The sequence below is a fragment of the Rhodococcus rhodochrous genome, assembly GCF_900187265.1.
Taxonomy (GTDB): domain Bacteria; phylum Actinomycetota; class Actinomycetes; order Mycobacteriales; family Mycobacteriaceae; genus Rhodococcus; species Rhodococcus rhodochrous.
Map to the genome: position 1 here is coordinate 1031341 of NZ_LT906450.1, position 55791 is coordinate 1087131.

57 protein-coding genes and 1 tRNA gene (2 of these 58 cut by a window edge) are annotated in these 55791 nt (G+C 68.6%); 35 read left to right on the forward strand and 23 right to left on the reverse strand.

All coding sequences use genetic code 11. The annotated features are described in order from the left end of the window. The 4 genes from CKW34_RS04835 to CKW34_RS04850 all read left to right on the forward strand — a co-directional run. A protein-coding gene (locus CKW34_RS04835) for a solute symporter family protein (RefSeq protein WP_059381738.1) crosses the window boundary here: on the forward strand, positions 1-851 show its 3' portion. The gene continues 784 nt to the left of window position 1, outside the view; the window shows 851 of its 1635 coding nt (coding positions 785-1635); its start codon lies off the left edge, out of view; the stop codon is at positions 849-851. Between the two features lie 97 nt (positions 852-948). Further along, positions 949-1419, forward strand: a complete 471-nt coding sequence (locus CKW34_RS04840) for a type II toxin-antitoxin system Rv0910 family toxin (protein ID WP_059381737.1) — start codon at positions 949-951, stop codon at positions 1417-1419. An 84-nt stretch (positions 1420-1503) separates the two neighbouring features. Continuing rightward, positions 1504-2826, forward strand: coding sequence for a diacylglycerol/lipid kinase family protein (locus CKW34_RS04845; RefSeq protein ID WP_059381736.1), 1323 nt, complete (start codon positions 1504-1506; stop codon positions 2824-2826). 60 nt (positions 2827-2886) lie between these two features. Next, positions 2887-3717: a class II glutamine amidotransferase gene (locus tag CKW34_RS04850; RefSeq protein ID WP_059381735.1), complete on the forward strand. Its 831-nt coding sequence runs from the start codon at positions 2887-2889 to the stop codon at positions 3715-3717. A 51-nt stretch (positions 3718-3768) separates the two neighbouring features. Here the strand turns inward: CKW34_RS04850 and CKW34_RS04855 are convergent, their stop codons facing one another. Then, the gene (locus CKW34_RS04855; RefSeq protein ID WP_059381734.1) at positions 3769-5160 is read right to left on the reverse strand and encodes a hypothetical protein; all 1392 of its coding nucleotides are present in this window, start codon (positions 5158-5160) and stop codon (positions 3769-3771) included. A 198-nt stretch (positions 5161-5358) separates the two neighbouring features. Between CKW34_RS04855 and CKW34_RS04860 the strand changes: the two genes are divergently transcribed. The 3 genes from CKW34_RS04860 to CKW34_RS04870 all read left to right on the forward strand — a co-directional run bounded on the left by CKW34_RS04860 (position 5359) and on the right by CKW34_RS04870 (position 6444). Beyond that, positions 5359-5808, forward strand: coding sequence for a DUF6325 family protein (locus CKW34_RS04860; RefSeq protein WP_059381778.1), 450 nt, complete (start codon positions 5359-5361; stop codon positions 5806-5808). 32 nt (positions 5809-5840) lie between these two features. Next, a complete protein-coding gene (locus CKW34_RS04865) occupies positions 5841-6149 on the forward strand; it encodes an SHOCT domain-containing protein (RefSeq protein WP_059381733.1) in 309 nt (102 codons plus the stop codon). Between the two features lie 124 nt (positions 6150-6273). Further along, positions 6274-6444, forward strand: a complete 171-nt coding sequence (locus CKW34_RS04870; RefSeq protein WP_231921797.1) for a hypothetical protein — start codon at positions 6274-6276, stop codon at positions 6442-6444. A gap of 96 nt (positions 6445-6540) precedes the next feature. Here the strand turns inward: CKW34_RS04870 and CKW34_RS04875 are convergent, their stop codons facing one another. Continuing rightward, on the reverse strand, positions 6541-7950 hold the full coding sequence (locus tag CKW34_RS04875; protein WP_059381777.1) for an MFS transporter: 1410 nt from the start codon (positions 7948-7950) through the stop codon (positions 6541-6543). Positions 7951-8113: 163 nt separating this feature from the next. Here CKW34_RS04875 and CKW34_RS04880 point away from each other — a divergent pair, with 163 nt between their 5' ends. From CKW34_RS04880 to CKW34_RS04890, 3 genes are all read left to right on the forward strand, one after another. Then, positions 8114-9916, forward strand: coding sequence for a glycoside hydrolase family 15 protein (locus tag CKW34_RS04880; protein WP_059381731.1), 1803 nt, complete (start codon positions 8114-8116; stop codon positions 9914-9916). A gap of 314 nt (positions 9917-10230) precedes the next feature. Beyond that, positions 10231-10431 carry a cold-shock protein gene (locus CKW34_RS04885; protein ID WP_059381730.1) on the forward strand — a complete coding sequence of 67 codons (201 nt, stop codon included), beginning with the start codon at positions 10231-10233 and terminating at the stop codon, positions 10429-10431. 32 nt (positions 10432-10463) lie between these two features. Next, positions 10464-11120, forward strand: a complete 657-nt coding sequence (locus CKW34_RS04890; protein WP_080968194.1) for a helix-turn-helix transcriptional regulator — start codon at positions 10464-10466, stop codon at positions 11118-11120. A 318-nt stretch (positions 11121-11438) separates the two neighbouring features. On the opposite strand, the gene CKW34_RS04895 is transcribed toward CKW34_RS04890, so the two are convergent. Beyond that, a complete protein-coding gene (locus CKW34_RS04895) occupies positions 11439-11753 on the reverse strand; it encodes a hypothetical protein (protein ID WP_059381729.1) in 315 nt (104 codons plus the stop codon). Between the two features lie 7 nt (positions 11754-11760). Further along, positions 11761-12486: a GAF and ANTAR domain-containing protein gene (locus tag CKW34_RS04900; protein ID WP_059381728.1), complete on the reverse strand. Its 726-nt coding sequence runs from the start codon at positions 12484-12486 to the stop codon at positions 11761-11763. Positions 12487-12632: 146 nt separating this feature from the next. Between CKW34_RS04900 and CKW34_RS04905 the strand changes: the two genes are divergently transcribed. From CKW34_RS04905 to CKW34_RS04940, 8 genes are all read left to right on the forward strand, one after another. Beyond that, positions 12633-14984: an ATP-dependent DNA ligase gene (locus tag CKW34_RS04905; protein WP_059381727.1), complete on the forward strand. Its 2352-nt coding sequence runs from the start codon at positions 12633-12635 to the stop codon at positions 14982-14984. Between the two features lie 43 nt (positions 14985-15027). Beyond that, positions 15028-15705, forward strand: coding sequence for a response regulator transcription factor (locus tag CKW34_RS04910; RefSeq protein WP_006551596.1), 678 nt, complete (start codon positions 15028-15030; stop codon positions 15703-15705). After that, positions 15689-16912, forward strand: coding sequence for a sensor histidine kinase (locus CKW34_RS04915; protein WP_231921798.1), 1224 nt, complete (start codon positions 15689-15691; stop codon positions 16910-16912). The genes CKW34_RS04910 and CKW34_RS04915 overlap by 17 nt, the downstream gene beginning before the upstream one ends. Next, complete coding sequence (locus CKW34_RS04920; protein WP_059381726.1) at positions 16909-17931, forward strand: hypothetical protein; 1023 nt, start codon at positions 16909-16911, stop codon at positions 17929-17931. The genes CKW34_RS04915 and CKW34_RS04920 overlap by 4 nt, the downstream gene beginning before the upstream one ends. A 148-nt stretch (positions 17932-18079) precedes the next feature. After that, on the forward strand, positions 18080-18352 hold the full coding sequence (locus CKW34_RS04925; protein WP_016692216.1) for a LuxR C-terminal-related transcriptional regulator: 273 nt from the start codon (positions 18080-18082) through the stop codon (positions 18350-18352). A gap of 44 nt (positions 18353-18396) precedes the next feature. Continuing rightward, on the forward strand, positions 18397-19563 hold the full coding sequence (locus tag CKW34_RS04930) for an ATP-binding protein (RefSeq protein WP_064059825.1): 1167 nt from the start codon (positions 18397-18399) through the stop codon (positions 19561-19563). After that, positions 19560-20573 (forward strand): phospholipase D-like domain-containing protein, encoded by a 1014-nt coding sequence (locus CKW34_RS04935; RefSeq protein ID WP_059381725.1) that lies wholly within the window; start codon positions 19560-19562, stop codon positions 20571-20573. The genes CKW34_RS04930 and CKW34_RS04935 overlap by 4 nt, the downstream gene beginning before the upstream one ends. A gap of 11 nt (positions 20574-20584) precedes the next feature. Continuing rightward, a complete protein-coding gene (locus CKW34_RS04940; RefSeq protein WP_006551592.1) occupies positions 20585-20914 on the forward strand; it encodes a YnfA family protein in 330 nt (109 codons plus the stop codon). A gap of 68 nt (positions 20915-20982) precedes the next feature. On the opposite strand, the gene CKW34_RS04945 is transcribed toward CKW34_RS04940, so the two are convergent. The 3 genes from CKW34_RS04945 to CKW34_RS04955 all read right to left on the reverse strand — a co-directional run bounded on the left by CKW34_RS04945 (position 20983) and on the right by CKW34_RS04955 (position 23342). Beyond that, a complete protein-coding gene (locus CKW34_RS04945) occupies positions 20983-21435 on the reverse strand; it encodes a hypothetical protein (RefSeq protein ID WP_059381724.1) in 453 nt (150 codons plus the stop codon). 94 nt (positions 21436-21529) lie between these two features. Further along, positions 21530-22303 (reverse strand): amidohydrolase family protein, encoded by a 774-nt coding sequence (locus tag CKW34_RS04950; protein ID WP_059381723.1) that lies wholly within the window; start codon positions 22301-22303, stop codon positions 21530-21532. 55 nt (positions 22304-22358) lie between these two features. Next, on the reverse strand, positions 22359-23342 hold the full coding sequence (locus tag CKW34_RS04955; protein WP_059381722.1) for a helix-turn-helix transcriptional regulator: 984 nt from the start codon (positions 23340-23342) through the stop codon (positions 22359-22361). Positions 23343-23447: 105 nt separating this feature from the next. Here CKW34_RS04955 and CKW34_RS04960 point away from each other — a divergent pair, with 105 nt between their 5' ends. Then, the gene (locus CKW34_RS04960) at positions 23448-23819 is read left to right on the forward strand and encodes a VOC family protein (RefSeq protein ID WP_228525414.1); all 372 of its coding nucleotides are present in this window, start codon (positions 23448-23450) and stop codon (positions 23817-23819) included. Between the two features lie 21 nt (positions 23820-23840). Here the strand turns inward: CKW34_RS04960 and CKW34_RS04965 are convergent, their stop codons facing one another. Both CKW34_RS04965 and CKW34_RS04970 read right to left on the reverse strand, forming a co-directional pair. After that, positions 23841-24656 carry a DUF5602 domain-containing protein gene (locus CKW34_RS04965; RefSeq protein ID WP_059381721.1) on the reverse strand — a complete coding sequence of 272 codons (816 nt, stop codon included), beginning with the start codon at positions 24654-24656 and terminating at the stop codon, positions 23841-23843. A gap of 170 nt (positions 24657-24826) precedes the next feature. Continuing rightward, positions 24827-24899, reverse strand: a tRNA-Arg gene (locus CKW34_RS04970). Between the two features lie 235 nt (positions 24900-25134). Here CKW34_RS04970 and CKW34_RS04975 point away from each other — a divergent pair. Further along, positions 25135-25956: a M23 family metallopeptidase gene (locus CKW34_RS04975; RefSeq protein ID WP_059381720.1), complete on the forward strand. Its 822-nt coding sequence runs from the start codon at positions 25135-25137 to the stop codon at positions 25954-25956. 109 nt (positions 25957-26065) lie between these two features. Further along, positions 26066-27574, forward strand: coding sequence for a glutamate-cysteine ligase family protein (locus CKW34_RS04980; RefSeq protein WP_157742100.1), 1509 nt, complete (start codon positions 26066-26068; stop codon positions 27572-27574). Positions 27575-27579: 5 nt separating this feature from the next. On the opposite strand, the gene CKW34_RS04985 is transcribed toward CKW34_RS04980, so the two are convergent. The 3 genes from CKW34_RS04985 to CKW34_RS04995 all read right to left on the reverse strand — a co-directional run bounded on the left by CKW34_RS04985 (position 27580) and on the right by CKW34_RS04995 (position 31687). Then, the gene (locus CKW34_RS04985) at positions 27580-29892 is read right to left on the reverse strand and encodes a M28 family peptidase (protein WP_059381718.1); all 2313 of its coding nucleotides are present in this window, start codon (positions 29890-29892) and stop codon (positions 27580-27582) included. 73 nt (positions 29893-29965) lie between these two features. Then, positions 29966-31189, reverse strand: a complete 1224-nt coding sequence (locus tag CKW34_RS04990; protein WP_059381717.1) for a globin domain-containing protein — start codon at positions 31187-31189, stop codon at positions 29966-29968. A 54-nt stretch (positions 31190-31243) separates the two neighbouring features. Further along, entirely contained in the window at positions 31244-31687 is a 444-nt protein-coding gene (locus CKW34_RS04995; protein ID WP_059381716.1) for an RrF2 family transcriptional regulator, read from the reverse strand. A 146-nt stretch (positions 31688-31833) separates the two neighbouring features. Here CKW34_RS04995 and CKW34_RS05000 point away from each other — a divergent pair, with 146 nt between their 5' ends. The 3 genes from CKW34_RS05000 to CKW34_RS05010 all read left to right on the forward strand — a co-directional run bounded on the left by CKW34_RS05000 (position 31834) and on the right by CKW34_RS05010 (position 34794). Continuing rightward, complete coding sequence (locus tag CKW34_RS05000; RefSeq protein WP_059381715.1) at positions 31834-32742, forward strand: universal stress protein; 909 nt, start codon at positions 31834-31836, stop codon at positions 32740-32742. Positions 32743-32816: 74 nt separating this feature from the next. Continuing rightward, positions 32817-33857, forward strand: a complete 1041-nt coding sequence (locus tag CKW34_RS05005; protein ID WP_059381714.1) for an LLM class F420-dependent oxidoreductase — start codon at positions 32817-32819, stop codon at positions 33855-33857. Positions 33858-33882: 25 nt separating this feature from the next. Further along, a complete protein-coding gene (locus CKW34_RS05010; RefSeq protein WP_059381713.1) occupies positions 33883-34794 on the forward strand; it encodes a universal stress protein in 912 nt (303 codons plus the stop codon). A gap of 42 nt (positions 34795-34836) precedes the next feature. Here CKW34_RS05010 and CKW34_RS05015 read toward each other — a convergent pair whose 3' ends face one another. Both CKW34_RS05015 and CKW34_RS05020 read right to left on the reverse strand, forming a co-directional pair. Further along, positions 34837-35106 (reverse strand): hypothetical protein, encoded by a 270-nt coding sequence (locus tag CKW34_RS05015; protein WP_059381712.1) that lies wholly within the window; start codon positions 35104-35106, stop codon positions 34837-34839. Positions 35107-35123: 17 nt separating this feature from the next. Next, positions 35124-36080 carry a nitroreductase family protein gene (locus tag CKW34_RS05020; RefSeq protein WP_059381772.1) on the reverse strand — a complete coding sequence of 319 codons (957 nt, stop codon included), beginning with the start codon at positions 36078-36080 and terminating at the stop codon, positions 35124-35126. 151 nt (positions 36081-36231) lie between these two features. On the opposite strand from CKW34_RS05020, the gene CKW34_RS05025 reads away from it, so the two are divergent. Further along, positions 36232-36879: a response regulator transcription factor gene (locus CKW34_RS05025; RefSeq protein ID WP_059381771.1), complete on the forward strand. Its 648-nt coding sequence runs from the start codon at positions 36232-36234 to the stop codon at positions 36877-36879. Positions 36880-36883: 4 nt separating this feature from the next. Here CKW34_RS05025 and CKW34_RS05030 read toward each other — a convergent pair whose 3' ends face one another. The 3 genes from CKW34_RS05030 to CKW34_RS05040 all read right to left on the reverse strand — a co-directional run bounded on the left by CKW34_RS05030 (position 36884) and on the right by CKW34_RS05040 (position 39802). Next, positions 36884-38542 carry a sensor histidine kinase gene (locus CKW34_RS05030; RefSeq protein WP_059381711.1) on the reverse strand — a complete coding sequence of 553 codons (1659 nt, stop codon included), beginning with the start codon at positions 38540-38542 and terminating at the stop codon, positions 36884-36886. Beyond that, the gene (locus CKW34_RS05035; protein ID WP_059381710.1) at positions 38539-39186 is read right to left on the reverse strand and encodes an alpha/beta hydrolase family protein; all 648 of its coding nucleotides are present in this window, start codon (positions 39184-39186) and stop codon (positions 38539-38541) included. The genes CKW34_RS05030 and CKW34_RS05035 overlap by 4 nt, the downstream gene beginning before the upstream one ends. A gap of 82 nt (positions 39187-39268) precedes the next feature. Continuing rightward, complete coding sequence (locus CKW34_RS05040; protein WP_059381709.1) at positions 39269-39802, reverse strand: hypothetical protein; 534 nt, start codon at positions 39800-39802, stop codon at positions 39269-39271. Positions 39803-39925: 123 nt separating this feature from the next. On the opposite strand from CKW34_RS05040, the gene CKW34_RS05045 reads away from it, so the two are divergent. Together CKW34_RS05045 and CKW34_RS05050 are read left to right on the forward strand one after the other, a co-directional pair. After that, positions 39926-40420 carry a DUF2243 domain-containing protein gene (locus CKW34_RS05045; RefSeq protein ID WP_059381708.1) on the forward strand — a complete coding sequence of 165 codons (495 nt, stop codon included), beginning with the start codon at positions 39926-39928 and terminating at the stop codon, positions 40418-40420. 10 nt (positions 40421-40430) lie between these two features. Beyond that, positions 40431-41315, forward strand: coding sequence for a cytochrome c oxidase assembly protein (locus tag CKW34_RS05050; RefSeq protein WP_080968191.1), 885 nt, complete (start codon positions 40431-40433; stop codon positions 41313-41315). Here CKW34_RS05050 and CKW34_RS05055 read toward each other — a convergent pair. Beyond that, the gene (locus CKW34_RS05055) at positions 41281-42270 is read right to left on the reverse strand and encodes a tellurite resistance/C4-dicarboxylate transporter family protein (protein ID WP_229580576.1); all 990 of its coding nucleotides are present in this window, start codon (positions 42268-42270) and stop codon (positions 41281-41283) included. The two genes, CKW34_RS05050 and CKW34_RS05055, sit on opposite strands and share 35 nt — an antisense overlap. 76 nt (positions 42271-42346) lie before the next feature. Next, positions 42347-43213, reverse strand: coding sequence for an Fpg/Nei family DNA glycosylase (locus CKW34_RS05060; protein WP_059381707.1), 867 nt, complete (start codon positions 43211-43213; stop codon positions 42347-42349). Between the two features lie 73 nt (positions 43214-43286). On the opposite strand from CKW34_RS05060, the gene CKW34_RS05065 reads away from it, so the two are divergent. From CKW34_RS05065 to CKW34_RS05075, 3 genes are read left to right on the forward strand one after another with little or no spacing between them, the layout of a single operon-like run. Next, positions 43287-44087, forward strand: coding sequence for a thymidylate synthase (locus CKW34_RS05065; protein ID WP_059381706.1), 801 nt, complete (start codon positions 43287-43289; stop codon positions 44085-44087). Continuing rightward, positions 44087-44572, forward strand: coding sequence for a dihydrofolate reductase (locus CKW34_RS05070; RefSeq protein ID WP_059381705.1), 486 nt, complete (start codon positions 44087-44089; stop codon positions 44570-44572). The genes CKW34_RS05065 and CKW34_RS05070 overlap by 1 nt, the downstream gene beginning before the upstream one ends. A 35-nt stretch (positions 44573-44607) precedes the next feature. Continuing rightward, positions 44608-44934, forward strand: coding sequence for a cupin domain-containing protein (locus CKW34_RS05075; protein ID WP_059381704.1), 327 nt, complete (start codon positions 44608-44610; stop codon positions 44932-44934). Between the two features lie 59 nt (positions 44935-44993). Here the strand turns inward: CKW34_RS05075 and CKW34_RS05080 are convergent, their stop codons facing one another. Together CKW34_RS05080 and CKW34_RS05085 are read right to left on the reverse strand one after the other, a co-directional pair. Then, positions 44994-46520, reverse strand: coding sequence for a carboxylesterase/lipase family protein (locus CKW34_RS05080; protein ID WP_059381703.1), 1527 nt, complete (start codon positions 46518-46520; stop codon positions 44994-44996). A gap of 55 nt (positions 46521-46575) precedes the next feature. Next, positions 46576-47799 (reverse strand): hypothetical protein, encoded by a 1224-nt coding sequence (locus tag CKW34_RS05085; protein ID WP_059381702.1) that lies wholly within the window; start codon positions 47797-47799, stop codon positions 46576-46578. A gap of 59 nt (positions 47800-47858) precedes the next feature. Between CKW34_RS05085 and CKW34_RS05090 the strand changes: the two genes are divergently transcribed. From CKW34_RS05090 to CKW34_RS05100, 3 genes are all read left to right on the forward strand, one after another. Continuing rightward, positions 47859-48503, forward strand: a complete 645-nt coding sequence (locus tag CKW34_RS05090) for a TetR/AcrR family transcriptional regulator (RefSeq protein WP_059381701.1) — start codon at positions 47859-47861, stop codon at positions 48501-48503. After that, positions 48500-50122 (forward strand): acyl-CoA dehydrogenase family protein, encoded by a 1623-nt coding sequence (locus tag CKW34_RS05095; protein ID WP_059381700.1) that lies wholly within the window; start codon positions 48500-48502, stop codon positions 50120-50122. Before CKW34_RS05090 ends, CKW34_RS05095 begins: the two co-directional genes overlap by 4 nt. Before the next feature lie 96 nt (positions 50123-50218). Beyond that, entirely contained in the window at positions 50219-51010 is a 792-nt protein-coding gene (locus CKW34_RS05100) for an FAD:protein FMN transferase (protein WP_059381768.1), read from the forward strand. A 43-nt stretch (positions 51011-51053) separates the two neighbouring features. Here CKW34_RS05100 and pgi read toward each other — a convergent pair whose 3' ends face one another. Next, the gene (pgi, locus tag CKW34_RS05105) at positions 51054-52691 is read right to left on the reverse strand and encodes a glucose-6-phosphate isomerase (protein WP_064059968.1); all 1638 of its coding nucleotides are present in this window, start codon (positions 52689-52691) and stop codon (positions 51054-51056) included. 132 nt (positions 52692-52823) lie between these two features. Between pgi and CKW34_RS05110 the strand changes: the two genes are divergently transcribed. Next, positions 52824-54275, forward strand: coding sequence for an NAD-dependent succinate-semialdehyde dehydrogenase (locus tag CKW34_RS05110; protein WP_059381699.1), 1452 nt, complete (start codon positions 52824-52826; stop codon positions 54273-54275). 13 nt (positions 54276-54288) lie between these two features. Here the strand turns inward: CKW34_RS05110 and CKW34_RS05115 are convergent, their stop codons facing one another. After that, a complete protein-coding gene (locus tag CKW34_RS05115) occupies positions 54289-54600 on the reverse strand; it encodes a chorismate mutase (RefSeq protein WP_059381698.1) in 312 nt (103 codons plus the stop codon). Between the two features lie 234 nt (positions 54601-54834). Here CKW34_RS05115 and pcrA point away from each other — a divergent pair, with 234 nt between their 5' ends. Continuing rightward, positions 54835-55791: the 5' portion of a DNA helicase PcrA gene (pcrA, locus tag CKW34_RS05120; RefSeq protein ID WP_059381697.1), read on the forward strand. 1422 nt of this gene lie beyond the right edge of the window; the window shows 957 of its 2379 coding nt (coding positions 1-957); it begins with the start codon at positions 54835-54837; its stop codon lies off the right edge, out of view.

Here is a 55791-nt window from a genome sequence, read left to right on the forward strand (position 1 = left end):
TCTCGCTCGGCATCGCGCTGGTCCTCGGCACCGCCGGTCTGCCGCACGTGCTGATGCGCTTCTACACCGTGCCCACCGCCAAGGAAGCACGTCGCTCGGTCACCTGGGCCATCGCCCTCATCGGCGCCTTCTACCTGTTCACCCTGGTGCTCGGCTACGGTGCCGCGAAGATGGTCGGCCCCGACGCGATTCTCGGTGCTCCCGGCAAGGAGAACGCGGCGGCCCCGCTGCTGGCCTTCGAACTCGGCGGCACGGTCTTCCTCGCGATCATCTCGGCCGTCGCCTTCGCCACGATCCTCGCGGTCGTCGCCGGCCTGGCCATCACCGCCTCGGCGTCGTTCGCCCACGACATCTACGCCAGCGTCATCAAACGTGGCAACGCCACCGAGGACGAGCAGGTGCGGGTCTCGCGGATCACGGTCGTCGTGATCGGTCTGGTGGCGATCGTCCTCGGCATCCTCGCGATGGGACAGAACATCGCCTTCCTGGTGGCCCTGGCCTTCGCGGTCGCCGCCTCGGCGAATCTGCCCACCCTGCTGTACTCGCTGTTCTGGCGGAAGTTCAACACGACCGGCGCCCTGTTCAGCATCTACGGCGGTCTGATCAGCTGCCTCGTGCTCATCGTGTTCTCCCCGGCGGTGTCCGGTGCACCCTCGGCGATGTTCCCGAACGTGGACTTCTCCTGGTTCCCGCTGTCGAACCCGGGCATCGTGTCCATCCCGCTCGCGTTCGCCCTCGGCATCGTCGGCACCTATGTCGGACGCCGCAAGCAGGAGGACCGGTACAAGCAGGCGGAGATGGAGGTCCGCTCGCTCACCGGTGTCGGTGTGGAGAAGGCCGTCTCCCACTGATCCTCTGCGCCGCGGTGGCCCGCTCCCGATCCGGGGGCGGGCCACCGTCGTGTCGAGGTGCCCCGCCGGTGGAACGGACCGTCTACTGTTGCGGACCATGGCGAAACTCGAAGTGTCCACCGACCTTCCGCTCGACCCGCACGCAGCGTGGGAACACGCCTCCCGCCTCGAATCGTTCGGGGAGTGGCTGAGCATCCACGACGGGTGGCGCAGCGACCTGCCGGACACCCTCGCCGAGGGCACCACCCTGCAGTCGGTGGTATCCGTCAAGGGCATGCGCAACCGCGTCACGTGGACCATCGTCGAACTGGACGCGCCGCACCACGTGGTGCTGAAGGGAACCGGCAAGGGCGGCACGAAGTTCTCGATGCGGCTCGCCGTCGCCGCCCGCGGGGACGGTTCGACGCTGTCGATGAAGATCGACCTCGGCGGTGCACCCCTGTTCGGTCCGATCGGGTCGGGGGTGGCGCGTGCCCTGCACGGCGACCTGCAGTCGTCGCTCGACACCTTCGCGCGCCGCTACGGCGGGAACTTGACGCCTCTGGACACGTCCCCGGGAAAGGCGTAGACCCGTAAGGACAACCGCGGCCGGCCGCGGATCGGATCCGTCGCCGAGTGCTCGGTACTCGACGCGAATGCGAGGTCGACGCCCATGTCCGAGGATCACGACCCGGGTACCGGTGGGCATGCCGCCGAATCGCGGTGGTGGGCGTGGGCGGCCTGTCTCGGCGTAATCGCGGCGATCGTGCTGCCGCTCGTGGAAGCCGGTCTGCGAGGTGTCGTCGCGCTGCTGCTGGTCGCGGCGGCCGGCGCAGCTCTGGCCGTCGCCGGGGCCTACTGGTTCCTCACCCACCGGGGCGTGATCCGCGGGGCGGCTCTGGCCGTGACCGTTCTCGCGCCGGTGGTCGTGGTGGTCGTCTTCGCGGCGTCCGGTCACCTGTGGGTCGCCGTCGCGTCGGTACTGCTCGTCGCCGTGGCGGTCGCGTGCGGCCGCCACGCCCTGCGAGACGAGCGCGTGACCCCGCAGCCGGAGTTCCCCGCCCTTCCCGTGCAGCATCCGTTCTTCGTCATGAATCCACGCTCGGGTGGCGGCAAGGTCGTCCGTTACGACCTGCAGCGCAAGGCCGAGGAACTCGGCGCCGAAGTGGTGTTGCTGAGCGGACCGCAGCAACTCGACGTCACCGAACTGGCGGAGCAGGCCGTCGAACGAGGGGCGGACCTGCTCGGTGTCGCGGGTGGCGACGGAACACAGGCCCTCGTCGCGGCGGTCGCAGCGCACCACCGACTTCCGTTCGTGGTGATCAGCGCCGGAACCCGGAATCATTTCGCTCTCGACCTCGGGCTCGACCGGGAGGATCCCGCTGCGGGTCTGGACGCCCTCCGTGACGGGGTCGAACTGCGCGTCGATCTCGGCCGGATCAACGGGCGGCCGTTCGTCAACAATGCGTCCTTCGGGGTCTACGCAGAGGTGGTGCGGAGCCCTCAGTACCGTGCCGACAAGACGGCGACGGTGCTGCAGATGCTGCCCGATCTGCTCGGTGAGCAGGGCAGGCCGGGCCTGCGGGCGCACATCGACACCGAGACCGTCGAGGGACCTCAGACGGTGTTGGTCAGCAACGGTCCGTACGCCTTCGACGACCTGGCAGGAATGGGCCGACGGCCCCGCCTGGACAGCGGCCGGCTCGGTGTCGTCGCGATCTCGGTCTCGAACGCACGCCAGGCGGTCGGCCTGTTCCGTCGCACCCACAACCGAGGCCTGTTGCAGCGCACCGCCACAGAAGTGGTCGTCGATGCGGATGTACCGGAGATTCCGGTCGGAGTCGACGGTGAGTCGGTGATGCTGTCGACACCCGTCCGATGCACGATCTCCACCGGAGCGCTACGAGTTCGTGTTCCCCGCAACCGTCCGGGAGCGCGTGTGTCGCCCCCGCACCTCGATTCTGTTCGGTTGCGGAAGATATTGTGGCCGAATTGAACTCTTCGGATCTCACATTCCGGCGTATCCCGCGACTTCAATGGAGGGATGTGCAGATGGATGGCGTATACCGGTGATCCCGTCCTGATGGACGACCTGCTCTTCCGGCCCGTGCACTCCCTGATCGATCAGAGCCTGCATTCCAAGATGGGCGCGACCACCACGAACGGGGACGGCTTCGGTATCGGCTGGTACGGCGAAGGCCCGAGACCGGCATTGTTCAAGTGCATCGAACCCGCCTGGAACGAGAGCAACCTCCGCGAGCTCGCCACGCAGATCCGCACGCCGTTGATGTTCGCGCATGTCCGCGCCTCGACGGGAACCCCGGTGCAGCGCACCAATTGCCATCCTTTCCGCTACGAGAACAGGCTGTGGATGCACAACGGGGCGGTGCGCGGATTCCACCTCATGAAGCGGGATCTTGCGATGGCCGTCGATGCGAGTCTCTACGACGCGATCCGGGGGTCGACGGATTCGGAGATGCTGTTCTACCTCGCGCTCACCTTCGGCCTCGCCGACGACCCGTTCACCGGCGTGGCGAAGGCCGTCGGCTTCGTGGAGGACGTCGGAGCTCGCATGGGCATCGAGAACCCTATGCAGGGTACGCTCGCCACTACCGACGGCAGCTGTGTCTGGGTGTTCCGGTATTCGACGGAACGGAAGACACGTTCGTTGTTCTACTCGGCCGACATCAAGGCGATACGGGCGCAGCATCCTGAAGTGGAAGTGCTGTACAAGCTGGGGGATGACACCCGATTCGTGGTGTCCGAACCCCTCCGGGATCTCGAAGGGGCCTGGTTGGAGGTTCCGGAGTCGAGCGCGGGCGTCGTCCAGGGGAGCGAACAGGAGTTCCGACCGTTCGCGCCGATCTCGCCCGTGCACTCGATGTGATCACGACGAATTCCCCGCTACAGGAGTCACTCCCGCCGAGGGCGGCAACGATCAGGTCGTCGGTTGGTTCTCAGGGTTGCGGGCGGGCCTGATCACCAGTTCCAGAGCGAGCAGTGCCAGTACCGCACCCAGCACGATGAGAGTGACCACGAGTCCGGTGGGATAACGCCAGAACATCACGAGCAGTGCGGCCGCTCCGATGACGACCGATCGGATGGCGATGCGGGCGCGGAAAGCGTTTTCCTCGAAGGGGTTCGGAGAACGTGGCTGTCGCAGTCGCTGAACGGCATCGAGGCTGCGGCCGAACCCACGCCGAACGGTCCGGGCGGAGGGCGAGCCACCGGTGAGGTAGGCACCGAGAGCGATCACCAGTCCGAGCGCCGCGACCGCCCGAAGGCTGGTCCGCAGCGGCACCAGCACCGTATCGATGATGGCGGCCGCCGCGTCCGGCGACAGGACGTCGGGCGGGACATCGTCGAGATACAGCGACCGAGCCACAATGATCGCGACCGCCAGGAGGAACATGCCCGTCACCAGGACGAGGCCGACGAAGGCGAGTGCGCGTAGGCGACGGCCGGCCGGCGCGACAGCAACTGCGGCGGCAGCAGCGGCGAGGGTGATCCAGGGCAGCACATCCGAAATATTGTCGAGAGTGTTCACGGCCCGCTGCGCCCGGACCAGTTCCGGTGATCGGAACAGGACCAACTGCTTGTCGACGCTGGGGATCTTCTCTGCGAACGTGAAACCGCGGTCGAGAAGACGTCCCTTCACGTTGTCGATCACCGCGCCGAGCGAAATGCTCACCGTGCCCGAATCGTCGACCGTCACCGACGACGGTCCGACGTTCCCGGTCACGACCGCGACCAATGCGTTGTGGGCACCGCGGTGGGCCTGGATCCACAGGTCCTCGAACTGCTCGCTCTGCACGAGCGACAGCACCGTCTCGTCGACGAAGGTCCGCGCCTGCCCGGTGATCACCGGTGCCAGTCCCTCGACGGCGCGGTCGACGCGTGGCGCGTTCTCCGCGGCCGGAACGGCATCGGTGAGAGCAACCAGAGCGTCGGTCGTCAGACCTTCGACGTCGACGCGCGTAAAGATCTCGTCGGTGACCGAATTCGCGATCTGCGTCTGGATGGCGGGATTCGAACTCAGTGGGGCGACGGTGGTCACGTACCGGTCGGTGTCGAGGATTTCGCCGCGCACGAACCGTGCGGTGACCGAGAGGACGGCCAGAACCCCAACCATTACGGTGAGCAGCCCAACCGCGGCCCAGCGCCATCCGTGTCTCGCGGGTCGTGTGCCGGGAACGGTCTCCGTATCGGGTGCGGCTCGTTCGCGGAGCGTCGCGACCTCCGCGCGCAACTGCTCGAGCTCGGCGCGCTCGTCCTCGTCCAGCCGAGCGGGCCGGAGGTCGTCGCCGCCTGTAGCGGTGTCGATGGTCATCCCTGACTCGCCCCCTTTCGGGGCCGGACTCAGTATGCGCCGCCCCGAATCGGCTCCGGCAGGGACTTTCGGCCCTATTCGCTACTGAAGACGCCGCCGAGTGGTCATACTCGAACACGGGGGTACCTGTTCACGAAGGCATCGTCGGAAGTCCGTTTCGGCTTCCGCGGATGATCTTTGATGGAAACGAGGTTCCAGGTGACCGAATCGGACATCGACGAGATGGGACCGGTCGACTATCTCGTCATCGAATTCCCTGCCGACCGACCACCGAACGGTTCTGCGCTACCGCTGCTGCTCGACCTCGTCGAACGAGGCATCATCCGGGTACTCGATCTCGCGTTCGTCCGCAAGGACCGTGACGGTTCGGTCGCCGGAGTCGACATCTCGGAGGTCGGGCTGGAGGGCGAGGTGGACGTGACCCTGTTCGCGGAGGTGTCCTCGGGGTTGCTCGACGAGACCGATTTCTCGGAAGCGGGCGCCGCGCTCGAACCCGGCTGCTCGGCGGCCGTGCTCGTCTACGAGAACACCTGGGCTGCTCCGCTGGCCCGGGCACTGCGTCACAACGGTGCCGAACTCGTCGCGTCCGGGCGTATCCCTGTCCAGAGCATCCTGGCTTCGCTGGAGAAGCTCGACGTCGAAATGTGACTCGAGCAAACGAGATACACGAGGAGATCGATATGCCAGGACTACTCCGCGGGGTGGCTCGTACCGCAGTCGTCGCGGGGACGGCGACGGCCGTCTCCAACCGCGTCTCCCGTCGGCAGGGTGAACGGTGGGCATCGCAGGGGCAGGCCGTATACGGTCGGCCCGCGCAGTACGCACCCGAACCCGAACCTGCACCGACGCCCGCATCGCCTCCTGTTGCTCCGCCTCCTGGCGGGACGGACCGCATCGCGGCGCTGAAGGACCTCGCCGAACTGAAAGCGCAGGGCGTACTCACCGAGGCCGAGTTCGAGAGGGAGAAGGCGAGAATTCTCGCATCCTGACCACGAGTGCGGCTTCCGGCACGAGTGGGTACGACCGTTCCGACGCGACGAACGATGCGATGGGACGAGGCTCATGGGCGACTGGAGGTGCACGGTACACCGAGCCGACGAACCGACCGACTGCGTGGCGAGGCTGTCGCTGGTACTGGCGGACGACCTCACCCCGGCGGAGGTGCAGGACCGTGCTCGGGTGCTGGCCCGTCAACTCTTCGGGCACGACGTCGACGCCGGGGAAGTCGAGCTGGAGAACTGGTCGTCCCCTCGGCCGCCGTCTGCGCAACCGCCGTCGACGTGATACCGATGACGCACTGCATCGATTGACGCAGAGCAGGTTTCGTCCGGTACGTGTGCGGCGCTGTGCTCCCTGCCGTTTTACTGCGCTCTGCGGTGGTCACTGTGCTCCGGAGGCGGGAGGCGCCGTGCTCGAGCTCGAGGGAAGGAGCGCGGACGCGACGAGCCCGACGAGTCCGATGCACGCCAGCACGATCATCGCCGCCGCATACGAACGGTCCGGCGTGGCCAGGCCGACGACGAGGACGGTGCCTGCCACGGCAGTGCCCAGGGACGAACCCAGATTGGACACGCAGCGCGACAGGCCCGAGATCTCACCCTGCTGTTCCTCCGGGAACGCCGACTGCACGACGTTCACGGAGGGAGTGAGCATCGCGCCCAGTCCGACGCCGATGAGCAGCAGGCCCGGGGCGAACGCCCATGCGCTGGTCCATGCACGCACCAGCAGGAGCAGGACCACGATGCCGGCGAGCGTGACGACGAAGCCGCTCATGATGAGGGCGCGTTGTGAATGCCTGTCGGCCAATCGCTCCGCCAACAGCGAGGACCCGAGGATGCCGGCAGTGGCGGCGGTGAAGATGACGCCGGTCTCGATGGCGTTGTAGCCGCGGACCACTTGCAGGAATGCCGAGACGACGAACGCGACGCCCATGAGCAACAGCCACTGGATGTTCTGGGTGAGGAGCGCGAGATTCGACGTGCGATTGCGGAACAGGCCGGTCGACAACAGGGGCACTCGACCGACCCGTTCGAATCGCCGTACGTGCAGGAAGAATCCCACGATGAGCAGGATTCCGAGGCCGATGAGGCCGGCGGACACCGAGAGTGCGTTGTCCGCCTGCAGAATTCCCATGACGACGCAGACGAGACCCGCAGCGGACAGGACGGCACCGATCCCGTCGAAGGGTGTGGTCGGATCCGGTGGCAGAGGATCCTCGAATCCTCGGCTCAGGACCACGATGGCGGCGACGATCAAGGCCTGGAAGACGAAGGCGGCCCGCCAATCGATCGCGGTGGTGATCAGTCCACCGATCAACGGCCCTGCTGCGGCGCCTATCCCACCCATGCCGGTGATCACACCGAAGGCCCGTGCCCGGGACTTCATGTCGGTGAAGAGCATGGTCGTGAGGATGTACACGGGCGGGATCAGCAGTGCGGTGCCGATCCCTTCGAGGATCGAGTTGCCCAGGATCAGAACTCCCAGACCCGGTGCTGCCGCACTGAGGAGTGCACCCACGCCGTACAGGACGAGCCCGGCGACGAAACATCGCTTGCGACCCCATCGATCCGTCAGTTTCCCACCCGGAATCATGAAAGCTGCCATGACCAGAAGGAACACGGTGATCGCGGTCTGGACGCCTTGCACCGTGGTGTCCAGGTCGACGCTGATGTCGTTGATCATCACGTTCATGTTCGAACCTGCGAAACTGCAGATGAACTGAGCGAGGGCGAGCGGGAGCAACATTCGCCGGATGGGGGCGGACGGTCTCGCCACCGGATTCTCGGTCATCTCGTACTTCCCGTCGCGAAGGACGTCGCCGCAACTCTGCACGTCATGATCCACCGCGAGGGTCGGCAGTGGCGCCGACGAGTCGAAACCGTGACCTTGACCTAGTATCCGAGACCAGAGGAGGATCTAAGGACTCGTCTCCTCTTCTCGCGGGGGTACCGCCATGCTGCTCGAGGATTACGGCTTCATCGGTGACCTGCAGACCTCTGCGCTCGTCGGCCGGAACGGCTCCATCGACTGGCTGTGCATGCCTGCGTTCGACTCCGGGTCGTGTTTCGCGTCCTTGCTCGGCGGTCCGGAACACGGACGCTGGCTCGTCGCGCCTACGGCGGAACCCGTGGCGGTCACCCGCCGTTACGTCGAGGGCACTCTCGTACTCGAGACCGAGTTCGAGACTGCAGAAGGTGCCGTCCGCCTGATCGACTTCATGCCTCGCCGGGGATCGGGTCCACCTCGGTTGATTCGCATCGTGGAGGGTCTGCGCGGCCGGGTGCCGATGCGCATGCATCTGTTGGTGCGTCCCGACTATGCGTCCGTCACCCCGTGGGTCGAGGCGGTGGCCGACGGTGCTGTCGCGACGGCCGGCCCGGACGCCTTCCACCTGTGCACGACGGTACCGTTGGAGATCCGTGCGGGGACCGTCGACTCCGAGTTCGTCGCCGTGGAGAGCGGACGATACCGATTCGCTCTGGACCGGTACGCATCCTTCGAACCGGCCCCCGTCGTCGAGGACGCAGAATCCGCGCTCGCGCGCACCGTGGAGTGGTGGCGTGACTGGACCGGTCGGTGCACCTACAAGGGAGCGTATCGCGACGAGGTGCTCCGCTCTCTGATCGTCCTCAAAGGAATGACCGACGAGACGACCGGTGCGATCGTGGCGGCCCCGACCACCTCCCTGCCCGAAGCGCTCGGCGGAGTGCGCAATTGGGACTACCGCTACTGCTGGTTGCGTGACTCGGTGCTGGCACTCGAAGCGCTGCTCGCCGGGGGATACACCGGTGAGGCATTGGCATTCCGCGACTTCCTGCTCCGCGCGGGAACGGGTGATCCGGCCGATGTCCAGATCATGTACGGGATCAGGGGAGAACGTCGGCTGACCGAGTTCGAGGTGGATCACCTCCCCGGTTACGAGGGGTCGGCGCCCGTTCGGGTCGGCAACGCCGCCGCGGAACAGTTCCAGCTCGACGTGTACGGCGAAGTCCTCAGCGTGGCGTACAAGGGCGCCGAGGCGCTCGGCAGGATCGAGGTGCGCATGTGGCCCCGATGGCAGGCCGTGATCGAGCACGTCGAGAAGATCTGGCGGGATCCCGACGACGGGATCTGGGAAACACGCGGTCCCCGGAGAGATTTCACGCAGTCCAAGGTGATGGCCTGGGTCGTCTTCGATCGCGCCGTCCGGATTGCGGAGGGATTCGGGCTCGACGCTCCGCTCGAGCGGTGGAAGCGGACCCGCGACGAGATCCACCACGAGATCTGCGAACGTGGATACGACCCGGTCCGTGGCACGTTCACGCAGTACTACGGCTCCACGGAACTCGACGCCAGCGTGCTGCTCATACCGCTCGTCGGCTTCCTTCCGCCGACCGACGACCGGGTCACCTCCACGATCGACGCGATCCGGAGCGAACTCGGTCGCGACGGCTTCGTGTCCCGGTATTCCACGACGGATACCGACGACGGGCTTCCCGGCGACGAAGGGCAGTTCCTCGCTTGCTCGTTCTGGCTGGTGAGCGCCCTGGCGCTCAACGGCCGGGTCGACGAGGCCCGCGCATTGTTCGAGCGGTTGCTCGGACTCGCCAACGACCTGGGGCTGCTCGCCGAGGAATACGACGTGCAGGCAGGACGACAGGTCGGCAACTTCCCCCAGGCATTCAGTCACCTCACTCTCGTCGGCGCGGCCTTTGCGATCACCGTCGCCGAACGGGCGCAGGCGGCGGATCCGGTCGACGGAGCGCCGGCCGTCTGATCCGACTCCACCCGAATATCGTGTGTCCGTAAGGTCTTCGCCCGCAACCGTGCGTGCTGTATGTATCCTGAGGGTACGTACAACCCGGATACGCCCCCGTGTTCGTCGGTGTCTGTACATCGAACGAACTACATTGATGCGCTTGGAAATCGGTAGAAATCGTACGAATGTCACCGATTCGGCGGGGGCACTTCCCCGGACCCGTCGGGCACGTTTCAATGACAGGTGCAGAGGGGCTGTCGGGAGCGCAGGGGATACGCTTCCGCGTCACTTGCTCCGTCGGGGAAACTCGCGAACGGTGGCAGGGGAGCAATATGGAACACGGTGTTGTGCTGTGGTTCGACGCGGGTCTGGGGCACGGGTTCATCCGTGACGACGACGGTACGGAGATCCTGGTGCACTATTCACAGATCGACGGGAGCGGCTACCGCTTCCTGACAGGGGGCCAACAGGTCCGATTCGAGATCGGTTACGGGATCTTCGGTCGACAGGCGGTCAACCTGCAGGTGTGCTGACATACGGGACGTTCGGATGGTGTGATCGGGTGATGGACACACAGGCGAACGAGTGGGCGGAGGAGACCCACACCCCTGCGGCGGGTCCGACCGAAGAGCAGGTGTGGGCTTCGCGGGCCGCGATCGAGCGGGCCACGGGCGTGCTCATGGAACGGTACGGACTCGATGCCGAGCAGGCGAAGGAGACGCTGGTCCAGGCCTCCCGTCGCGCTACCGTACCGATGGCACGGTTGGCGGAGGACGTGCTCGCGTCCGATCGGGAGGGTGAGCCGTCCTCGATCCGGCAGGCCCTGGAGACCGCATCGACGGAATCCGCATCGATGCCCTCGGCGTTGCGGAAAGCCGTCGCGTTCATCGAAGCCGAAGCAACCCGTCCGATCAGACTGGCGGACATCGCCACTGCCGCCGGAATCGGGGGCCGTGCCCTGCAATACGATTTCGTGCGTCACTACCACACGACACCCATGCGATACCTGCGGTCGGTACGGCTCGCGCGGGCCCACCGGGATCTGCAGACCGCCGACTCGAACCGCGAGACGGTCGCGTCGATCGCTGCGCGGTGGGGCTTCTCCTCGCCCGGACGATTCGCGGCCCAGTACCGGTCCGTCTACGGCCGGGCGCCACGCGTGACCCGGTCGGATCGGCTGTGGTCCGATCGAACTACTGCCGATACTGTCGAAAACGAATAGACTGCACCGGAAGCGAACGATGCGTTCGCTGTCGCCTCTGCCGGCGGGGTGCGAGACTTCCGACGCAGGGGGTCGGATCTGTCGACCTGCCCTGTCGGCAGAGCCTCGAGTGCCCACATTCGGCCCCGGCGAGGACATTTCGGCGTATGCTCGGAACATCGGTGATCGCCTGTCACCCCCCTGCATAGACGGTCACCGCCGCCGGGTGGATCAGAGGTGGGCCATTCGTGCGATGCCGAACCCTGTCGCCCATTTCCCCCTGCTCGGGTGGCAGGGTTTCGGCGTGCTGCAGGTCGTTCGGCGCACGGGCATCTCACCTCAGCGGTCGGAATCTGTTCCTGCGCCTCGTGATTCCCCGGGATCGCCGTCGTCGTCCCTGTCGGAGAGGTCGGCCGCATAGGGCGCACGGGGCGGAGCGATCTCGTCGAGACGTTCGTTGATCGCGTGGGCGATCAGATCGTGCTGCAGACGGGAGAGGGGGAGCAGGCCGTTGAGATACGCCTCGATCTCCATCCTCTCCACTTCGCCACCGAGCGCGAAGTAGCGGAGCCACAACTCCTCGACGCCGAGTCGCGACGCGCGGAGCGCAGCGATGAGTTGCCGGCGATGCTCGCCGTCGGGAAGGTAGTTCATCGCGGCGTCAGACCGTCTCGGTGTGGGTCGACGCGACTATCTCCGCTGCCACCTCCCGTACGGCGATGCGTCGTTGGGCCGACAATTCGAGCAGTCGCTGCACGGCACGATCGGCATCGAGGTTCTCGCGCAGCATCACGATTCCTTTGGCGGTGGCGATCAGGTCGCGGTCGCGTAGGGCCTGCAGCAACCGTTCCTCGAGCGCTTCGGCTTCCGACAGAGTGTGCATGTTCGCCAACAGGATCGCTGCCTGGTCGGCGAAACGCCCCAGGATGTCCTCACTGTCCGCTGTATAGACATGGGGGCGCGTGGAATACACCTTCAGTGCGCCCAGCGTTCGTCCCGCGTACCGCAGGGGAATACTGAGCGACGCGCTCATCCCTGCCTCCGCCGCCCGAGCGGACCAGTCCGGCCAGCGGGGGTCGTTCCCGAGATCGTCGACCCGCACGGTCACGGAGTCCCGGACCGCAGTCAGGCAAGGACCCTCGCCGAGTTCGTACTGCAGTGCGTCGAGACGTTCGACCAACGGTCCGGTCGCGGCAGAGGTGGACCGGTTGCTCCCCTCGTCGACGAGGGTGAGCCCCGACCCGTCGGATCCGGGCAGGGTGTCCTTGGCGAGCGAGGTGATCGACTCCAGCACGGTGGTCACCGTCTGCTCGGTCATCAGCACTCCCGCCATGCGGGCGAAGACCGCAGCCCACGCGTCGGGAGTCGGACCCTGTGACTCCGCCATGTCCCACCTCCCGCCGCAACGCGGTCGTATACCACCGATGTACCGAACCTACCCTTCCCGAAGCGTCGGCGTTCACGGACGCACAGTCCCGATCGTCACCCTTCGACACCGCACCCGAACGCGTCCGGATTGGCAGAATCCGGAGTATGCCGACCCGGACGATCGACGGTCACCGCATCACCCTGACCAACCTCGACAAGGTGCTGTATCCGAGCACCGGGACGACGAAGGGTGAGGTCGTCGAGTACTACGAAGCCGTCGCCGACGCGATGCTTCCCCACATCGTGGGCAGGGCAGCGACCCGCAACCGGTGGCCGAACGGTGTCGGCGAACAGTCCTTCTTCGAGAAGAACCTCCCCGACCACGCACCGGCCTGGATCGACCGTCGCACCCTGCACCACAAGGACCGCCGGGTCACCTACCCGCTGTTCGATTCCGCCGCCGGACTCGTCTGGCTCGGGCAGCAGGCCGCCCTCGAACTCCACGTGCACCAGTGGCGTTTCGACGGAGAGAAGGCCGGACCCGCGACCCGCATCGTCTTCGACCTCGATCCGGGCCCCGGCGTGGGCCTGGCCGAGTGCGCGGAGGTCGCCCGCCACGTGCGCGACACCGTCGCCGAACTCGGATGGACGGCCTATCCGGTCACCAGCGGCAGCAAGGGCATCCACCTGTACGTCCCACTCGATCGGATGCTGTCGTCGTCGGGGGCGTCGAAGGTCGCGAAGCAGGTCGCACGCAATCTCGAGACCACCCTGCCCGACCTGGTGACCGCGACGATGGCGAAGTCGGCGCGCGAGGGCAAGGTCTTCGTCGACTGGAGCCAGAACAACAGTTCCAAGACGACGGTCGCGCCGTACTCGCTGCGCGGCCGCGAGGAGCCGTGGGTGGCGGCGCCGCGCAGCTGGGACGAGCTCGACGACCCCGACCTCGGGCAACTGCAGTTCCGGGAGGTCCTCGCCCGCATCGACGAGTTCGGGGATCTGCTCGCCGGTCTGGACCCGCCCCTCGGCAAGGCCGGGTCCAGCGGTAAGGCCGGGTCGGGAGACGCCCTGGATGCCTACCGCGGCAAGCGCGACGCGTCGCGCACCCCGGAACCGGTACCCGACCGCGTCCCCGAGGACGGCCCCGGCAACAGGTTCGTCATCCAGGAGCACCACGCGCGTCGCCTGCATTACGACCTGCGCCTCGAACGCGACGGTGTGCTGGCCTCGTGGGCCGTACCGAAGAACCTGCCGGACACCTCGGGGCGCAACAATCTCGCGGTACGGACCGAGGACCACCCGATCGAGTACCTGACCTTCCACGGGACGATCCCGAAGGGCGAGTACGGCGCCGGCAGCATGACCGTGTGGGACACCGGCACCTACGAGACCGAGAAGTGGCGGGACGACGAGGTGATCGTGCGGTTCCACGGCGACAGGGTCGAGGGACGGTACGCGCTGATCCGCACCGAGAAGAACCAGTGGCTGGCGCACCGTATGAAGGACCAGTCGCCGCCGAGCACCGGGTCGTCCGATGCCGAGCCGGCCTCCCTCGTCGGATCGTCGGGGTCCAAGGCCTTCCCGCGCGATCTCGCGCCCATGCTCGCGACCCCCGGCGACGTCTCGGGTCTCGATGCCGAAGACTGGGCGTTCGAAGGCAAGTGGGACGGATACCGCGCCATCGCGGAGATCGAGGACGACACCGTCAGGCTCCGCAGCCGATCCGGACGCGATGTCACCGGCGACTATCGGAAACTCGCTGAACTCGCGACGATCCTCGACGGTCACCGGGCGGTGCTCGACGGGGAGATCGTCGCCGTGGACCGATCCGGGGTGACGAGCTTCTCGATGCTGCAGCGGGGCGTGAACTACGAGTACCGCGTGTTCGACGTGCTGTATCTCGACGGGGTGTCGTTGCTGCGCAAGAGCTACGACGATCGCCGACGAGTCCTCGAGGCGCTCGCCGCCGCGACGGACGGATTGATCGTCCCGGATCTGCTCCCGGGTGACGGTTCGAAGGCCCTCGAACGCAGCAGAGTGAAGAACTGGGAGGGCGTGGTCGCCAAGCGCCGGGACTCCGTGTATTTGCCGGGCAAGCGCGGCGCCGGGTGGATCAAGTCGAAGAACTGGCTCACCCAGACCGTCGTGCTCGGCGGATACCGCCGCGGCAAGGGCAACCGTGCCTCGACCTTCGGCTCCCTGCTGCTCGGCGTCTACGACGACGACGGCGAGTTCGTGTACGTCGGCAAGGTCGGCACCGGTTTCGACGACGAGACGCTCCTGTCGGTGACGAAGACCATGAAAGGGCGCACGAGCCGCACGAACCCGTTCGCGAACGAGGTGCCGGCCGCCGAACGCCGCGATGCGGTGTGGTTGCGGCCCGAACTCGTCGGGGAGGTGCGATTCGGGGGATGGACGGATGGGGACCGTGTGCGGCACGCGAGCTGGCGCGGTCTGCGCGACGACGTGGACGCGTCGAGCGTGGTGCGAGAAGAGGAAACGGGCGCCGACTGCTAACGTTCGTGCGAAGTCGGGTGATCGGGCATTAGGGGAGGCATCAATGGCCGAGGGCTCGCGTGGCGTCGTCCGTCGGATCGGTTTGGTCGAGGATCACGAGTCGGTCGCACTCGGCTTCGCAGCGATGCTCGCCGATCAACCCGATCTCGAGCTCGCAGGTACCGCCACCACCGTCTCGGGTCTACTCGAGCAGGTCACCGACCTCGACCTCGCCGTTCTCGACCTGCGCCTGTCCGACGGATCCTCACCGAAGAGCAACGTCGAGCAGTTGCGCGCCGCGGGCCTCGAGACCCTGGTCTTCACCGGCGCCGAGAACCCGTATCTGCTGCGTTCGGCCGCCCGCGCCGGTGTGCTCGGGGTGGTGCGGAAATCCGAGCCCGCTGCCGTGGTGATCGAGGCGATCCGCGTGGCCGCCGCCGGAGGGCAGGTCGCCAGCACCGAGTGGGCCGCGGCGATCGACGGCGATCCCGAACTCGACGACGTCGGCCTGAGTCCACGGCAGCTCGAAGTGCTCGAACTGTATGCATCGGGGGAGAAGCTCGACCGGGTAGCCCGGCTGACGGGCCTCGCTCCGCAGACCGTCAACGACTACCTGCAGCGGATCCGCCAGAAGTACGCGGAGGCAGGTCGTCCCGCACCTACGAAGACGGATCTGTACAAGCGCGCCGTCGAGGACGGATGGCTGCCGATGCCCGAACGGTCGGATGTCCGCCGTCGCTGACGAGCCGGCCGGGGACGCCGGAGAGAAGTCGCACCAGCGCAGCACCGCGGCCGCCGACCGACTTCTCCGGATGTTCACGCGATTCGTCGCGATCGGATACCTCTGCTACTTCGCGTTGCTCCTGCCGCAGATCGTCGAGGCGTCAGCACTCGTCGCGTGGTGGTGGACCCCCACCGCAGCCGTCCTCATGTTCGGATCCGGAGTCGCCCTCGGCCTCGCGTCGTTCCGCGGCACCGTGTGGATGCAGCGGACCGCAACCGTTAATGCGCTCGCCTACGTCGTGATGGTCGCGTTGTGGTTCGTGGCGTGGAACGGAACGCAGATCCCGCAGGACCAGTCGTTGTGGTTCACCGCCTTCCCCGGTCTCGCGTCGCTCGCGGCGGCGGTCGCGTGGAGACCCCGGCGGGCGTTCGTCCACTTGATCCTCGCGGTTCTGCTCGCGCAGTGCGCGAACCACCTCGTCCGCGACGCCCCCTTCGGATACTTCCTGGCACCCGACCTGGCGTTCGCGTTCGTCTTCTGCACGGTCTTCCTCGCGGCCGCGGTGGTGGGACTCGGCACCGGCCGCACGCTCGACGAGACCATCGCTGCCACCCAGGCCACGGCGGCCGCTGCGGCCGCAGCGGAGGCGAGGAACGCCGAACGCGCACGGTTCGACGCCCTGGTCCACGACCGGGTGATGTCTACCCTGCTGGCGGCGTCGCGCAACGCACCCCGGGAGTCGCTGGTCGAGCAGGCCGAACGAGCGGTCGCCGAACTCGACGAGTTGCGGCGCGGCACCGATCGGGAGTCGGTGCTCGACGCCGCCGCGGTCGTGGCGCGGCTCCGCTCGGCGGCGACCGAGGCCGACGAGGACGTCGTGTTCACCGGTCGTGTCGCCCCGGGGTCCGGCGACATCTCGTTCCCGCCCGAACCCGCGCGCGCGACCGCCGCCGCCCTCGCCGAGGCGGTACGCAACAGCGTGCGGCACGCGGGTAAGGACGCCTCCCGCACGGTCGAGGTCGACGTGGCACCGAGATGGATCTCCGTGCAGGTCGTGGACGACGGCAGAGGCTTCGAACCCGAGGCCGTCGACCCGCACCGGCTCGGTCTCGAAGTGAGCATCCGCGGACGCATGCGCCGACTGTCCGGTGGACGGGCGGTCGTGCAGTCCGCGCCGGGGGCCGGGACCCGGGTGTTGCTGTACTGGCGGGATCCGGCCGCATGAACACTGCGAACTCGACCGTCTCCGATCTGCTGCGGATGCACAGCCGGCCCGCGCGGGCCTTCGCCGTCCTGTACGCGGTGACCTGCGTGGTGCTCGCCCTGAACACCGCGCCCCATGCCGAGGTCCGCTGGCCCGTCGCGATCGCCGTGATCGTGTGTGTGGCCGCCGCCTACGCGCTCGTCGCGGTGGAGGGCGACCCACTACCGGTACGACCCGCACTGGCGATGACGTTCGCGGGCGCGATCGCGTCGGCGTCGGTGCTGTGGGTGGTGCCCGCCGATCCGGCGCCGCACCCCATCGAGCTGTGGCCGTTCGGGATGTCCACGACAATTCTCGTGTTCATGTGCGTGCGGGGGCGCACGGCGTTCGCCTGGTGCGGGATGCTGCTCATGCTCGTCGTCGCCGCGCTGTGGTCGTATCTCACGGGTCCGGGGATCGCCTACGGGCTGGGACTGACGATCACGAGCGCGGGGCCGGTGCTCATGGGCACCGTCTGCGCCTACACGATCCGCCCGCTCGCGCGGTCGATCTATCTCCTGCGCGCCCGGTCGATGCAGCGGATCGCGGCGGAGTCCGCGGCCGCCGCGGCCCTGGAGGAACGTGATGCCCGTCTGAGCAGTCTCGATGCCTCCGCGCGTCCGTTGCTCAAGCGGATCGTCTCGGGCGAACCTCTCGACGAGAACGAGCGGATCGAGTGCGGACTGGTCGAGGCGCGACTGCGCGACGGTCTGCGTGCGCCCGTGCTCCAGGTATCCGAGGTCGACCGGGCCGCTGCTGCGGCCCGCCGGCGCGGCGTCGAGATCGTCATGCTCGACGACCACGCCATGGACTCGGCTTCTCCCGAGGTTCGGCGCGCCGTCTACCGGGAGGTGGTGGACGTGCTCGATTCGGTGAGCCAGGGGTCGGTGACCGTGCGGGTGCTGCCGCCGGCCCGCGCGGCGATGGTGACGATGCTGGTGAAGGGCGAGGGCGTGCGACGGATCGAGCTCGGGCACGACGGGCAGCAGACCGGTCGTTAGCCGAAGCACCGATGCCCATATTTTCTTGGGCAGAGAAAGATCGGTCTCGGTAGTTGTCGGTTTCAACAGTTACGGTGTACGCACTCGAAACGGAGTTCGTCGGGGGACTCGGTTCGATCCCATGTATTCATCTCGGTAGGGACGCGCTATGACGACGATGCTCGAACATTCCCCGGCACAGAAGCCTGCACCTCAGAAGCCCGCACTCTCGGCTCGCGAGATCGAGATCCTGCGGGCCTGGCTGCTCTGCGAGTCCAAGTCCGAGGCCGCTGCGAGCCTGTTCGTCACCGCAGCCACGGTCAGCACCCACATCGTCCGCATCCGCGAGAAGTACGCCCGCGTCGGGCGTACGGCGACCACGAAGACGGCACTGCTCGCCCGCGCTCTGCAGGACGGTGTGGTCTCCATCGACGAGCTGTGACCCGTCGGCCTGCCACCGCACAGGGTGGACACACGACGGATCCGATGAGCGCGGCCGACCGGATCCACCGGGTCTTCGGCCGGTTCATCAGCGCGGGCTACGTGTTCTACCTGCTGTTCGTCGTCCCCACGGCGGTATCGCAGGCCCACCTCACGGCATGGTGGTGGCTGCCGACGGCAATGGCCGCGATCTTCGGTACCGGAATCGCGCTCGGGGTGGCAACCTTCCTGAGTGATGTCCGGTGGGTCGGGCGACTCGCAGCCGCCAACGCCGTCGCCTTTCTGATCGCGGCGATCCTGTGGTTCCCGGCCTGGACGGGGGAGGCCTCCCCGAACACGGCCTGGCAGGCACTCTTCCCCGGAGTGGCAGGACTGTCCGCGGCGGCAGCGTGGCGACCGCGGACGGCGCTCGCCTACCTCACGGTGGTGGTGTTCGTCGTTCAGGCCACCAACTACCTGCTGGTGAACACGACGACGGGCTACCGCTTCGTCCCGGAACTCGCGTTCGCGCTCATGTTCTGCGGGGTGTTCGCCGCCGCGGCGATCGTCGCCTTCCGCACGGGCGACGTCCTCGATTCCACCGTCGCGGCCACCGAGCGATCCGTCGTCGCGGCAGCTGCGGCCGCGGCCAGGACGGTCGAACGCGAGCGGTTCGACGCGCTCGTCCACGACCAGGTGATGTCCACTCTGCTCGCCTCGGGCCGCGGCGCATCCGATGGTCCCGTCGCGGCCCAGGCTCGTCGTGCGCTGGAGATGTTCGACTCCCTGCGGCGCGGCGGCGACACCGAGAGCAGCTTCGACGCCGACCGGGTGGCGGCCCAGTTCCGCTCGGCGGCCTCCGAGGTGGACGAGGACGTCGAGTTCACGACCGCGACGAGTGCCGATGCCGGGCCGTACTACCCGGCCGACGTGGTCAGGGCGGTCGCAGCCGCACTGGCCGAGGCCGTGCGGAACAGCGTTCGCCACGCCGGTCCGGGCACGCAGCGGGCCGTGCACGTCGACCTCGGTCCCGGATCGGTCCGGGTGATCGTCCGCGACGACGGCCACGGATTCGACCCCGCCGAGGTCGATCCCTACCGGATGGGCATCCGCGCGAGCATCCACGGACGCATGCGCGGCCTGGGGGGAGGCGACTCGCAGATCACCTCCGGTCCCGGGGGTACGACGGTGACGCTGCTCTGGTGCGACCAGGCCGAGGGTCGCGTGCCGTGACCGCCGAACCGACCCGCGACGTGCGCGACCTGCTGGGGATGCGCACTACGGCCGCACGTGTACTCGTGAGCCTCTACGCCCTCGTCTGCTTCGTGCTGGCGGCGTTCGGAGCCGAACACACGTCCGCGAGCTGGCCGCCGGCCCTCGCCGTGCTCGTGTGTACGTTCGCGGCGTTCACCCTCATCACCGTTCCGGGCGATCCGCTGCCGATGCCGGCGACGATCCTGCTCGCCGCCACCGGGACGGTCTCCTCGGCGCTCGTCTTCTCTGTGCTGGAGGCGCCGTCACCGGGAGGAATCGCGACCTGGCCGCTCGGGATGTCCACGGTCGTCTTCACCTTCATGTGTGTGCGCGGACGCACCCTCGCGGCATGGATCGGGTTGGCCTGCATGATCGCGACCGCGACCTTCTGGACCTACGTCACGGGCCAGGGGATCGGCCCCGGCCTGTCGCTGTCGGTCGTCAACGCGGCGCCGGTCCTCATGTCCACCTTCTTCGCCTTCACCCTGCGCCCTCTCGCCGGATCCATCTACCTGCTGCGGGCGATGTCGTTGCAGCGCAGCGCGGAACAGGCCGCCTCGGCTGCAGCCCTCGAGGAGCGCGACGCGCAGCTCGACCGGCTCGACTCCCTGGCCCGGCCCCTCCTCGAACGCATCGCGACCGGGGAGCTGCTCGACGTGGGGGAGCGACGCGCCGGTGTGCTGCTCGAAGCGCGTCTGCGGGACGGCCTTCGAGCACCGGCTCTGCAGGATCCGGAGGTCGTCGAGGCAGCCGACGCCGCGCGACGACGAGGCGTGGACGTGGTGATGCTCGACGATCACGGCCTGGACGGGGTGCCCCCGGGCGAACAGGCCCGTCTCCGCCGTGCGGTCGCCGACGAACTCGACTCGGTGTCACACGGTTCCGTCACGGTGCGGGTCCTGCCTCCGGGCCGCCGGGCACTCGTGACGATCCTCGTGCGGGGGGACTCCGTGCGCCGCATCGAGCTGGGCTCGACGTCGCAGGACTAGAGTCGCCTCCCGTGACCGTGCTGAAGTCGTTGCTGCTGTTCGCCGTTGCCGCACTGTTCGAGATCGGTGGTGCGTGGCTGGTGTGGCAGGGTGTGCGCGAACACCGCGGCTGGATCTGGATGGGGCTGGGTGTGATCGCTCTCGGCGCTTACGGTTTCGTCGCCACACTTCAGCCCGACGCGAACTTCGGCCGCATCCTTGCCGCGTACGGCGGTGTGTTCGTGGCGGGTTCCCTGGTGTGGGGCATGGTGATGGACGGTTTCCGGCCGGACCGATGGGATGTCGCGGGCGCGCTCGTATGCCTCGCCGGCGTTGCCATCATCATGTATTCACCCAGGTGACGACGCATCCGGCACCACCTCGGTGACGAGGCATACGGCACAACTCGGCCGGATGCCTCGTCCGGGCGTCACGGCACCACGACGCTGCCGACTGCGGGGGTCGAGTTGCACAGCGGTCCACTGCCGAGATTCACCGAACCGAAGACCGTCGCCACGACCTCACCCGGGCCGGTGTCGACCAGCGTCGACAGGTTCGGGTACGCACCGCCGAGATCGACGATGCCGGCGCGGCCGTTGTTGCGGTTGAGCCACGCGACGCTGACCTGTCCGGCCGCCGGGACCGGCCACAGGGCCTCCCGCGTGGAGAACAGGACGTGGCCGCCGGGGATGCCCTCGTCCGGTCCGGGTTGCGCCGTGACCGAGGTGAACGACGCCAGGCTGCCCTGGTTGATGCAGCCGATGGTGATCGCCGTGCCCAGGGGCTGAGGGGGTGCAGCGGTGGCCACACCGGTGAATGCGATTGCGGCGGCGACGGGTGCCGCGAGGGCGAGAACTCGACGTGGAATTCGCAGTGCAGGCATGGTGCTGCTCCTCGGAAAGGGAAGGTCACGTCCGGGAGCCGACCGCGGCGAGGAATACCGCGGCGCGTCCCGCGCACCGATGACGTGCGTGAGTCTATCGAGACACCGAAGTCCCAGGAGGGGTTTCGGTCTCGATCCGATACAGCGCGGAAGCATTGCGGCGCAGTACCGCGTCGGCGAGCTCGTCGCCGAGCACGTCCTCGACGAGCGTGATGTCGCTGTCCCGGAACGGTCGCGGTGCGCGTGTCGACGGCAGGTCGGTGCCGAACACGAGTGCACCGGGATTCACTTCGGCAACGGCGCGAAGTGTGTCGGCCACCGGGAGATCGACGCGTCCGAACCCTGTTGCCTTCACGTGGATACCGCTCTCGACCAGCCGCAACAGTGACGGCAGGCCGTCCTGCGACAGTCCCAGGTGATCGATGGAAACGGCGGGCAGAGCTGTGATCGTCGTGTGCAGATCGGCGAGATCGCGCGAGTCGATGTACAACTCGGCGTGCCAGCCGACGAGATCGTGGACCCGCCTGGCGAGACGGTCGAGGTCGGACAGTGTCGCCGATCCGCCCCGGCGGACGTTGAACCGCACGGCCCGCACTCCCGCCGTGTCGAGCCGGGTGATCTCGTCGTCCGAGGCAGTGGCCGGAAGTTGTACGACGCCGACGAAAGTGGGCCCGAGCCGGTCGAGTGCGTCGAGGAGATAGCTGTGGTCGAAGGCCTGGAACGAGCCCGACACCACCGCCCCGCCGGTGACGCCCAGATGCGCGACCCGCGCGAGATAGTCGTCGACCGTGAACGGTTCGGGCAGATAGCCGTCGTTCTCGACGGGGGGGAAACGCGGATCGATGATGTGCAGGTGGGCGTCGAACATCTCCCCACGATAGGAAGCTCGGTCCGGGCGGGACAGGGTTCGGATCAGCGGGAGTTCACTCGCGGCGGCGGTGCGCGGTGTGACGGCGGAGGAGGGACTCGGCCAGTTCCGCCACGAGGCCCCGTGCCTCGGGTGGTCCGACGATCTCGATGTGCTCACCGAACTGCAGCAGTTGCCGCACACCGTCCATCGAGTCGTAGGCCACCGTGATGCGCGAGACGTCCGGTCGCGGTCCTGCGGTGCTTCCGCGCAGGCGGGCACCGAGGATGCGCCGGGCGAGGTCGAGGCGGTTCGTCGCGAGATCGGCGGTGACGACGACGTCGTCGCGTCGTTCGAGGGCGTCGCCGAGCTCGCGTGCCAGGGCCGGCAGGGTCCGGCCGGGGGACAGGCGGCGCGGCCGGTCGAGCACCTTCCACGCACTCAGGCGGGTCAGTGCGAACAACCGCGGTCGCCCCTCGTCGTCGGCCACGAGATACCAACGGCCGGCGCGGGAGAGCACACCGTAGGGATCGATGACGATCTTGCGTTCGTCGCGGTGCCCGCTCGACCGGTACGTGATGGCGAGTCGCCGTCCGCGCCGCAGGTCGCGGGTGAGCGCAGCGACGTCGGCCCGGTCGTCGGCGGCGAACCATCCCCGGTTGTCTACGGTGACCACCTCGGTCAGCGGCAACAGGTCGTCGTCGCGTGTGGTGGTGGGCGTGCGCCGGGCGCGTGCGGTGAGCTTGTGAACGGCGTCCCGCGCGGCGGTGTCGACACCGAGTTGCCGGGCCCGGCCCATGTCGACACCCAGGGCGCGCAGGACGTCCACCTCGGACGCGGTGAGGCGGTTCAGGTCGGTCTGCCGGCCGGGGATCATCACGATGCCGCCGTACCTGCCGCGTTCGGCGACCACCGGAAGGTCCGCAGCAGCAAGCGTTTCCACATCGCGTAGCACGGTGCGCTCGGAGACGCCGAACTCCTCCGCGAGTTCGGCGGCCGTGACCCGTCTGCGGGCCTGCAGGACGACCAGCATGCTCAGCAACCGCTGCGGCCGGTTCATCGAATGTCGGATCTCCTTCCGAAAACACGACAGTAACTGTCAGGTTTCGGTGTCACGGTAGTTCCCGAAGCCCTTCACATCCACACATGATCCGAGGAGATGTCGATGACCGTGTCGTCGCCCAACCTGTTCCTGATCTACGTGACCGACGTCGAACGCGCGACCCGCTTCTACAGCGACCTGTTCGACATGACCCCGCAGATGACGACCCCGCGCTACGTCTCCTTCGAAGTGGCGCCGGGAGTGCTGTTCGCACTGTGGTCGGGTCGCGCCGGGGCCGTGGACGCGAACGCGCCGCGGTTCTCGGAGGTGGGCCTGATGGTGCCCGGCTCGGCCGCCGCCGTCGACGCGATCCACGACGAGTGGGTCGGCAAGGGAGTGACGGTCGTGGAGGCACCGCACGACGAGGTGTTCGGACGGACGTTCGTGGTGTCGGACCCGGACGGGAACCTCATCCGCGTCTCCCCACTGGACTGAGTCCCCGCTCGACGGAACGATCTACGACGCCTCGCGCATCGTGAGCCCGCCGAGTTCGACCGTGTACGTCTGCGACGCCTCGTCCCACCACACGGAGTAGGTGGTGGGGTAGAGGCCCTCGCGCTGGTACGCCTGGGGCAGGCGGAGTTCCTCGTGGTGCGCGGGCCGCGTCGCGAGCCACTCCCGGCTCAGCATGGGTTCGATGAACGCCTGCCGCCCGTCCCACGTGCCGTAGAGCACGGTCTCGGTGAGGTGGTGTCCCGCTGCCGGGTCGTGCTCGGCCTCGGTGGTGTCCACCCAGTGCAGTCCCATGCCCGCGACGGTGGACGTCAGCGGATCTCCGGACGGTGCATACCCCTCCGGGATGTACCGCGGGTCGGGCACGCGGGCCGCGGCGGGGATGTAGCCGGGGGCGAAGGGATGGATCGACTCCACCGTGGGCCTGTCCAGCAGATAGAAGTGGACGTCGAAGTGCGGGACGTCGAAGCCGTGCTGGGGGTCGTGGCCGTGCGAGTTCCAGTCGACCGTGACGTGGTCGAACGCGGTGGCGGCCGCTTCCTCGGGCAACTCGAGCACGTAGGCCTCGGTGACCGGCAGCAGAGCGCTGGGCAGGTCGTCGAGTGCGGCCGCGTCGAGTCGCACCCCGATGGTGGCCGGCGTGCCCTCCTCGTCGACGGTGACGTACGTGCGGGCGTTGCCCGCGCCGACCGGATGGGCCGGTCCTTCGACGAGGCCGGAGACACCCCCGGCCCCTGCGGGGGCGGGAGTGACGAACAATCCGAGGACCGCCGCCGAGACGATCACGGCGAGATGTCGGGCACGAGGCCGAATGTCCATGTGGGGTCCTCGATTTCCGTCGTCGTCGAGCGGCATCGTTGTGGATGCTAACTGTCGCGCGGACGGCGGAGGGCCGACTAGATCGAACCGTGATGCGTGGACGGGACGGTGCCCGTGACGTTCGGGGTCCGGGGCCCGGGGGTGCTCGTGGAGGCGGCGGACCCGATGTGTGCCCCCGGCAGGATTCGAACCTGCGACACCCGCTTTAGGAGAGCGGTGCTCTATCCCCTGAGCTACGGAGGCGTCCGGCCGGGCGGAGCCGGCCTTGGCGCGTTGTGAGTGTAGCCGCCGGGCGTGTGCCGTAACCAAGCGCCCGCTCCCGAGGCTCCCGAGGCGGTGCGTACGACCTGCAGGTTCCCGCCGATTGAGATCAAGGAAAGGTAACACTGGCCTTTCCCTATACCGTTTTGTTACCTTGGGTCGCCAGGAGCGGCCGGGGGATACCCGGTCGAAGTCGGGACGAAACAAGGGACACACTGTGGGACGCCATCAGCGCACACGCGAAGACGAAGCATTCGACCTCGAGACGATTCGCGTGCCGTCCTCCGGCAAGGGCCGTCACCGCGTCGAGCCCACCGGTACGTCCGCTCCGGTCAAGGCCGCCACCGTCGCCGCTGCCACGGGTGCCTTCTTCGCCGTCGGCTCGCAGATCGGCGCGGGCACCGCTGCCGCGCATCCCGGCCACGACCACGTCCAGGCCGAGGCTCCCTCGCCCAGCCTGCCCTTCGAGCTTCCCGCGGGCCTGCTGCCCGAGGGTGTCGAGATCCCGGCCATCCCCGGCATCACCACCCCGGCGGAGCAGGGCGCGCCCGAGCTCCCGGCCGAGGTCACGAACTTCCTCGACCAGTTCTCCGGTCCCAGCTGGCTCGACCAGCTGAACCCCGGTGCTCCCTCCGCTGTGCAGCCCGTCTCCGGCACCCTCACCTCCGACTGGGGTCCGCGCTGGGGTGCACACCACGGCGGCATCGACATCGCCGCTCCGCTCGGCACTCCCATCAAGTCCGCAGCCAACGGCACGGTCCTCGACGCCGGACCGGCCTCCGGCTTCGGCCAGTGGGTCCGCGTCCTCAACGACGACGGCACCACCGCCGTCTACGGTCACGTGAGCAGCTACCAGGTCTCTGCCGGTGAGCGCGTCAACGCGGGCCAGCAGATCGCCACCGTCGGCAACGAGGGCTGGTCCACCGGACCGCACCTGCACTTCGAGGTCTGGGACACCGAAGGCACCAAGATCAACCCCAACGCGTGGCTGAGCGATCGCGGCGTCGTCACCGACTGGGGCGGATACCGCGCCGTCTGATCCGACCCGCGGTATTCGATCCCACCCGACGGCGCGCCGTCGGCCCACCCCCGGCACCCGCGCGCGCTAGGCTTGGCTCGACAGACCGCGCGCCGACCCGGGGGTTCCATTGGGAGCTGAGATATCCGCTCGTTCGTTCACCGGGGAAGACCGGCGGATGTTCCGGAGCAAGGTTCGCGACTGCATGAAGGCGCTCGAACGGATGCTTCGAGAGGACGTCTTCGTCGACGTGCACTCGTCACCCGAACCGCATCTCGGCATGGAGATCGAGTTCAACCTCGTCCGCGACGACATGTCGCCCGCGATGTCGAACCTCGAGGTGCTCCAGGCGATCGACGATCACGCGGTCTTCCAGACCGAACTCGGACAGTTCAACGTCGAGATGAACGTCGAGCCGCGACGTCTCACCGGCGACGAACCCTTCGAGCTCGAGGAGTCGCTGCGGTCCTCGCTGCGGCGCGCCGACGAGCGGATGCACCTGCACGACGCGCAGCTGGTCATGATCGGCATGCTGCCCACACTCGAACTCGGCGATCTCGAACTGGGCCGGATCACCGCCAATCCCCGATACGAAGCGCTCAACGAGCAGATCTTCGCGGCGCGCGGTGAGGACATCGAACTCGATCTCGACGGTGTGCCGTTGCCCGGCACCGATGTCGTGGAAACCCTTCGCGCAGACATGAATTCGGTGGTTCCCGAGGCTGCCTGCACGTCTCTGCAGCTGCATCTGCGGATCGCTCCCGAGGATTTCGCGACGCACTGGAACGCCGCCCAGTGCCTGGCCGGAGCGCAGGTCGCGCTCGCGGCGAACTCACCCTTCCTCGCCGGCAAGGCGCTGTGGCACGAGAGCCGGATCCCGTTGTTCGCGCAGGCCACCGACACGCGACCGCTCGAACTGCGGAACCAGGGCGTCCGTCCCCGCGTGTGGTTCGGCGAGCGGTGGATCGACTCCGTCCTCGACCTGTTCGAGGAGAACTCCCGCTACTTCACGGCTCTTCTGCCGGAGGTCTCGGACGTCGATCCGATGGCCGAACTCGACGCCGGACGGGTTCCCGAACTGCGTGAACTGCAGATGCACAACGGCACCATCTATCGATGGAACCGGCCCGTCTACGACATCAGCGACGGCCATCCGCACCTGCGCGTCGAGAACCGTGTGCTCCCGGCAGGACCGACCGTCCTCGACACCATGGCCAACGCCGCCTTCTATTACGGGACGCTGCGCGCCCTGGCCGACTCCGACGAGCCGATCTGGCGCGACCTCAGCTTCGACGCCGCCGAGCGGAATCTCGTGCTCGGCGCGAAGTTCGGGCTCGACGCGAAGCTGTACTGGCCGCGCACCGGATGGGTCGGCGCCGACGAACTCGTGCTGCGGTGCCTGTTGCCGCTCGCACACCAGGGCCTCGAGGCCTACGGGCTGTCGGCGGCGGTCCGCGACCGCTATCTCGGCATCGTCGAAGGGCGTGCGCTGACCCGGCAGACCGGAGCGGCATGGCAGCGACGGCAGGTGGCCCGACGTGAAGCCGCCGGCGAGAACCGTCGCACCGCCCTGCTCGGGATGATGAAGGACTACGTGCAGAACATGGCCTCGGGTACTCCCGTCCACGAGTGGGAGTGACGACCCTACAGTTGCAGGGTCCGCGTCACGGCCACCGTCGGTTGGACGACGACGCGATCGGCGGGCGGATCGAAGCCGGGTACCTCGCCGAGATCGTCCCCGAGATCGGCGACTCGGACACCGAGACGGCTCTCGAGCATGCTCAGTGTCAGTTCCACCTCGATCCCGTCGGGGCCGGGAGCCCAGAACAGGAAGCCGAAGTCGTCGGACGGTTCGGCGCGGAAGCCGTCCACCGTCGCGCCGTGGACGTGGGCGGTGGTGTTGTCGATCCACAGTCCGACGGCCTGGGCGTCCCTCGGTGAGCTCAACCGCAGTCGAATCTTCCGGGCACTTCCGCCGGTCGTGTCGTCGAGGATCTCGACCTCGGGCGCCTCGAGATCGGCGACCGGAGCGGGTCCGTGGTACATCGGACGGTGATCCCGCCACGGGAAGGCGGTGGGGAGCGGCTCGGGGCCGCTGGTGAGCAGGCCTTCGCTCCAATCGGATCGCGGGCCGTCGGGCGATCCCCACACCGCGGCGCCCCGATCGGCGTCGAGCGAGTACCAGAGATATTCCTGCCGGGGATCGGTCGCACCGTCCCGGTTGAGGTAGCCGGCGAGCAGCGTGGCCACCAGGACGATCGCGATCGTGCCCGTTGCGGAGACGACGAGCCCACGGGTGGTCGACGGGAACGGCTCGCACAGCGGGAGCACCGCCGCGAACGTGAAGGCGACGAACACACCGGCCACCGGCGCCCCGTAGAGGAGTCCGGCGTCGAAGGACACCAGCACGGCGGGCAGGCCGAAGATCAGCGACCCGAGCGCGCCCAGCGTGATCGCGACGAGCGGCCACACCGTGTCGCGTTGCGGGAGGAGCAGCGCCACCAGCACACCCAGCGCCGCCGGCAGGATGAGTACGAGCAGCGTCAGAGGCACACCGGCGAAGGGGATGCCGGCGAGCGCGAGCAGCGCGACGAGCGTGAACGCTCCGCACGTGAGCGCGGCGGCCGGACGGTCGCGACCCCACCATGATCGCGCGACCAGCAGGACGCCGAGGGCCGCGACGACCGCCGCGAACTGGAAGACACCCGGCCGGTAGGGCTCGTCGGCGACCGGCGCGGCCGTGCCCGGATCGACGGTCTGCACGATCCACCACGGCAGCCACGCCGCGCCCGCCGCGAGCACGGCGGCGAGCAGGGCCACGGCCACGGCTGCGCCGACCTGCCAGGCAGACGTCTCGCCGCGGCGCACCCGCAGTACGACGATCGCCCCCACGATTCCGGCCAACGCGATCGCCCCGACGATCTCGGCCCAGCGCGGAATGTGGAGAAGTCCCCAGGGCGCGGTCGTCACGACCTGGTCGCCGCCGTCGTCGACGGCCGTGAGATCGGATCCGGCGAGCGTGCGGGCGGTCGCGAGGGAGGTGTCGCCCATGTGTTGCAGCGACGTCCGGCTGAGACGGTCGGGGGTGTCGAGAGGGCTGTGGTAGTACGCCGAGCCCGCGGAGATCGCGGTGTCGAGGGCGTGGTGGCCGTGTTCGGCGAAGCGTCGGAAATCGGTGTCGTTCGGCAGTGCCTCGAAGATCAGCTCGGTGAGGGAGTCGGCGTTCGCTCCCGGCGCTCCCGCGAGGCTGTCGATCAGGACGCCGTTCGGTGAGGTGATCCGGAAGGTCGTCGGAGTACCGGCGTTTCCGCGCGCCTCGTGGTTGAGCACGACGACGGGACCGGCCCGCACCGACTCCGCGCCCACGAACCGGTGGGCGCCGAGCAGACCGTTCTCCTCACCGTCGGTGAGCAGGACGACGACGTCGTTCCGTGGGGGAGGACCGGAATCGATGGCACGAGCGACCTCGAGGACCGTGCCGACGCCGATCCCGTCGTCACCCGCGCCGGGGGAGCCCCGGACCGTGTCGTAGTGTGCGGCGAGCACGACGGTGCCGGTGGGGTCGGTACCGTCCCGGGTCGCCACGATGTTCTGCACGCGGGCGCCGCGTTGGGTCGCCTCACCGGACCGCGCCATCCATCCGACACCGGAGTCGACGCGGGTGGACCACCCGAGTTCCTCGAGGACGGTGACGAGATGGTCGCGGGCATCGGCGTGGGCGGTCGATCCGAGCGGCCGTGGGCCGGTGGCGATCGCGTCGATGTGTTCGCCGGCGCGGGCGGCGCTGAAGACGTCGGCGGGGGCGTCGGTTCCGAGCGGCTCGTCGGACCCGGGGAACAGGGCGACGAGGCCCGCCACGAGGAGGACTCCGATCAGTGCGAGGACACGGCTACCCAGTGCCGTGAATCGGCTGCGCGGGGACCGGGCCGGGTGGCGAACAGCCGCGGCGAAGTCCATGGGTGCAGCCTAGCCGCGAATGCAGCGGTGCCCCGGCAGACTCGGCCGGGGCACCGCGATCGGATCCGATCGATCAGGAGGCAGGCGCCCAGCTGTCGGGTCCGAACACCTCGTAGTGGATGTTCTCGGCCGGGACGTTGCGCTCGATCAGGGCCTCGCGCAGCGAGAGCATGAACGGCAGCGGACCGCACAGGTAGGCCTGGGTCTTCGGGTCGAGCGGCAGATCGGAGATGTCGGCGCGTCCGACGCGGACCGTCTCGAGCGGCTGGCGGTTGCCGAGGTCCTCGTACCAGCGGTACAGCTGGGCCGACGGGATCTTCTCGGCGAGCGTCTCGAGCTCGCGGCGGTGGGCGTGGCTCGCGACCGAGCGGTCGGCGTGCAGGACCGCGACGGGACGCTCGTCGCCGATGCCGGCGAGGTGATCGAGCATGCCGATCATCGGGGTGCATCCGATACCGGCCGACGCCAACAGGATCGGGGTGTCGTCCTCGGTGAGCACGAGATCGCCGAAGGGAGTGGTGACCTCCAGTTCGTCGCCCTCGAAGACGTTGTTGTACAGGAAGTTCGACACCTCACCGGCGGGAAGCACGGTGCCGTCGGGCGCGGTGGTCTCGAGGACCCGCTTGACGGTGATGCGCCAGTCGCCCTTCGCGGGTGCGCTGGACAGGCTGTACTGACGGATCTGGCGGGCACCGTCGGGGAGGTGGACGCCGACCGACAGGTACTGGCCCGGACGGAAGGCGGGCAGCGGGGAGCCGTCGAGCGAGGTGAGCACGAACGAGACGGTGTCGGCGGACTGGTGGACGCGGTCGGCCACGCGGACGGTGCGCCAGACGTCGCCGGCCTCGACACCCGCGGCCCGGTACAGATCGGCCTCCATCGAGATGAGCGTGTTGGCCATCAGCCAGTACAGCTCGTCCCACGCCTTCGCGACCTCGGGAGTCACTGCGTCACCGAGGACTTCGACGATCGCCTCGAAGAGGTGCTTGTGGACGATCCAGTACTCGTCGGGCTTGATGCCGAGCGAGGCGTGCTTGTGGGCGACGCGGGACAGGATCGCCTCGACACGAGCGGGATCGGGATCGAGCTGGAGCGTCGCGAAGGCCGCGATCGATCCGGCGAGTGCCTTCTGCTGCTCACCCTGCTTCTGGTTGCCGCGGTTGAACAGGTCGCGTTCGAGTTCGGGATGGGCGGCGAACATCTTGCTGTAGAACAGCGGGGTGATGTCGCCGATGGCGGCTCCCACCGCCGGGAGGGTTGCGGCGATGACGTCCTTGGACTCGGGTGAGAGCGGCATGGTGTGTCTCCTCGTGTGTGTCGTGACAGGCTGCACCGGCGGCATCGCCGTGAGTCAGCGGCCGGTGGGTGGTTCGAGGGTGAGCAGGACCGGACCGGCGTCAGGGGTCGCCAGGTCGGCGATCGTGACGTCGTCGAGGGCGGCGTAGAAGGCGTCCTGTGCGGCACGGAGCCGGGAGCGGAGGCCGCAACCGCGACGCATGGGGCACGGCTTCGCTCCTTCGCACTCGACGACCTCTTCTTCACCTTCGAGGGCTCGGGTGAGCCAACCGAGGCTCGCCGTGCGGCCGAGTTCGGTGATGGTCAGACCCCCACCGCGTCCGCGGCGGGTGGTGACCACTCCGAGCTCGCCGAGTCGGGCGACGACCTTCGTCGTATGTGCGTACGACAGATCGAGCCGGTCTGCAATCGTTCTGGTGCTGGGCATACTCTCCGCCGGGGTGGCGACGAGATGCATCACAACTCTCAGTCCTAGATCGGTGAACCGGGTGAGTTGCATGGCTTCACGGTAGTAAATTCGCATCGCGGATGACAATTTAATGTGACGCAGATCGCTGTGGTCGGAATGCATTGCGAACAAAGGAATCTCGACTCGATGACCAAAGTCCGTATCCGGGCGTACCGGATCGGGCTAGCCTCACGGTTGTGAAACCTCTCGGTGAAGCACCCCGCGACCACAACCACGTGACCGTCGGTGTGGACGGTTCCCCGGCCTCCGAGCGGGCGGTGAGATGGGCGGCGGCCACCGCAGCCGGCCGGAAGATCTCCCTGCATCTCGTCCACGCGGTGGACTTCGCACCCTCCGGCTGGACGAAACTTCCCTTCTTCCGTCCCTCGCAGGTCTTCGAGTGGAGCGAGGTCGAAGCCCAGGCGCTCCTGCAGGAGGCCGCGGAGACAGCCGAGGCGGTCGCGCCGGATCTCGAGATCACCGCCGAACTCGCCCTCACCGGCAGTGCCAAGTGGCTCGTCGAGCTGTCCCGCACGTCGCGGATGATCGTTCTCGGCGCCACCGGCAGCACCAAGCTGGGGGAGGCGTTCCTCGGTTCCACCCCGGTCTCCGTCGCCGGTCACGCCGAATGCCCGGTCGTCGTGGTGCGGGGACCGGAAGGGTCCGTCCCCGACGAGCGACCCGTCGTCGTCGGCGTGGACGGCAGCCCCGCGAGCCGCCACGCGGTCGACCTGGCGTTCGAGGAGGCGTCCTGGCGCAGGGTCGACCTCGTCGCCGTCCACGTCTGGAGCGACCTGAAGGTCGGGGAGATCGACGAGTCGCCCCTCGACTTCGATCCCCGCGCGTTCGAGGAATACGAGCACTCACTGCTGTCCGAGTGCCTCGCAGGCTACGGCGAGCGCTATCCGGACGTGACGGTGCACCGCAAGGTCTACGTCGACGGTCCCCGCGCCCACCTGCGGTCCTGGAGCGGGAAAGCCCAGCTCGTGGTGGTCGGTACCCGAGGCAGGGGCGGCTTCAAGGGGATGGTGCTCGGCTCCACCGGAAACGCACTCATGCGCGAGGCGCACTGCCCGGTGATGGTGGTGCGACCGGTCACCTCCTGACGGCGGTAGTGTTCGGGGGCACGTGGACGAACGCGCCCCCGAACGGGGGTGTGCAGCAGGAACGAAGGTGGCGCATGCGCATCGGAATGGGACTGAACTACAGCGGAGGTTTCGCGGAGACCGCGGCGGAGGTGGCCGACCTGGAGAAGGCCGGCCTCGACATCGTGTTCGTGCCCGAGGCCTATTCGTTCGATGCGGTGAGCCAGCTCGGCTACCTCGCGGCGAAGACCTCCCGCGTCGAGCTCGCCTCCGGCATCCTCCAGTTGTTCACCCGGACACCGACGCTCACCGCCATGACGGCGGCCGGCCTGGACTTCGTCTCCGACGGCCGCTTCGTGCTCGGTATCGGCGCCTCCGGCCCCCAGGTCATCGAGGGTTTCCACGGCGTTCCCTACAACGCGCCGCTGGGTCGCACGCGCGAGATCGTCGACATCTGCCGCCAGGTGTGGCGTCGCGAGAAGGTCGAGCACCAGGGCAAGCACTACCAGATCCCGCTGCCGGCAGAGCGCGGCACCGGTCTCGGCAAGCCGCTGAAGATCATCAACAAGCCTGTGCGTGAGCGCATCCCGATCATCATTGCCTCGCTCGGCCCGAAGAACGTCGAGATGACCGCCGAGATCGCCGAGGGCTGGCAGCCGCTGTTCTACTACCCGGAGAAGGCCACCGAGGTGTGGGGCGAATCGATCGCCAAGGGCAAGGCCAAGCGCGATCCGGCACTCGGCGACCTGCAGATCTACGCCCAGACCCCGCTCGCGATCGGCGACGACGTCGACCACATGCTCGACTGGGTCCGCCCCATGGTCGCGCTCTACGTCGGCGGCATGGGTGCCAAGGGCAAGAACTTCTACAACGACCTCGCGATCCGCTACGGCTACGCGAAGGAAGCCGAGACCATCCAGGAGCTGTACCTGGCCGGCAAGAAGGAGGAAGCGGCCGCGGCGGTGCCTACCGAACTGCTCCGCTCGATCTCCCTGATCGGCTCGGAGGGCTTCGTGCGCGAGCGTGTCGCGGCCTTCGCGGAGGCCGGGGTCACCACTCTCAACGTCACCCCCTTCGCGGCCGACACCGCAGGTCGCGTGCGACTGATCGAACAGCTGCGGCAGATCTGCGGCTGACCCACCGAGAAAGGTTCCGCGTGCGATGACCGAGAACAAGCCGATCGTCGTGGCCGTCGACGGATCCGACGCGTCCACGACCGCAGTGAACTGGGCGGCACGGGCGGCTGCGATCCGCGGCCTGCCGTTGCGCATCGTCACCGTCGTGCACATCCCCGCCTTCTACTACTCCGAGCCCTACCTCGCGCAGAGTTTCCACGAGGAGATGAAGGCGACGGCCTGTGACCGGCTCGACAATGCGGCCGTGCTCGCCCGGCAGATCATCGACGAGAACCGTCACGGAAACGTCGAGGTCACCACCGCGCAGCTCGAAGGCAAGGTCGTTCCCACGCTCATCGCGGAGGCCGAGCGCGCCGACCGGCTCGTCGTCGGATCGCGCGGTCTCGGTGAGGTGAAGGGCCTGCTCGCCGGTTCGGTCTCCACAGCGGTCGTCTCGCACGCGACGGCGCCCGTCGTCGTGGTGCGGGGCCGCACGCTCGACGGTGCGCCGCCGGCGGAGGGGCCCGTCGTGGTCGGTGTCGACGGATCGGTCTCGTGCCGCGACGCGGTGGAGGTCGCGTTCGAGGAGGCCTCCGCACGCGGCGCGACACTCGTCGCGGTGAACGTGTGGAGCGACGTCAGCGTCCAGCCCTCGCTCGGAGCGGTCCCCGAGGACCCGCACTGGAGCCGGATCCAGACCGGTGAGGAGATCGTGCTCGCCGAACGTCTCGCCGGTTACCAGGAGCGGTACCCGGACGTCACCGTCGAACGGGTCGTCGCCCGCGACCGGCCGGTGCGGGTGCTCAGCGAATATGCAGAGGCCGCACAGCTTCTCGTGGTCGGAACCCGCGGACGTGGCGGATTCAAGGGACTGCTGCTCGGATCCACGAGCAACGCGCTGATCCAGACCGCGGACTGCCCGGTCCTCGTCGTCCGGTCGAAGGAGACCGAGGACTGATCCCGGGTGGGGATCGATCCGGCGGAGGAGCGATGCGGGGCGTCACCCGAAGTCGTCGACGCCCCGCTCGCGTAGTTCCCGCCACGCGTCGGCCGGATGCACGCCCCGGCTGATGGCCCTGTTCTCGATGAGCACCCCGAGCATCTGCGAGAGTACGAACGCGACGTCCTCGACGCGTCCGCACTCGTAGCGGGCGGCCAGCCACCCGGAGACGTTGCCGGCCTTGGCGGCCTGCGCCATGTCCAGGGCCGTGTGGAACAACTCGCGGGTCGGATCGTCGATCGGATCCTCGGTCGGTGCGCTCATCGTCACCTCGATCTTTCTTCTCGTCAGAAACCTACGCGCAGGATCACCAGCGGCACGACCGGCAGGTCGAGCATCTCCGCCAGGCGCGAGCCGGTGTCCTCGACCCGCAGGGGATGCGTGATGACCGACGCCGACAGTCGCGCATCGATGGCCGCGAGCCAGCACCGCTCCACCGCCGCGCCCACCCGGACCAGATCGGCCGGCGATGTCGACGGTGCGGAGAACAGCAGCACCGATTCGCGCGCGATCGCCGCTGCCAGCGCATCGACGTCGGGAAGTCCCGTGGTGACCATGGCCTCGCCGGCCGCACCGTGTTCGTCGAGGGTCGCGCTCCAGGTGGCGACCACCTCGGCGTTGCCGCGCGGCTGCCAGTGGGAGGTCCACGAGAACATCTCCCGCTGGTAGTGCGGATGACGTCGGCGGGCCTCCGCCGCGTAGGCGAGCACCTGGGCCAGGGCGACGGCCTCGTCGGCGGCGAGCAGGCGCACGTCGACGTCGGGTATCTCACCGGCCGCGGCGACGACGTCGGCGAGGGTCTCCGTCGGCACCGGGATGTCGGTGAACGATTCGCGGTGGCTGCGCCGATGCGAGATGGCGGCGTACAACCGCAGGTCGCGGCTGCTCGGGGTGCCCGGGCCGAGCGTCTCGATCCGGGCGATGAGGTCGGGCCGCTGCGGATCGGGCAGCACGGAGGTACGCGAGCGGTTGCCGAGGACCCGGATCGCGAGCTCGAGATTCGCGAGGGCCGCGCCGCACGAGATCAACCGGTCGACGCGCAGCGGGTCCGGACCCGGCTCGGCGAACTCGAGACGTTCCTCCAGTTCGGCGCTGTGATCGGGCAGGCGCAGATTCCACGGTTGCGTGTCGTGCACCGATGGTGCCTCCACTACCGCACGCGCAATGATCTCGGTGTCACCGAGCGACCAGGTTCCGGCATCGACAGTCACGACATCCTCCTCGTCGGCTCGTTCGTCCCACATGTCCACCTCTGCTCCTTCAGCGTCTCCCGAGCGGCGCCCGCGGGGCAGGGGGAGAAGGTCCCCAGATGGGTGTCGAACGGCCCCGAGGACGTGGGTATCGCGGTACACCTGGGACAATGACGGGACAGGATGTCAACGAAAGGTGCCCGAGATGACCCGCGTGTTCCTCGTCGACGACCACGAAATCGTGCGGCGCGGCCTGGTGGATCTGCTGAGCAGCGTGCCCGACTTCACCGTCGTCGGTGAGGCCGCATCGGTGGGCGAGGCCCTGGCCCGTGTGCCCGAGAGCGGCGCCGACGTCGCGGTGCTCGACGTGCGGCTCCCCGACGGCAACGGTGTCGAACTGTGCCGCGAGCTGCGCAACCGCATGCCGGGCCTGCGCGCCCTGATGCTCACCTCCTACGCCGACGACGAGGCGCTCTTCGACGCGATCATGGCCGGTGCCTCCGGATTCGTGCTCAAGCAGATCCTCGGCACCGACCTCGTCTCGGCGATCCGCACTGTCGGTGAGGGCGGCTCGCTGCTCGACAGCCGCGCCACCGCCGCCCTCATGGAACGGATCCGGGCGTCGCGCACGGCCGATCCGCTCGCCGAGCTGTCGGAGCAGGAACGCGCCGTCTTCGAGCTCATCGGCGAGGGGCTGACCAACCGGGAGATCGCCGAACGACTGTTCCTCGCGGAGAAGACCGTGAAGAACTACGTCTCGCGACTGCTGGCGAAGCTCGGCATGCAGCGCCGCACGCAGGCCGCAGTGCTCGCCACCGAGTTGCGCAACGAGCGCGGCAAGTCGACGTCCTGACCCGTCAGAGCGGGACGGTCCACAGCACCCGGGTGCCGCGCGGCTGGGCCGGGCCGATCTCGCACGACCCGCCGCACTGCACGGCACGTCGCTCGAGATTCGCCAGGCCGCTGCGGCGAGGCGTGTCGGGTAGCCCCGTGCCGTCGTCGAGGATCTCGATCCGGAAGTCGTCCTGAACCGAGACCGACACCGAGATGTTGTCGGACTGCGAATGGCGCAGTGCGTTGCTCAGCCCTTCGCGGAGCACGGCCTCGGCATGCGGGTGGATGCGCATCGGCACCAGCGTGTCGATGGGACCGACGAACTGCACGTTGGGTGCCACCGCGGAGTGGATGCTCAGATCGCCCACGACGTCCAGCAACCTCCGGCGCAGGCTGTTCGACGCCGCCGCGCCGGTGGTGTGCAGATCGAAGATGGTCGTGCGGATCTCGCGCACCGTCCGGTCGAGTTGCTCGATCGCATGGCGGATCACCTCCACCACGCGTGCGGTGTCCGCCCCGTCGGCGGTCGCGCTCTGCAGGCTCATACCGGTGGCGAACAGGCGCTGGATGACGTTGTCGTGCAGGTCCTGTGCAATGCGGTCACGGTCGGCAAGCACGTCGAGCAACCGCTTCTTGCGTTGCTGTTCGGCGAACTCGAGGGCCACGGCCGCGAGGTTCGCCATGGATTCGAAGCGGGCAACGTCCTCGTCGTCCCACGGTTCGGTACCGGCCTCGCGGGTCGCGACGAGCACGCCCGTGACCGTCGACGTCGCCGACAGCGGCAGCACCACCGCGTGGCCCTCGTCGCCCTGCTCCATCGGTGGCAGTCCCTCGAGGGTGTCGAGGTGCATCGCCTGCCGGCTCTTGAGTGCTTTCTGCACAGGCGATCCGGTGAGATCGAAACGCTTGTCCTTCCCGCACGGCACCGCGGGGGACGCGGACTGCAGGCGACCGTGATGTCCGTCGACGAGCACCACATAGGCGCCCGAGCACCGGGCGAGTTCGCGGACCTGGCCGGTGAGCATCGACAACGTCTCGTCCACCGACCCGCCCATCAGCAGCCGGGAGTTGATGGATGCCATTGCGGTGAGCCATCTCTCGCGGGCGAGGGAGCCCTCGAACAGGCGCGCGTTCTCGACGGCCACGCCGGCGGACATCGCGAGCACCTTGAGGATCACCTCGTCCTCTTCGGTGAACTCGGGTGCGCCCAGTTTCTCGGTGAGGTAGATGCTGCCGAAAACCTTGCCGCGCACCATGATCGGAGTTCCGAGGAAGCTCTTCATGGGCGGATGGTTGGGCGGGAAACCGATGGAGGCGGGATGCTTCGACAGGTCGGCGAGGCGGACCGGCCGGGGATCGTTGATGAGCAGACCGAGGATGCCCCGGCCCTCGGGCAGGTGTCCCATCACCTCGCGCTGCGTCGGATTGATCCCAACGTACACGAACTCCGACAGGCCACCGTCGGCGGCGCGCACGCCGAGAGCACCGTAGCGGGCGTCGAGGAGAGCGGTCGCGGCGGAGACGATGCGCTGGAGCATGGAGTCGAGCTCGAGACCCGATCCCACGACGAGCACCGCTTCGAGCAGGCCGCGCAGGGTCGTCGGGGCGTCGACGGAATCGTCGAGCCGGTCGCGCAGCTCGGCGAGCAGCGTGTCGATGGCGACATCGGTGGGTTCGATCATGACTTCTTCTCTTCCAGCAGGTGCAGCGCGGCGGCTACGGCGGATTCCGAGGGATCCGTCTTCGCGCGGCTCAGGTCGTGCGCGGCCCCGGTGACCTCGACGAGGGTCGTGGCCGCGGGCAGGAGGCCGAGTGCCTCCCGCAGTTCGTCGAAGGTACCGAAGGGATCGCGGTCGCCGTGGACGAACACCGTGGGCATCGAGATCTTCGGCAGGTGCTCGGTGCGCAACTTCTCCGGCTTGCCCGGCGGATGGAGGGGATAGGACAGCAGGACGAGGGCGTCGGCGATGCCCGGTTCGTCGGCCGCGAGCATCGACGTCTGCCGGCCACCGTAGGAGACACCACCGAGCAACAGGGGTCCGGACACACGGTCGCGCAGCGCCGCGGCCGCGGCGGCCACGCCCTCGCGGTCCTCCGCGGCGCGGGACGGCTGCGGGGGCCCCTTGGGCTTGCGCCGGCGGAACGGCAGGTCGTAGCGCAGGGCGAGGAAGCCGGCGTCGGCGAACCGGGAGCACATCAGCTGCAGGATCCGGGCGTCGCAATTGCCACCGGCGCCGTGCGTCAACGCGACGCCACCCCGCGGACTGCCCTCGGGAAGATGCAGGCGACCGGCCACGATGCCGGTGTCCAGCGGTTCGACACTCACACCGATACGGTAACCGCCGCGTAGGCGACGTTTCCGTACCCCTCCGTGATCCGCCGCAGGTGACCTGTGCTGCGGCGCCCGGCTACCGTCCGGCGGCCGCGCTGCGAGGGACGGGGCCGATGTCCGCGTGGCGGCCCGGCACGAGCGCAGCGTGTCGCCCACCCGGGCCGGGACCACGGCGCGCGGCCAGCGCGTCGGCGACGGCTCCGGTGACGAAGCCGTAGACGCTCTTGTGGAGGACGTCGATCGCCAGTTCCGAGCGGGGCCACGTCTGCGGCGGGGCTCCCACGCCGGTCGCGTTCTCGAGGATCTGGTCGTTGGTCAGACGGACGACGGTGAACTTCGACGATGCGAGCGGCCCCCGCAGGCCCACCTCGGCCATGACCGAACGCAGGACGCCGAGGGCGATGCCCTGCCCGAAGTGCATCGCCCAGTTCAGGGCGGTCGAGTGCTGCCCGGCCGATTCGGAGGCGCCCGTCAACCGTGCGAGTACGCGGCCCGGCACGTGGGAGTTCGGTCGCCCGGTGACGGCCTGCTCGATCTTCTCCCCGACGGTCATGGCGGCGACGCCGGCCGCACCGGCGACCAGGCCTTCCCACAGTGCGTTTCTCAGCATGAACGCTCGGGTACCCGCCGCGGGATCGGAACAACCCGTATTCCCGGGGCGGAGTTTCCCAGGGCGGAGTCCTGCGGACGGCACGGTGAAGAAGCGTCCTTCGGGCGAGACGGTGAGGGAGCGATGACCGGAGCGACACGACCCGGAGACACGTACGGCGGAATCTCGGTGCGGCACTCCGCGATCAGCGGTGCACTCCTCGGTGTGGCGCTCATGGCCGCGATCGACGAGATCGTCTTCCACCAGATCCTCGGCTGGCACCATTTCTACGATCGCTCCACACCCGCGGTCGGTCTCGCGTCCGACGGGCTGCTGCACACGGCCGAATTGCTCGTTCTCGTAGCGGGATTCGCGTTGCTCGCGGATGTGCGCCGCAGGCACGCCCTGGCGGTACGACACTTCTGGGCCGCGCTGCTCATGGGGGCCGGTGCATTCCAGTTGTTCGACGGGCTGGTGAACCACAAGGTGTTCCGCGTCCACCAGATCCGTTACGACGTCGACGTGTGGCCCTACGACCTGGCCTGGATCGCAGGGGCTCTCGTCTTCCTCGTCGTCGGTGCGCTCCTGTGGTGGTCGGCGCGACGGAGTGTTCGCACCTCCGGCCTCGCGGACGGATAGGAGCCGCCCGGTGCACGACCATCCGACGAACATGGGGCCGGGAGCGCTCGCCCTCGTCGTTCTGCTGGTGGCTGTCGTGGGGGTCGCGCTGTACATCGGGGCCGCCGTGCGGCTGCGGCGACGCGGCGACGCGTGGCCGTGGTGGCGTGACGCGAGTGTCGCAGCAGGTGCCGGCGCCGTCGCGGCAGCGGTGCTGCCTTTCGGCGCGGCAGCGGTGCTGCCTTCCGTCGCTGCTGCGGCGGTAGTTCCTCTGCCCGGTGGTCCGTTCACCGCGCACATGGCCGGGCATCTGCTCGTCGGCATGGTCGGACCCCTGCTGATCGTGCTGGGCCGGCCGGTGACGCTGCTGCTGAGGAGCATCCCGGTGGGAGGCACACGCACAGGTCTGCTCACCGTGCTGCATTCGCGACCTGCCGCACTGCTCACGGCGCCGGCCGTCGCGGCGGTCCTGGACATGGGTGGGCTGTGGGTGCTCTACCGGACACCGCTGTTCGCGGCGATGCACGACGACACGCTCGTCGCGATCGTCGTCCACCTGCACGTCTTCGCCGCGGGGATGCTGTTCACCGTCGCGATCTGCCGCCTCGACCCACTCCGGCGCCGGTACGGTCTCCCGCACCTCGCGGTGGTGCTGCTCGTGGCCGGCGCGGTCCACGCGGTGCTGGCGAAGACGTTGTACGCGCAGTCACCTCCCGGCACGATGTTCGCCGCATCCGATCTGCAGGCGGGCGCCCAGCTGATGTACTACGGCGGCGACGCGGTCGGGGTGGCCCTGGCCGTCGTGCTCGCCGTCCGCTGGTACAGCGGTGTGGGACGGGCCCGCCACGCGGGCGGTGTGGGACGGGCCCGCGCACGGACGGTCACCGTCGGTCGCGCTCGTCGACCGGCCGCGTGAGCCGGACCCACATCCGGTGCAGCATCGCGGCGAACACCACGACCCAGGCCGCTACCGCGACCCACAATTCGGCGGCGCCGATCGCGCCGACCAGCGGCAGGTCGTCGGCGCGACCCAGATACATCCCGGCGACCGCGTACATGCCGAGCGGGAAGACGATCGACCACAGGGACGAGTCGTAGTCCAGCGGCACCCGGTGGACGCGGTGCCGCCACCAACCGGCCGCGACGAGCGGCGGGATCAGCCACGTCGCGAAGGCCCAGATGACGACGGCGAGGCCCGCGATCAGACCGCGGGTCGCGTCGACCATCGGTGCGTCGTCCATCTCGACGATGCGTGAGCCTGCCACGACGGTGATCGAGCACGCTCCCATCGACACCCAGTACGGTGCGGTCAGATCCGTGGGTCTCAGCGGATACTGCAGCATCCGCGCGGCGACGAAGATCCCGGCCGCCGCGTACAGGAACAGCCCGACGCCCCAGGTGAACACCGCGACGGCGGCGAGGAGCCGGTCCAGTTCGCGGTAGACGGGCTGGAGGGTGGCCGCGGCGATGGCCACCGATTCGCTGGCGACGACCCAGACGAACCACGTTCCGTTGGCCTTCGCGAGGACGGGACGTTCCGCCGTGCCGAGCACGGCCGTCCACGGAACGACATATCCGAGCACCAGCCAGGTCGCCGCCGCACCCGCGAGCAGTACCGCCGCGGTGGAGTGCCACCCGTCCATCATCAGCCGCACGCCGAGCACGTTGCTGCCCGCGACGAAGGTGAAGAAGCCGAATGCCCGTCCGGAATCGGCGAGGTCGGCACGGACCTCGTCGCGGAACGCGAGAAACCGCCACACCGACAGGACCGCGAGCGTCGCGTATCCGATCGCGGACACGATCAGCAGCGCGGCCGATGCGAGGTGGAAACCACGGAGATGGAGACCGATGGAGACGATGCCGCCGGCCATGACGAAGGCGAAGTAACCCGGTGCGAGGGTGCGGACCTCTTCGCGGAGACGGGAACGGGCCTGCACGGCGCTCACGCTACTTCAGCAGGCGGGACATCCGCCGGTCGGCGAGGACCTTCCCTCCGGTCTGGCAGGTGGGGCAGTACTGGAACGAACGGTCGGTGTAGGAGACCTCTCGGACGGTGTCGCCGCACACCGGGCACGGCTCGCCGGTACGCCCGTGCACGCGCAGTCCCGACCGTTTCTCGCCCTTGAGGCGCGCCGCGTCCTGCCCGACCGAGCGGGTGACGGCGTCGGTCAGTACCGACCGCATCGACCCGTACAGGGCGGTCACCTCGTCGTCGGTGAGCTTGCCGGCTGTCGCGAACGGCGACTGCTGCGCGACGTGCAGGATCTCGTCGGAGTAGGCGTTGCCGATGCCCGCGAGAACCTTCTGATCGGTGAGCAGCGTCTTGAGACGCGAGGTGCTGTCGGTCAGGAGCGCGGCGAACTCGTCCCGGGTGAGCGCGAGCGCGTCGGGGCCGAGGCGGGCGATGCCGGGCACCGTCTGCGGATCGTCGACGACCCAGACCGCCAGGCGTTTCTTCGTGCCGGCCTCGGTGAGATCGAAGGCCGGTGTCGTCGCGTCGGGGGCGAACAGGTGCACACGGAGGGCGAGCGGACCGCGACCGAGTTTCGGGGGAGCCTGCGACGGTTCGTCGAGCCAGCGCAACCAGCCTGCCCGCGACAGGTGCGTGATCAGATGCAGCCCCGAACAGTCGATCGCGAGGAACTTGCCGAAGCGCGAAGCTCCGGTGATGTCGCGTCCCTGCAACGCCGTGATCGGCGGGTCGGCCGTCTGCAGCACGCTCAGCGCCGCGACGTCGATGCGTCCGACGACGCTGCCGACCGCGTGCTCGCGCAGGAACACCGCAAGTGCTTCCACTTCGGGGAGCTCGGGCATGGGAACAGGCTACGGTCGCCGGGCCGTTCGCGGGTGGCGACGGCCACCATCACCTCACCGATAGACTGCGCTCGTGACTGTGTCGACGCCCTACGAAGACCTGCTGCGCCTGATCCTCGAGACCGGCGCGGAGAAGGCCGACCGTACCGGAACCGGCACGCGGAGCCTGTTCGGCCACCAGATGCGCTTCGATCTGTCCGAGGGCTTCCCGCTGATCACCACGAAGAAGGTGCACCTGAAGTCCATCGTCTACGAACTGCTGTGGTTCCTGCGCGGCGACTCGAACGTCAAGTGGCTGCAGGAGCACGGCGTGACGATCTGGGACGAGTGGGCCGCACCCGACGGCGATCTCGGCCCGGTCTACGGCGTGCAGTGGCGCTCGTGGCCGACCCCGGACGGGCAGCACATCGACCAGATCAGCCAGGTGCTCGAGACGCTGCGCAGCAACCCCGACTCGCGGCGCATCCTCGTCTCGGCGTGGAACGTCGCCGAACTCGACCGGATGGCGCTCATGCCGTGCCATGCCTTCTTCCAGTTCTACGTGGCCGACGGCAAGCTCAGTTGCCAGCTCTACCAGCGCAGCGCCGACATGTTCCTCGGCGTGCCGTTCAACATCGCCAGCTACGCGCTGCTCACCCACATGGTGGCGCAGCAGACCGGACTCGAGCCGGGAGAGTTCATCTGGACCGGCGGCGACTGCCACATCTACTCGAACCACATCGAGCAGGTCACCGAGCAGCTCACCCGCGAGCCGTATCCCTACCCGACGCTGAAGCTGCACCCACGCGACTCGATCTTCGACTACCGCTACGAGGACGTCGAGATCGTCGGCTACCGGCACCACCCGGCGATCAAGGCGCCGGTGGCCGTCTGATGGGGGAGGTCACCCTCGTCTGGGCGCAGGCGCGCGGCGGTGTGATCGGCCGCGACAACAGCATCCCGTGGCACATCCCCGAGGACATGGCGTTCTTCAAGGACGCCACGATGGGCAAGCCGGTGGTCATGGGCCGGCTCACCTGGGACTCGCTCCCCCCGAAGTTCCGGCCGCTGCCGGGCCGCCGGAACATCGTCGTCACCCGCAACGCCGAGTGGTCGGCCGAGGGCGCCGAGACCGCGACGAGTCTCGAGGACGCACTGACACTCGCCGGTGAGGACGAGGTCGTCGTCATGGGCGGGGGCCAGATCTACGCGCAGGCGATGCCGTTCGCGACGCAGCTGCTCGTGACCGAGGTCGACCTCGACGTCGCCGGAGATGCGACCGCCCCTCCCATCGGGACCGAGTGGGTGGCGGAGCCCGGGGAATGGATGACGTCCACCAAGGGAATCAGGTTCCGCTGGATCCGGTACGCGCGAAGCTGAGTTCTCGCGGCGGCATCTGAGCGATACTGCGGTACATGGACAAGCTCTCGTTGACCGCCCTGGCACGGCAGCAGCTCAAACTCGCAGCGGCGTCCAGCAGCGGACGCAGCTCCCAGACGGTTTTCGGTGGGCATACCAAGCACCTGCGGCAGACCGTCGTCGCGTTGCTCGCCGGCCACGAACTCGGCGAGCACGACAGCCCCGGCGAGGCGACTCTGCAGGTGCTGTCGGGTCAGCTCCAGCTCGTCGCCGGCAACGATGTGTGGAAGGGCTCGGCGGGCGACATGATCATCATCCCGCCGGTCCGGCACAGCGTGAGCGCCATCGAGGACGTCGCATTCCTGCTCACCGTCGCCAAATAGCAGTCGTTCACTGCACTCGCCGAGTAGCGACGCTCATGGCACTCGCCGAGTAGCGGCGCTCATGGCACCGGTGCCGGAGCGGTGTACCCGCGGTAGCCCTCCCACGCGAGTCGACGCTCGCGCCGCGGATCGTGCTCGACGCGCGTGACCTCGTCGAAAATCACTGTTGCGCGGTCCTTCTCGTCGTAGCGCGGCCACGACGGCAGAGGTTCGCCGTGTCGGGCCACGTTCAGCCACTGACGTTGCATCGCCCCGGCGGCCGTACGCAGGCCGCGTCGCCCACCCAGCGCCGTGAGCGCCCGGCCGAGCAGCTCGTCGGTCTGGTCGAAGACCGCGAGCAACTCCACCGCGTGCGTCGCGTCGAAACCCGTCCACCGCAGCAGTCGCGGCGCGAGATCGAAGCGGTACATGAAGGTCGGCGCGAAACGCGAATGTGCCTGCGCGATCTGCACGGACGGATACCAGAAGGTGAGGTCGCCGCCGAGATCGACGGCGGCACGCTCGTCCGGATATCCCGGATAGACCGCCGTGATGCGGTCCTTCGCCTCCGGGTCGGTCGCGGCGAACAGCGCGTCGATCCGCCGCGGGCTCGTCGGCAACGCGTCGAGGAACTTCGGGAACAGTGCACCTTCGCGGTCGTTCGTCCCGAGCACGAGCGGAACGGGATGCGCTGCGCCCGTCTCGTACGCCTCGAGCGGCTGGAGCGGAACGAAATCGCCGTCGACGACCGGCCCGAAGGGATGCAGGCCGGGGGTCGCGCGCAGCACCTGCGCCCCGAGCCGCGACCCCACCCGTCCGAGTTCGGCGGGGGAGGCGTCGAGCAGCGCCCGCGCCGCGGTATCCGGATCGGCGCCGAGCAGTTCCACGAAGTTCCGGCCCCATTCGGCCGAGCGGTCGGCGGTGACGACGAGATTCGGTGCCGGGCTCTGTGCGATCGCGGCGGAGAACAGTCCGCGTGCGGCGGGTGTCGCGAGCAGGGTCGTCACCGAGGTGCCGCCGGCGGACTCGCCGAAGATCGTCACGTTGTCGGGGTCGCCGCCGAACGCCGCGATGTTGCGCTGCACCCATTCGAGCGCCGCCACCTGGTCGCGCAGACCGAGATTGGAATCGAATCGCACCGAATCGGTGGAGAAGGACCCGAAGTCGAGATAACCGAGTGCGCCGAGGCGGTAGTTGATCGACACGTAGACGACGTCGCCGCGCCGGACCAGCGACTCGCCGCCGTAGACCGACAGGGCGCTCGTGCCGAGGGTGAACGCGCCGCCGTGGATGAACACCATGACCGGTCGCGGCGCATGGACCCGACCGGCGGGGGCGAGCACGTTGAGGGTCAGGCAGTCCTCGTCGGGACGCACACGCACCCCGCGACGCCCGGTCTCGGCATAGCGCGGATGCTGCGGGGCGGCATTGCCGAACTGCGTCGCATCGCGCACCCCCGTCCAGGGCTCGACCGGTTGCGGCGCACGCAGCCGCAGCGGGCCCACCGGGGGAGCGGCGTAGGGAATGCCGCGCCAGGCGAGGAGGTCGCCGAGTCGGGTGCCGCGGACGGTTCCGTCGGCGAATGTGACGTGGGTCTCGGGCGTCATGCTCCGCACTGTACGTGACGGGGCGTCACGGTAGCCGCCGTGTCCACCGTCGACGTCACCAGGAGTGGGGCTCGAGTCCCCGGTCCGCGAGCTCGGCCCGCACGTAGGTGCGCAGCGTCGCGGTGTCGGGGAAACGCTCCTCGTCGAGGGCGACGAACGCGAGGGTGTACCGCTCGTCGGTGTGGCAGGCGTAGACCGACAGGCGGGTCGCGGTGCGGGCCGGCCGGGTGTCGAGTCCCGGGTGTATGGCGCGCATCGCGATGCCGGTGGTGCGGTACGGGCCCAGGGTGGTGAGTTCGCGGGGCACCGCGCCGATGTTGGAACACAACAGGTCCCGCTCGCCTGCGCCTCGCGCGACGCGGGCTGCGAACCGGTCGGGGAGGAGTTGCAGGATCTCGGCCGGCATGTTGTGTGGGGCGCCCTCCCGTGGCTGCGAGTAGGCGTGCGCCGCGCGGGCGCGGATGGAGGCGAGCGTGTCGCCGTCGTCGACGGTGATCCCCACCATCGACACGCCGTTGGAGACGGTTCCCTCCTTCCGGTCGTCGACCGGAACGGAGATGCGCACGGGGAACGGGATGCGGGCGCGCCGGGCGACACCGGCGGACACGGCGAGCAGCAGGGCGTTCGGGCTGCCGTCCTCCGCGGCCGCGACAGCCTTCCACTGCGCCGCGTCGACGTCGACGAGAGCGGTGCGGGGTCGCGCCCGCACCGTCTGCGGCGCGGGCGGCTTCTCCGTGCGGGGCGTGTACTTGACGCGGCGCAGCCCGCCGCCGACCTTCCGGAACAGCTGCATCGCATCGCGCAGGTCGGAATGACGACCGGGGTCGGGTCGTCGCGGCCGGTCGGCGAGCGCGTCGGCGACCGCGCGGACGAATCCCCGCGCGTCGGTCAGGACGTGCGAGCACACGATCGACAGTGCGGTGCCGCCGCTCGTGAGTCGGGTCGCGGCGAGCGCCCAGCCGGGACCGAGCTCGGGATCGACGTTCACGTTCGCGTGCTCGTCGGCCCAGGCAAGGAGCTCGTCGTCGGGGATGGGGGTCGCGGGATAGCGCAGTGGATGGACGTGCGTGTTGGGTTCGAAGCGGGGGCGTGCACCGGGAACCCGGGGGCGGACCACACGGCGACCGAGCGGGCCTTCGGACAGCACGTCGTGCAGGGACAGCAACAGGGTCGCGTCCACGGTCTCGTCGGTGCGCCACAGACCCTGCATCACCGACGGCAGGCCGGTTCCTTTGTGGCGGTGGAGGAACATCTCGTCCACGACGCTCAGGCGATTCACAATCCCGACCGTAGCGCCGACCGTTGACCGAAGCACTGAACCGAGGTTCAATCCTTGGTGTGGCGTACCGGCGGACACCCGCAGTGCAGGAGCGACTCGACGCGCAGCGCGAGGCGATCGCCGCTGCCGCCGTGGCTCTGCTCAGCGAACGCGGCTACAGCGGACTGTCCGTCTCGGCGGTCGCCGAACGGGCCGGCGTCGCCACCGGCAGCGTCTACCGGCACTACGTCGACAAGTCCGATCTCATGGTGCGGATCTTCCGGGAACTGTGCGACCGGGAGGTCGAGGCCGTGACGTCCGCGGCCGCAACCGGATCCGGTGCCGACCGCGTGAGCGCGGTGGTCGACACCTTCTCCCGCCGTGCCCTGCGCAATCCCACCCTCGCCTACGCGCTGCTCGCCGAACCGGTCGACGCGGCGGTCGACGCCGAACGGCTCGTGTTGCGCCGCGCCTTCGCGGCGGCCTTCGCGAACGCCGTACGCCACGGCGTCGCGACCGGTGAATTCCCCGAACAGGATGTCGAACTCACCGCCGCCGCGCTCGTCGGGGCCGTCGGTGAGGTGCTCACCGGCCGCCTTCCCGGTGCGGCCGACGGTCGCCATCGCCACAGCGCGGCCGGATCCACTGTCCCCGACCTCGTCGCCCTCGCGTTGCGAGCGGCGGGGCACCTGCCTTCCGGAACGACATCAGGAGTGAAGCCGTGAATTTCCCCGCCACCCACGAGGTGTTCAACCAGGTACCGGACCTCGAGCCCTACGGGGCCGCCGACGACCCCGCCCTCCTCGAGGGGCTGCGCCGCGAAGGCGCGAGCTGGGCCGAGGACGAGGTCCGCGAACTCGGCGCCCTCGCCGGCACCGCCCGTGCCCAGGACTGGGGCCGGCTCGCCAACGAGTACCCGCCCGTATTGCACACCCACGACCGCTACGGCCACCGCATCGACGAGGTGGAGTTCCATCCGCACTGGCACGACCTGATGACCGTCGCCGTCGAGAACGGCCTGCACGCGGCACCCTGGCGCGACCCGCGTCCCGGCGCGCACGTCGCCCGCGCCGCGAAGTTCTACGTGTGGGGACACACCGACGCCGGGCACATGTGTCCGATCTCCATGACCTACGCCGCGGTCCCGGCGCTGCGCCACAACGCCGAACTCGCCGAGCGCTACGAGCCGTTGCTGGCCGCACCGCACTACGACTTCGGGTTGCGCGAACCCTCCACGAAGCGCGGTCTCATCGCCGGGATGTCGATGACCGAGAAGCAGGGTGGGTCCGACGTCCGCACCAACACCACCACCGCGACCCCCAACGCGGACGGTTCGTACACGATCGTCGGGCACAAGTGGTTCACCTCCGCGCCGATGTCCGACCTGTTCCTCACCCTCGCGCAGACCGAGCACGGACCGTCGTGCTTCCTGCTCCCGCGCGTCCTCCCCGACGGCACCCGCAACGCCATTCGCATCCAGCGGCTGAAGGACAAGCTCGGCAACAAGTCGAACGCCTCCTCCGAGATCGAGTACGAGAACGCGATCGGCTGGCTCGTCGGCCCGGAAGGTCGCGGTATCAACACCATCATCGAGATGGTGAACATGACGCGACTCGACTGTGTCATCGGCTCGGCCGTGAACATGCGGGTCGCGACGCTGCGCGCGGTCCATCACGCCCGCCACCGGAAGGCGTTCGGCGCGTTGCTCGTCGATCAGCCGCTCATGCGCAACGTCCTCTCCGATCTCGTCGTCGAATCCGATGCCGCGACGACGATGATGATGCGCCTGGCCGGGGCCACCGACCGCGCCGCCGGGGACGAGCAGGAAGCCGCGCTGCGCCGCATCGCGCTGGCCGTGACCAAGTACTGGGTGTGCAAGCGGGCTCCCGCGGTCGCCGCCGAAGCTCTCGAATGTCTCGGCGGCAACGGCTACGCCGAGGAGTCCGGCATGCCGCGGCTCTATCGCGAGTCGCCGCTCATGTCGATCTGGGAAGGATCCGGCAACGTCGCGGCACTCGACGCATTGCGCGCCATGGCCCGGCAGCCCGACACCGTCGAGGCGTTCTTCACCGAGGTCGGGCTCGCGGAAGGAGCCGATCCGCGGCTCGACTCGGCCATCGCCCGGGTCGGCAAGGAACTCGCCGATCTCGAGGACGCCGAGTACCGGGCACGGCGGGTCGTGGAGCTCATGGCCCTGGTCCTGCAGGGCGCGCAGCTCGTCCGGCACGGGCATCCCGCCGTCGCGGAGGCCTTCTGCCGCAGCCGGCTCGACGACGACTGGGGCATCGCGATGGGCACACTGCCGACCGGCGTGGACACCGCCGCGATCCTCGACCGGGTCTGACGGCGCGGGTCCGATCGTGCGGCGCTGTCACCTGTCTCAGGTCGCGGGCATACTGGAATACGTCCTGCGAGGAATCGACCACGGGTGGAGCCCGTCATGATCGGCAGCAACGAATGGTGGGAGTGGGGTCGGCAGATCGCACTCGCGGTGACCGAGCCGCATGCACTGCACCGTGCCCGCATGATCGTGCGCGGCGTCGTCGCCGAGTCCGAGGCGGTGAGCGACAGCCGCCGGGGCGACGCCGAGATCCACTCCGTCAACCTCGCGCAGGGCACTCCGGTCACGATGAGCCCCCGACTGGCCTCGATGGTGCGGTCGGCGCTGTGGGCGGCCCGCATGACGGGCGGGGCCATCACCCCGGTCGACTCCGACGACGCCTCCGTCGATGCCGGGGCCATCCCGCCGATCCATCCGATCCCCACCTACCGCGACGTGCAGGTCGACGGAGACATCGTGCTCGCCCCGTTCGGGGTGAGCCTCGAACTCGGCGCGACGGCCGTGGCCGACACCGTCGACTACTCTGCGGCGCTCGTCGCGAACCTGCTCGAATGCGGAGCGCTCGTGCGCATCGGCGACGTGATGGCCACTGCGGGGCACGCGCCGGCCGGGGGATGGCAGGTGCCGCTCCCGGATCGGGGTTCGGTCGAACTGCCGGCCGGATCGGCGATGGCGTCGCACGCCGGCGACGTCGCCCACCCCGAGCAGTGGCGTCTCGTCAGCGTCATCGCTCCCGACGCGGTGTGGGCCGATGCGGCCGCGGCGACGGCGTTGCAGCGGGGGATCGGCGCCGTGTCGTGGCTCGAGCAGTACGACCTGCCGGCACGTCTCATCGACACGCACGGACGGGTCCGGACCACCACGGCCTGGTCCGATCCGAAGGCTGCCTGATGTCTCGGCCGGGGTGCGGTCCGATGTCTCGTGCAGGGTGCGGTCAGGCTCCGTCGCGCAGGGTGCGGTAGACCTCGATCAGGTGGTCGGTGGAGGCGTCTCCGGTGTCGGGGATCTCGTCGCCGGCGAGGACGGTCTGCAGGGCGGTGGCCTGGGTCTTGCCGAGTTCGACACCCCACTGATCGAACGAGTCGATCCCCCAGATCACCCCTTGGACGAAGGTCTGGTGCTCGTAGAACGCGATGATCTGCCCGACCACCGACGGCGTCAACTCGGGGGCGAGGATCGTCGTCGACGGCCGATCCCCGGGCATCACCTTGTGCGCCACCAACGCCTCGTCGACCCCTTCGGCACGAACCTCGCCGGCATCACGCCCGAACGCGAGGACCTTGGCCTGGGCGAACATGTTCGCCAGCAACAACACCTGCATGCTGGTCTGCCCGTCGCGGGCGGGCAGATCATCACCGGAACGGGCCAGGCCGAGGAAGTCGACCGGCACGATCTCGGTGCCCTGGTGCAGCAACTGGAAGAAGGCATGCTGACCGTTGGTACCGGGCTCGCCCCAGAACACCTCCCCCGTGGGGTAGGTGACCGCGGTGCCGTCGGCGCGCACGGATTTACCGTTCGATTCCATGGTCAGCTGCTGCAGATAGGCCGGCAACCGCACCAGATCCTGCGCATAGGGCACCACCGCGCGGGAGCGATAGCCGAGGATGCTCGCGTTCCACACCCCGATCACCCCCGCCAGCAACGGCGCATTCCGGGCCGGGTCGGCGGTGGCGAAGTGGGTGTCGATGCTGTGCATGCCGGCGAGGAACTCACCGAACCGGTCGCGGCCGATCGCGCACATCACCGCCAGCCCGATCGCCGAGCCGACCGAATACCGTCCGCCGACCCAGTCCCAGAACTCGAACATGTTCGCCGGGTCGATACCGAACTCGGCCACCCGCTCGGTGTGCGTGGACACCGCCACGAAATGCTGCGCGACCGCATCCTCGCCGAGGGCGTCGACGAGCCAGCGGCGGGCGGCGGTGGCGTTCGACAGGGTTTCGAGGGTGGAGAAGGTTTTCGAGGCGACGATGAACAGTGTGGTGGCCGGATCCAGGTCGGCCAGCGCCGCGGTCAGATCGGCGGGGTCGACGTTGGAGACGAACCGCGTCGCCGGCCCGTCGTGGAAACGCCGCAGTGCGCGGGTGACCATCGCCGGGCCGAGATCGGAGCCGCCGATGCCGATGTTGACCACCGTGGTGATCTGCTGCCCGGTGGCGCCGCGCCAGGCGCCGGTGCGGAGGCGGTCGGTGAACTCGCCCATCCGGTCGAGCACCGTGTGGACATCGGCGACGACATCGACCCCGTCGACGATCAACTGCGCATCGCGCGGCAGGCGCAGGGCGGTGTGCAGCACCGCCCGATCCTCGGTGACGTTGATGTGTTCACCCGACAGCATCGCCTCCCGTGCCGCGGCGATCCCCGCGGTGTCGGCGAGCTCGAGCAGGGCCTGCACGACCGGGGTGTCGAGACGCTGCTTGCTGAAATCGACCACAAGATCCCCGGCAGGGATCGTCAACGCCGAGACCCTGTCGGGTTCGGTGGTGAACAACTGCCGCAGCGACACCGATCCGAGCCGGTCGCGATGGTCTTCCAGAGCTTTCCACGGTGCCGTTGCGGTTACATCGCTCATGTCGTCGACAGTAGTGCGCCCCGACACGGTGCGCCCGGCGTGCGACTGCGCCCGGTGTGACTCGGGCCCGGTGTGACGAAGGGATCCTTCGGTTTCCCACAGTGAGCGATCGCGGCGCGCATGATGGGGCATATGGATGCTGCAGAACTGATTCGGTCCGTCCCCACCGACCTGTTCCTCGGCGGTGAATGGGTGGCGGCCGAGAACGGAGCCACCTTCGGAGTCCACGATCCCGCGACCGGCGACGAACTGACCCGTGTCGCCGATGCCGCGCCCGGCGACGCCCTACGGGCCCTCGACGCGGCCGTCGCGGCCGGTCCTGAATGGGCAGCGACCCCGCCGCGTGAACGCGCCGAACTGCTGCGGACGGTCTGGCAGAAGATCACCGACCGCGCCGACGACTTCGCGCTGCTCATGACACTCGAGATGGGCAAGGCGCTGCCGGAGAGCCGATCGGAGGTGACCTACGGCGCCGAATTCCTGCGATGGTTCTCCGAGGAAGCGGTCCGCATCGCCGGTCGCTACACGCCCGCCCCGGCCGGCACCGGCCGCGTTCTCGTGACCAAACAGCCCGTCGGCCCCTGCCTGGCCATCACGCCGTGGAACTTCCCGCTCGCGATGGGAACCCGCAAGATCGGTCCCGCCCTCGCCGCGGGGTGCACGATCATCGTCAAGCCCGCGTCCGAGACACCCCTCACGATCCAGCTGCTCGCGCAGCTCTTCGACGAGGCAGGACTGCCCAAGGGCGTCCTGTCGGTGCTGCCGTCCTCGCATGCCGGGGAGGTCACCGGGCCGCTGCTCGAGGATCCCCGGCTGCGCAAGCTCACCTTCACCGGCTCCACCGAGGTCGGTCGCATGCTCGCCGAGAAGGCCGGTCGTTCGCTGCTGCGCACCTCGCTCGAACTCGGCGGCAACGCGCCGTTCGTCGTCTTCGAGGACGCCGATCTCGACGCGGCGGTCGAGGGCGCGGTGGCGGCCAAGCTGCGCAACGGGGGAGAGGCCTGCACGGCCGCGAACCGCTTCCACGTCCACAATTCGGTGCGCGACGCTTTCGTCGCCAAGCTCACCGAGCGCATGGCGTCGTACAAGCTCGGGCCGGGAACGGACCCCGACGCGACGCTGGGCCCTCTGGTCAACGAGAACCAGAAGAAGACCGTGATCGAACTCGTACAGGACGCCGTTTCGGCGGGCGCCTCGGTGCGCCTGGGCGGGGAACCTGCCGACGGTCCGGGATGGTTCTACCCGGCGACCGTCCTCGACGACGTGCCGAAGCAGGCCCGCATCCTGCAGGAAGAGGTGTTCGGGCCGGTCGCGGCCGTCACCGGCTTCGACACCGAGGAGGAAGCGCTCGCGGCAGCGAACGACACCCGCTACGGGCTCGCCGCCTACATCTTCACGCGCGACCTCGACCGGGCCCTGCGCGTGTCGCATGCACTCGAAACGGGCATCGTCGGTGTGAACCGCGGTGTCGTCTCGGACGTCGCGGCCCCGTTCGGCGGAATCAAGGATTCCGGCTTGGGACGCGAGGGCGGTACCGAGGGCATCGAGGAATTCCTCGAGACCAAGTACATCGCCCTGCAGTGAGAGCGATGCGGAATCAGTGACCCAGGCGGCCACGCCCGAGGCGGAGCAGCAGCATCGCCAGGGTGTGGCCTTCCTGGCCCAGCTCGCTGAACCGCTCGAGGACCTTCATCTCGCGGCTGTGCACGAGACGGGTGCCACCGGACGCCATCCGGGTACGCCCGATCATGCGGGAGACCTCGGTGCGCCGCTTGACCGCGGCCAGGATCTCGGCGTCGAGACGATCGATCTCCTTGCGGAGCTCCTCGATCTCTGCCTCGGTGGGCACTCCGGTGTCGTCGGCCTCTGCCGGCTCGCCGGAAAGGGAAGAATCGATGTGCGTGCTCATGTCGTCTCCTCGCATCTGCTCTGAAGGATCGCCCGTATGGGAGCGGTTGTTACCGGTATCGGGTCGGGCCGGCGGTCGGGAATCGACAGCGACAACCGGAACTCGATCCGAGCCTGCAAAGGACAGAAGACATGGCCTCCAGTTTGCCACTCACCCTGTAGGCCCTGCCACTCGGCTCGATCGACTGTGTGGTCCGGATCCGTTGTCCGCGCGGTCCGGTAGTTTGGTGAAACGATGAACACTCCCGTCGCGCTCGCAAACTCCCACCCAGGATCCGATGCTCTTCTCGAAGGGCTCAATCCGCAGCAGCGGGAAGCGGTCACGCACGAAGGGGCCCCGCTGCTGATCGTCGCGGGCGCGGGCTCCGGCAAGACTGCGGTGCTCACGCGCCGCATCGCCTATCTGCTGGCCGAGCGCGGCGTCGCCCCTGGTCAGGTGCTCGCCATCACGTTCACCAACAAGGCCGCGGCCGAGATGCGCGAGCGGGTGGCGGCCCTGGTGGGGCCGCGCGCGAATGCGATGTGGGTCTCGACCTTCCACTCGAGCTGCGTCCGGATCCTGCGCGCGCAGGCGGGTCTGCTGCAGGGCATGAATTCGAATTTCACGATCTACGACGCCGACGATTCCCGTCGTCTGCTCACGATGATCGCGAAGGATCTCGAACTCGACAGCAAGAAGTACTCCGCCAGGCTGCTGTCCACGCAGATCTCGAACCTGAAGAACGAACTGATCGGGCCCGAGGAGGCCGCCCACGAGGCGGAGACCGATTCGGCGGCCACCGAACTCACCCGCGTCGTCGCCCGGGTCTACGCGCACTACCAGCAGCGCCTGCGCACGGCGAATGCCTTCGACTTCGACGACCTCATCGGCGAGACGGTGGCGCTGCTGCAGGCGCATCCGCAGGTCGCCGAGTACTACCGGCGCCGGTTCCGCCACGTGCTGGTCGACGAGTACCAGGACACCAACCATGCGCAGTACGTGCTGGTGCGCACCCTCGTGGGTGATCCCGAGGAGGAGTCCGCCGTCCCCCCAAGCGAACTGTGCGTGGTGGGCGACGCCGACCAGTCGATCTACGCCTTCCGCGGCGCCACGATCCGCAACATCGAGGAGTTCGAGCGCGACTATCCGCAGGCGCGCACGATCCTGCTCGAGCAGAACTATCGCTCCACCCAGAACATTCTGTCGGCGGCG

Bases quoted from the DNA above. Each gene is read 5' to 3' on its own strand.
- CKW34_RS04840 (WP_059381737.1), top strand. From the start codon at position 949: ATGGCGAAACTCGAAGTGTCCACCGACCTTCCGCTCGACCCGCACGCA.
- CKW34_RS04845 (WP_059381736.1), top strand. From the start codon at position 1,504: ATGTCCGAGGATCACGACCCGGGTACCGGTGGGCATGCCGCCGAATCG.
- CKW34_RS04850 (WP_059381735.1), top strand. From the start codon at position 2,887: ATGGCGTATACCGGTGATCCCGTCCTGATGGACGACCTGCTCTTCCGG.
- CKW34_RS04855 (WP_059381734.1), bottom strand. From the start codon at position 5,160: ATGACCATCGACACCGCTACAGGCGGCGACGACCTCCGGCCCGCTCGG.
- CKW34_RS04865 (WP_059381733.1), top strand. From the start codon at position 5,841: ATGCCAGGACTACTCCGCGGGGTGGCTCGTACCGCAGTCGTCGCGGGG.
- CKW34_RS04875 (WP_059381777.1), bottom strand. From the start codon at position 7,950: ATGACCGAGAATCCGGTGGCGAGACCGTCCGCCCCCATCCGGCGAATG.
- CKW34_RS04880 (WP_059381731.1), top strand. From the start codon at position 8,114: ATGCTGCTCGAGGATTACGGCTTCATCGGTGACCTGCAGACCTCTGCG.
- CKW34_RS04885 (WP_059381730.1), top strand. From the start codon at position 10,231: ATGGAACACGGTGTTGTGCTGTGGTTCGACGCGGGTCTGGGGCACGGG.
- CKW34_RS04890 (WP_080968194.1), top strand. From the start codon at position 10,464: ATGGACACACAGGCGAACGAGTGGGCGGAGGAGACCCACACCCCTGCG.
- CKW34_RS04895 (WP_059381729.1), bottom strand. From the start codon at position 11,753: ATGAACTACCTTCCCGACGGCGAGCATCGCCGGCAACTCATCGCTGCG.
- CKW34_RS04900 (WP_059381728.1), bottom strand. From the start codon at position 12,486: ATGGCGGAGTCACAGGGTCCGACTCCCGACGCGTGGGCTGCGGTCTTC.
- CKW34_RS04905 (WP_059381727.1), top strand. From the start codon at position 12,633: ATGCCGACCCGGACGATCGACGGTCACCGCATCACCCTGACCAACCTC.
- CKW34_RS04910 (WP_006551596.1), top strand. From the start codon at position 15,028: ATGGCCGAGGGCTCGCGTGGCGTCGTCCGTCGGATCGGTTTGGTCGAG.
- CKW34_RS04915 (WP_231921798.1), top strand. From the start codon at position 15,689: ATGTCCGCCGTCGCTGACGAGCCGGCCGGGGACGCCGGAGAGAAGTCG.
- CKW34_RS04920 (WP_059381726.1), top strand. From the start codon at position 16,909: ATGAACACTGCGAACTCGACCGTCTCCGATCTGCTGCGGATGCACAGC.
- CKW34_RS04925 (WP_016692216.1), top strand. From the start codon at position 18,080: ATGACGACGATGCTCGAACATTCCCCGGCACAGAAGCCTGCACCTCAG.
- CKW34_RS04930 (WP_064059825.1), top strand. From the start codon at position 18,397: ATGAGCGCGGCCGACCGGATCCACCGGGTCTTCGGCCGGTTCATCAGC.
- CKW34_RS04945 (WP_059381724.1), bottom strand. From the start codon at position 21,435: ATGCCTGCACTGCGAATTCCACGTCGAGTTCTCGCCCTCGCGGCACCC.
- CKW34_RS04950 (WP_059381723.1), bottom strand. From the start codon at position 22,303: ATGTTCGACGCCCACCTGCACATCATCGATCCGCGTTTCCCCCCCGTC.
- CKW34_RS04955 (WP_059381722.1), bottom strand. From the start codon at position 23,342: ATGAACCGGCCGCAGCGGTTGCTGAGCATGCTGGTCGTCCTGCAGGCC.
- CKW34_RS04960 (WP_228525414.1), top strand. From the start codon at position 23,448: ATGACCGTGTCGTCGCCCAACCTGTTCCTGATCTACGTGACCGACGTC.
- CKW34_RS04965 (WP_059381721.1), bottom strand. From the start codon at position 24,656: ATGGACATTCGGCCTCGTGCCCGACATCTCGCCGTGATCGTCTCGGCG.
- CKW34_RS04985 (WP_059381718.1), bottom strand. From the start codon at position 29,892: ATGGACTTCGCCGCGGCTGTTCGCCACCCGGCCCGGTCCCCGCGCAGC.
- CKW34_RS04990 (WP_059381717.1), bottom strand. From the start codon at position 31,189: ATGCCGCTCTCACCCGAGTCCAAGGACGTCATCGCCGCAACCCTCCCG.
- CKW34_RS04995 (WP_059381716.1), bottom strand. From the start codon at position 31,687: ATGCAACTCACCCGGTTCACCGATCTAGGACTGAGAGTTGTGATGCAT.
- CKW34_RS05005 (WP_059381714.1), top strand. From the start codon at position 32,817: ATGCGCATCGGAATGGGACTGAACTACAGCGGAGGTTTCGCGGAGACC.
- CKW34_RS05010 (WP_059381713.1), top strand. From the start codon at position 33,883: ATGACCGAGAACAAGCCGATCGTCGTGGCCGTCGACGGATCCGACGCG.
- CKW34_RS05020 (WP_059381772.1), bottom strand. From the start codon at position 36,080: ATGTGGGACGAACGAGCCGACGAGGAGGATGTCGTGACTGTCGATGCC.
- CKW34_RS05025 (WP_059381771.1), top strand. From the start codon at position 36,232: ATGACCCGCGTGTTCCTCGTCGACGACCACGAAATCGTGCGGCGCGGC.
- CKW34_RS05030 (WP_059381711.1), bottom strand. From the start codon at position 38,542: ATGATCGAACCCACCGATGTCGCCATCGACACGCTGCTCGCCGAGCTG.
- CKW34_RS05040 (WP_059381709.1), bottom strand. From the start codon at position 39,802: ATGCTGAGAAACGCACTGTGGGAAGGCCTGGTCGCCGGTGCGGCCGGC.
- CKW34_RS05045 (WP_059381708.1), top strand. From the start codon at position 39,926: ATGACCGGAGCGACACGACCCGGAGACACGTACGGCGGAATCTCGGTG.
- CKW34_RS05055 (WP_229580576.1), bottom strand. From the start codon at position 42,270: ATGGCCGGCGGCATCGTCTCCATCGGTCTCCATCTCCGTGGTTTCCAC.
- CKW34_RS05060 (WP_059381707.1), bottom strand. From the start codon at position 43,213: ATGCCCGAGCTCCCCGAAGTGGAAGCACTTGCGGTGTTCCTGCGCGAG.
- CKW34_RS05070 (WP_059381705.1), top strand. From the start codon at position 44,087: ATGGGGGAGGTCACCCTCGTCTGGGCGCAGGCGCGCGGCGGTGTGATC.
- CKW34_RS05075 (WP_059381704.1), top strand. From the start codon at position 44,608: ATGGACAAGCTCTCGTTGACCGCCCTGGCACGGCAGCAGCTCAAACTC.
- CKW34_RS05080 (WP_059381703.1), bottom strand. From the start codon at position 46,520: ATGACGCCCGAGACCCACGTCACATTCGCCGACGGAACCGTCCGCGGC.
- CKW34_RS05100 (WP_059381768.1), top strand. From the start codon at position 50,219: ATGATCGGCAGCAACGAATGGTGGGAGTGGGGTCGGCAGATCGCACTC.
- pgi (WP_064059968.1), bottom strand. From the start codon at position 52,691: ATGAGCGATGTAACCGCAACGGCACCGTGGAAAGCTCTGGAAGACCAT.
- CKW34_RS05110 (WP_059381699.1), top strand. From the start codon at position 52,824: ATGGATGCTGCAGAACTGATTCGGTCCGTCCCCACCGACCTGTTCCTC.
- CKW34_RS05115 (WP_059381698.1), bottom strand. From the start codon at position 54,600: ATGAGCACGCACATCGATTCTTCCCTTTCCGGCGAGCCGGCAGAGGCC.